50 protein-coding genes (1 of these 50 running past the window's edge) are annotated in these 57671 nt (G+C 60.5%); 22 read left to right on the forward strand and 28 right to left on the reverse strand.

Going from position 1 to position 57671, the window contains the following annotated elements:
- The first annotated feature begins 159 nt into the window (after positions 1–159).
- Entirely contained in the window at positions 160–651 is a 492-nt protein-coding gene (locus J7E24_RS00850; RefSeq protein WP_215134160.1) for a DUF6992 family protein, read from the forward strand.
- Positions 652–768: 117 nt separating this feature from the next.
- On the opposite strand, the gene J7E24_RS00855 is transcribed toward J7E24_RS00850, so the two are convergent.
- From J7E24_RS00855 to J7E24_RS00875, 5 genes are all read right to left on the reverse strand, one after another.
- The gene (locus tag J7E24_RS00855; RefSeq protein ID WP_215134162.1) at positions 769–1326 is read right to left on the reverse strand and encodes a type 1 glutamine amidotransferase domain-containing protein; all 558 of its coding nucleotides are present in this window, start codon (positions 1324–1326) and stop codon (positions 769–771) included.
- A gap of 125 nt (positions 1327–1451) precedes the next feature.
- On the reverse strand, positions 1452–1970 hold the full coding sequence (locus J7E24_RS00860) for an acyl-CoA thioesterase (protein WP_215134164.1): 519 nt from the start codon (positions 1968–1970) through the stop codon (positions 1452–1454).
- A 56-nt stretch (positions 1971–2026) separates the two neighbouring features.
- On the reverse strand, positions 2027–2464 hold the full coding sequence (locus tag J7E24_RS00865) for a hypothetical protein (protein WP_215134166.1): 438 nt from the start codon (positions 2462–2464) through the stop codon (positions 2027–2029).
- 290 nt (positions 2465–2754) lie between these two features.
- Positions 2755–4776, reverse strand: coding sequence for an FAD-dependent oxidoreductase (locus tag J7E24_RS00870; protein ID WP_215134168.1), 2022 nt, complete (start codon positions 4774–4776; stop codon positions 2755–2757).
- Positions 4777–5043: 267 nt separating this feature from the next.
- On the reverse strand, positions 5044–6483 hold the full coding sequence (locus J7E24_RS00875; RefSeq protein ID WP_215134170.1) for an aldehyde dehydrogenase family protein: 1440 nt from the start codon (positions 6481–6483) through the stop codon (positions 5044–5046).
- Between the two features lie 169 nt (positions 6484–6652).
- Between J7E24_RS00875 and J7E24_RS00880 the strand changes: the two genes are divergently transcribed.
- Positions 6653–7237, forward strand: a complete 585-nt coding sequence (locus J7E24_RS00880; RefSeq protein ID WP_215134172.1) for a phospholipid scramblase-related protein — start codon at positions 6653–6655, stop codon at positions 7235–7237.
- A gap of 48 nt (positions 7238–7285) precedes the next feature.
- Here the strand turns inward: J7E24_RS00880 and J7E24_RS00885 are convergent, their stop codons facing one another.
- Complete coding sequence (locus J7E24_RS00885; RefSeq protein WP_215134174.1) at positions 7286–8524, reverse strand: tetratricopeptide repeat protein; 1239 nt, start codon at positions 8522–8524, stop codon at positions 7286–7288.
- A 509-nt stretch (positions 8525–9033) separates the two neighbouring features.
- Between J7E24_RS00885 and J7E24_RS00890 the strand changes: the two genes are divergently transcribed.
- From J7E24_RS00890 to J7E24_RS00900, 3 genes are all read left to right on the forward strand, one after another.
- A complete protein-coding gene (locus tag J7E24_RS00890; protein ID WP_215134176.1) occupies positions 9034–9909 on the forward strand; it encodes an AraC family transcriptional regulator in 876 nt (291 codons plus the stop codon).
- Positions 9910–10006: 97 nt separating this feature from the next.
- Positions 10007–11104, forward strand: coding sequence for a hypothetical protein (locus J7E24_RS00895; RefSeq protein WP_215134178.1), 1098 nt, complete (start codon positions 10007–10009; stop codon positions 11102–11104).
- A 101-nt stretch (positions 11105–11205) separates the two neighbouring features.
- A complete protein-coding gene (locus J7E24_RS00900; protein ID WP_215134180.1) occupies positions 11206–12534 on the forward strand; it encodes a serine hydrolase domain-containing protein in 1329 nt (442 codons plus the stop codon).
- Positions 12535–12612: 78 nt separating this feature from the next.
- Here the strand turns inward: J7E24_RS00900 and J7E24_RS00905 are convergent, their stop codons facing one another.
- On the reverse strand, positions 12613–13242 hold the full coding sequence (locus tag J7E24_RS00905; protein ID WP_215134182.1) for a T-complex 10 C-terminal domain-containing protein: 630 nt from the start codon (positions 13240–13242) through the stop codon (positions 12613–12615).
- A gap of 84 nt (positions 13243–13326) precedes the next feature.
- On the opposite strand from J7E24_RS00905, the gene J7E24_RS00910 reads away from it, so the two are divergent.
- The 6 genes from J7E24_RS00910 (at position 13327) to J7E24_RS00935 (ending at position 20383) form a co-directional block, all read left to right on the forward strand.
- Complete coding sequence (locus J7E24_RS00910) at positions 13327–13980, forward strand: pseudouridine synthase (protein WP_215134184.1); 654 nt, start codon at positions 13327–13329, stop codon at positions 13978–13980.
- 387 nt (positions 13981–14367) lie between these two features.
- Positions 14368–14835, forward strand: coding sequence for a cold-shock protein (locus tag J7E24_RS00915; RefSeq protein ID WP_215134186.1), 468 nt, complete (start codon positions 14368–14370; stop codon positions 14833–14835).
- Between the two features lie 391 nt (positions 14836–15226).
- Positions 15227–17509: a GEVED domain-containing protein gene (locus J7E24_RS00920; RefSeq protein WP_215134188.1), complete on the forward strand. Its 2283-nt coding sequence runs from the start codon at positions 15227–15229 to the stop codon at positions 17507–17509.
- 182 nt (positions 17510–17691) lie between these two features.
- Positions 17692–18003, forward strand: a complete 312-nt coding sequence (locus J7E24_RS00925; protein ID WP_215134190.1) for a DUF3817 domain-containing protein — start codon at positions 17692–17694, stop codon at positions 18001–18003.
- Between the two features lie 83 nt (positions 18004–18086).
- A complete protein-coding gene (locus tag J7E24_RS00930; RefSeq protein ID WP_215134192.1) occupies positions 18087–18959 on the forward strand; it encodes a hypothetical protein in 873 nt (290 codons plus the stop codon).
- Positions 18960–19015: 56 nt separating this feature from the next.
- Positions 19016–20383: a DUF389 domain-containing protein gene (locus tag J7E24_RS00935; RefSeq protein ID WP_215134194.1), complete on the forward strand. Its 1368-nt coding sequence runs from the start codon at positions 19016–19018 to the stop codon at positions 20381–20383.
- Positions 20384–20554: 171 nt separating this feature from the next.
- Here J7E24_RS00935 and J7E24_RS00940 read toward each other — a convergent pair whose 3' ends face one another.
- Positions 20555–21055, reverse strand: coding sequence for a hypothetical protein (locus J7E24_RS00940; RefSeq protein WP_215134196.1), 501 nt, complete (start codon positions 21053–21055; stop codon positions 20555–20557).
- A 187-nt stretch (positions 21056–21242) separates the two neighbouring features.
- On the opposite strand from J7E24_RS00940, the gene J7E24_RS00945 reads away from it, so the two are divergent.
- The gene (locus J7E24_RS00945; RefSeq protein WP_215134198.1) at positions 21243–22001 is read left to right on the forward strand and encodes an SDR family NAD(P)-dependent oxidoreductase; all 759 of its coding nucleotides are present in this window, start codon (positions 21243–21245) and stop codon (positions 21999–22001) included.
- A 110-nt stretch (positions 22002–22111) separates the two neighbouring features.
- Here J7E24_RS00945 and J7E24_RS00950 read toward each other — a convergent pair whose 3' ends face one another.
- Positions 22112–22474 carry a hypothetical protein gene (locus J7E24_RS00950; RefSeq protein WP_215134200.1) on the reverse strand — a complete coding sequence of 121 codons (363 nt, stop codon included), beginning with the start codon at positions 22472–22474 and terminating at the stop codon, positions 22112–22114.
- Between the two features lie 362 nt (positions 22475–22836).
- Here J7E24_RS00950 and J7E24_RS00955 point away from each other — a divergent pair, with 362 nt between their 5' ends.
- Entirely contained in the window at positions 22837–23403 is a 567-nt protein-coding gene (locus J7E24_RS00955) for a C40 family peptidase (protein ID WP_215134202.1), read from the forward strand.
- 200 nt (positions 23404–23603) lie between these two features.
- The gene (locus tag J7E24_RS17950) at positions 23604–24275 is read left to right on the forward strand and encodes a YkvA family protein (RefSeq protein WP_410779713.1); all 672 of its coding nucleotides are present in this window, start codon (positions 23604–23606) and stop codon (positions 24273–24275) included.
- A 127-nt stretch (positions 24276–24402) separates the two neighbouring features.
- Here the strand turns inward: J7E24_RS17950 and J7E24_RS00965 are convergent, their stop codons facing one another.
- From J7E24_RS00965 to J7E24_RS00990, 6 genes are all read right to left on the reverse strand, one after another.
- A complete protein-coding gene (locus J7E24_RS00965) occupies positions 24403–24687 on the reverse strand; it encodes an acyl carrier protein (RefSeq protein WP_251046953.1) in 285 nt (94 codons plus the stop codon).
- Between the two features lie 146 nt (positions 24688–24833).
- On the reverse strand, positions 24834–28247 hold the full coding sequence (locus J7E24_RS00970; protein WP_215134204.1) for an efflux RND transporter permease subunit: 3414 nt from the start codon (positions 28245–28247) through the stop codon (positions 24834–24836).
- Between the two features lie 86 nt (positions 28248–28333).
- A complete protein-coding gene (locus tag J7E24_RS00975) occupies positions 28334–28705 on the reverse strand; it encodes a four helix bundle protein (RefSeq protein WP_215134206.1) in 372 nt (123 codons plus the stop codon).
- A gap of 75 nt (positions 28706–28780) precedes the next feature.
- Complete coding sequence (locus tag J7E24_RS00980) at positions 28781–29932, reverse strand: efflux RND transporter periplasmic adaptor subunit (RefSeq protein WP_215134208.1); 1152 nt, start codon at positions 29930–29932, stop codon at positions 28781–28783.
- Positions 29933–30012: 80 nt separating this feature from the next.
- Positions 30013–31701, reverse strand: a complete 1689-nt coding sequence (locus J7E24_RS00985) for a TolC family protein (protein ID WP_215134210.1) — start codon at positions 31699–31701, stop codon at positions 30013–30015.
- 99 nt (positions 31702–31800) lie between these two features.
- On the reverse strand, positions 31801–32415 hold the full coding sequence (locus J7E24_RS00990; RefSeq protein WP_215134211.1) for a TetR/AcrR family transcriptional regulator: 615 nt from the start codon (positions 32413–32415) through the stop codon (positions 31801–31803).
- 215 nt (positions 32416–32630) lie between these two features.
- On the opposite strand from J7E24_RS00990, the gene ispF reads away from it, so the two are divergent.
- From ispF to J7E24_RS01005, 3 genes are all read left to right on the forward strand, one after another.
- Positions 32631–33113 (forward strand): 2-C-methyl-D-erythritol 2,4-cyclodiphosphate synthase, encoded by a 483-nt coding sequence (gene ispF, locus J7E24_RS00995; protein ID WP_215134213.1) that lies wholly within the window; start codon positions 32631–32633, stop codon positions 33111–33113.
- 46 nt (positions 33114–33159) lie between these two features.
- Entirely contained in the window at positions 33160–34836 is a 1677-nt protein-coding gene (locus J7E24_RS01000; RefSeq protein WP_215134215.1) for a M28 family peptidase, read from the forward strand.
- A gap of 117 nt (positions 34837–34953) precedes the next feature.
- Positions 34954–36351 (forward strand): LutB/LldF family L-lactate oxidation iron-sulfur protein, encoded by a 1398-nt coding sequence (locus tag J7E24_RS01005; RefSeq protein WP_215134217.1) that lies wholly within the window; start codon positions 34954–34956, stop codon positions 36349–36351.
- A 245-nt stretch (positions 36352–36596) separates the two neighbouring features.
- On the opposite strand, the gene sdaAA is transcribed toward J7E24_RS01005, so the two are convergent.
- Together sdaAA and msrB are read right to left on the reverse strand one after the other, a co-directional pair.
- Complete coding sequence (gene sdaAA, locus J7E24_RS01010) at positions 36597–37502, reverse strand: L-serine ammonia-lyase, iron-sulfur-dependent, subunit alpha (protein ID WP_215134219.1); 906 nt, start codon at positions 37500–37502, stop codon at positions 36597–36599.
- A 239-nt stretch (positions 37503–37741) separates the two neighbouring features.
- Positions 37742–38200: a peptide-methionine (R)-S-oxide reductase MsrB gene (msrB, locus tag J7E24_RS01015; RefSeq protein WP_215134221.1), complete on the reverse strand. Its 459-nt coding sequence runs from the start codon at positions 38198–38200 to the stop codon at positions 37742–37744.
- A gap of 147 nt (positions 38201–38347) precedes the next feature.
- Here msrB and J7E24_RS01020 point away from each other — a divergent pair, with 147 nt between their 5' ends.
- Positions 38348–39859, forward strand: a complete 1512-nt coding sequence (locus J7E24_RS01020; protein ID WP_215134223.1) for an NAD(P)H-hydrate dehydratase — start codon at positions 38348–38350, stop codon at positions 39857–39859.
- A 186-nt stretch (positions 39860–40045) separates the two neighbouring features.
- Here J7E24_RS01020 and J7E24_RS01025 read toward each other — a convergent pair whose 3' ends face one another.
- The 3 genes from J7E24_RS01025 to pafA form a co-directional block, all read right to left on the reverse strand.
- Entirely contained in the window at positions 40046–40942 is an 897-nt protein-coding gene (locus J7E24_RS01025) for a UbiA family prenyltransferase (protein WP_215134225.1), read from the reverse strand.
- A gap of 185 nt (positions 40943–41127) precedes the next feature.
- Entirely contained in the window at positions 41128–41712 is a 585-nt protein-coding gene (locus J7E24_RS01030) for an inorganic diphosphatase (protein ID WP_215134227.1), read from the reverse strand.
- Between the two features lie 170 nt (positions 41713–41882).
- Positions 41883–43598, reverse strand: a complete 1716-nt coding sequence (gene pafA, locus J7E24_RS01035; protein WP_215134229.1) for an alkaline phosphatase PafA — start codon at positions 43596–43598, stop codon at positions 41883–41885.
- Between the two features lie 211 nt (positions 43599–43809).
- Here pafA and J7E24_RS01040 point away from each other — a divergent pair, with 211 nt between their 5' ends.
- Entirely contained in the window at positions 43810–44547 is a 738-nt protein-coding gene (locus tag J7E24_RS01040; protein WP_215134231.1) for an HAD family hydrolase, read from the forward strand.
- 98 nt (positions 44548–44645) lie between these two features.
- On the opposite strand, the gene atpG is transcribed toward J7E24_RS01040, so the two are convergent.
- From atpG to J7E24_RS01080, 8 genes are all read right to left on the reverse strand, one after another.
- A complete protein-coding gene (atpG, locus tag J7E24_RS01045; RefSeq protein ID WP_215134233.1) occupies positions 44646–45536 on the reverse strand; it encodes an ATP synthase F1 subunit gamma in 891 nt (296 codons plus the stop codon).
- A gap of 147 nt (positions 45537–45683) precedes the next feature.
- Positions 45684–47264, reverse strand: coding sequence for a F0F1 ATP synthase subunit alpha (gene atpA / locus J7E24_RS01050; protein WP_215134235.1), 1581 nt, complete (start codon positions 47262–47264; stop codon positions 45684–45686).
- Positions 47265–47270: 6 nt separating this feature from the next.
- A complete protein-coding gene (atpH, locus tag J7E24_RS01055; protein ID WP_215134237.1) occupies positions 47271–47831 on the reverse strand; it encodes an ATP synthase F1 subunit delta in 561 nt (186 codons plus the stop codon).
- Between the two features lie 113 nt (positions 47832–47944).
- Positions 47945–48439 carry a F0F1 ATP synthase subunit B gene (locus J7E24_RS01060; RefSeq protein ID WP_215134239.1) on the reverse strand — a complete coding sequence of 165 codons (495 nt, stop codon included), beginning with the start codon at positions 48437–48439 and terminating at the stop codon, positions 47945–47947.
- Positions 48440–48584: 145 nt separating this feature from the next.
- Positions 48585–48845: an ATP synthase F0 subunit C gene (gene atpE, locus J7E24_RS01065; RefSeq protein WP_019946527.1), complete on the reverse strand. Its 261-nt coding sequence runs from the start codon at positions 48843–48845 to the stop codon at positions 48585–48587.
- Positions 48846–48904: 59 nt separating this feature from the next.
- Entirely contained in the window at positions 48905–49957 is a 1053-nt protein-coding gene (gene atpB / locus J7E24_RS01070; protein ID WP_215134242.1) for a F0F1 ATP synthase subunit A, read from the reverse strand.
- Between the two features lie 33 nt (positions 49958–49990).
- Positions 49991–50398 (reverse strand): hypothetical protein, encoded by a 408-nt coding sequence (locus J7E24_RS01075; protein ID WP_215134244.1) that lies wholly within the window; start codon positions 50396–50398, stop codon positions 49991–49993.
- A 117-nt stretch (positions 50399–50515) separates the two neighbouring features.
- A complete protein-coding gene (locus J7E24_RS01080) occupies positions 50516–50767 on the reverse strand; it encodes an AtpZ/AtpI family protein (RefSeq protein ID WP_215134246.1) in 252 nt (83 codons plus the stop codon).
- 253 nt (positions 50768–51020) lie between these two features.
- Here J7E24_RS01080 and J7E24_RS01085 point away from each other — a divergent pair, with 253 nt between their 5' ends.
- From J7E24_RS01085 to uvrC, 3 genes are all read left to right on the forward strand, one after another.
- On the forward strand, positions 51021–54179 hold the full coding sequence (locus J7E24_RS01085) for a tetratricopeptide repeat protein (RefSeq protein ID WP_215134248.1): 3159 nt from the start codon (positions 51021–51023) through the stop codon (positions 54177–54179).
- A gap of 133 nt (positions 54180–54312) precedes the next feature.
- Complete coding sequence (locus J7E24_RS01090; RefSeq protein ID WP_317195605.1) at positions 54313–56661, forward strand: transglycosylase domain-containing protein; 2349 nt, start codon at positions 54313–54315, stop codon at positions 56659–56661.
- Between the two features lie 232 nt (positions 56662–56893).
- Positions 56894–57671 carry the 5' end (the start) of an excinuclease ABC subunit UvrC gene (uvrC, locus tag J7E24_RS01095; RefSeq protein WP_215134250.1) on the forward strand. 1034 nt of this gene lie beyond the right edge of the window, so only the first 778 of its 1812 coding nucleotides appear in the window; its start codon is at positions 56894–56896; the stop codon falls past the right edge of the window.

Here is a 57671-nt window from a genome sequence, read left to right on the forward strand (position 1 = left end):
CAACAAGGGGGATAATTCGGTCCACATCTTATCCGTCAGTAGCGTGCGGTCTGCATTCATAGACGATGAACAGCCACTTAATTGAGAACAGTTCCTAGCCTTCACCAAACAAAGAGGAAGCCTGCGGGCTTCCTCTTTTGCGTTTCTCTCCTCTGCCGTATGCCGCTTTTCGTTGCCGATTTACCTGCCATCAACCACGCCCGCGAACTGATGGCCGAGCGCGGCATGGTGCTGCTCGGCGTATGGGCACTGCTCAATCTGGTTGTCAGCGGCTACTATGTGGCACGCACCGATGCGCGTACTGAGGCGCACCACTTTCACTTCATGAACGTGGCCTGGAACGTGGTGAATACGTTGCTGGCCGTGTGGGGCGTGTTGCAGGCCAACCCTTGGGGCGTAGCGGGCCTCTCGCGTACCGAAAGCCTGGCGGCCCAGGCCCGGTTCGAGAACCTGTTGCTACTCAACGCAGCCCTCGATGTAGGTTACCTGCTCATCGGCCTTTGGCTGCACCGCCGCGCCGACTCGGCCGAGCGCCCCGAACGCCTGCGCGGCTACGCTCGCTCGCTGTGGCTGCAGGGCGGCTTCCTGCTCTTGTTCGATTTGACTTTCTATTTCGTTTACCACCAATTCGCGGCGCAGCTGTTGCCTTAAGCAGTCAGTCTCCCCAACAGAGAAAGGGCCTTATCCCGCTGAAACCAACCGTTAGTACGGTGTTTTCAGCGGGATAAGGCCCTTCCTTCGTCAGAATAACATACGGTTAAAGGTATGCTACTTTTTCCCGGTCAGGGCTTCCTTGATCTTCTCGTTGAAGTTGGGGATGTCCTGGGGGTTGCGGCTGGTGATGAGGTTGCCATCAACTACCACGGTTTCGTCGGTCCAGTGGCCGCCGGCGTTTTTAATATCGGTCTGGAGGCTGGGCCAGCTGGTTACTTTTTTGCCGCGCACCACGTCGGCTTCAATCAGCACCCAAGGGCCGTGGCAGATGGCGGCTACGGGCTTGCCCGAGCGCACGAACTCGCCCACAAAGCTCACTACCTCCGGCTTCGTGCGTAGCACGTCGGGGTTCATCTGGCCGCCGGGCAGCACCAAGGCATCATAGTCGGCCACTTTCACGTCGCCGATTACCTTGTCCACATCTACTTTGTCGCCCCAGTCCTTCTCGTCCCAGCCCTTAATCGAGCCGCTTTTCAGCGAGATGACGTGTGCTTCGGCACCTTCTCCTTCGAGGTATTTTTTGGGCTTCTCCAGCTCCGACTGCTCGAAACCGTCGGTGGCGATAATGGCTATTTTTTTGCCTTTGAGGGCGTCGCTTCCAAGAATACTCATTGCGCATTGGGATTATGGTAGGAAAATAAAAAACCGAAGGCGCCGGGCGCCTTCGGTTCTTCTCTAACGGCTGCCGGGGCCGGAGGTTGAGTAGGATTTTGGCCTCAGGCCATTACGGCCGGTTGTCAGTCTTCGCCTTTGCGGGCGCTTTTGAAGTGCTTACGCAACTCCCGAACCCGCTCGTCGAATCCGTCGGGCTCGTAATCCACCTCGTTCACATCAAGCTGCTCGAGCAGCTCCATCAGGGCAGGCGAGTGTTCGGTGCGGGTGCCGCCGGGCAGGCGTACCAGGGTCATTTCCGACCATAGCAGGGCTTTCAGCTGCAGGCTGTCTTCGCGCAGCATCTGCATCTCTACCACCAGGTTCGAGTTATCGAAATGGATGAGCTGGGTACGAATGCGCACGGTTTCGGCGTGGCGGGCGGGCCGCAGGTAAGCAATGTGGTGCTTGGTAATCACCCAGCCGGCGGCCTGCTCCTGCGCCTGCTGGCCCAGGTTCAGGGCGTAGTGTTGCAGGGCGTGCTCTTCGCGGGCGTTCAGGAAGTAATCGAGGTAGCGGGCGTTGTTGAGGTGGCCGAGCATGTCGCAGTCCTGAAACCGGACGCGGTGAGTGGTTTCGGGCGTTTGAACGAGGGGGACAGACATAGAAAGCAGGCGGTGGAAAAGCGGGCCGGAAAAGGAGACTGATTGGGTTGAGGCGGCTACTTTTTACGGGCCCGCATCTGCTCCTGCACCTGCTTCTGCTTGGCTTTCAGCTGCTGGTATTGTTCGGGGCTGAGCACCTGCTGCAGCTCACGGTCGGAGGTAGCATTGATGCTTTTGAGTTCGGCCAGCAGCGCCGGGCGGTCGGTTTTAAGGCGTACCTGGGCCTGCTTAGCCTGCTCAAGGGTGCTGGTGAAAATCTTTCGCACGCTGCTGCGTTGCTCGTCGGTCAGGTTCAGCTGCTCGGTCAGCACGTCGGTCAGGTCGCGGGCGGCGGGCGGGGCGGCGGCTACGGCCTTGGCTTCGGCCCGCACCTCGCGGCCCGATTTGGCAGGGGCCGCGGTGGTGCTGGTAGCTACAGCCGCCGGCCGGCGCGCACAGGCGCTGCCCAGCAAACCAGCCGCCAGCACCATCGCCAAAGGAGTACGAAAAGTCATAAAGAAGAAATTCAGGGAGCAAAAATCCTACCTACGCGAAAAGCCGCGCCGGGTCTGATTTCAGTGAAAGTGCGAAACGGCACCTAATTCTGAGCGAAGGCATAACGGTAGTTGAAGAATGACGCGCTTAGCACTTTCGCATACGTCGGAATAAGTTTACCAACACGACGAAAGGGCGAAGTTTGCGAACAGTTGGTCAATGCCTTGTTCTAACGGCGGGCGGGGACACCCGCAGGACAGCGCAGCTAAGCCCCGCCCCTACACCGACCTCCCAGCCTATGGTTAATTATTCAACCTGCCTTAAGCTGCTGGGCCGTGTAGTGCGCAAGGGCCATAATGGTGAGCATGGGGTTGACACCGCTGCAGGCCGGGAAAGCCGAACCGTCGGCCACGAACAGGTTTCTCACTTCGTACAGTTCGCCGCTGGGGCTGGCCGGATGCGTGGCCCGGTCGCCCCCCATACGGCAGGTGCTCATCTGGTGGGCGCTATACAGGCCAAACTGGTTGGCTTTCCAGCTGAGGTTGGGCAGCCCGTCGAGCACTGCGGGGTTGAGGAGGTGGCCGTTTTCGGCATGCAGCAGCGGCAGCGTACCATGAGGCAGCAGCACCGTACGGGCCCCGGCGGCCACCTGTATTTCGGCCGCCGCGCGCACCCCGCGCAGCATGTTGTGGCGGTCAAAGTCGCTGAGGCTGTAATCGATGAGGGCCTGACCGTGCTTGTCGACGGAAACCCGGCCGCCGTCCCGGTCGCGGGTAAGTACAATGAACGAACCGATATGCGCGGCCTCGTGCATCAACTCCTTGTGCTGGCGGCCCGACAGCCAAGGCATCACCATGCTCATCAGGCCGGGATGGGCGGGCGGGGTTTCGATTTTAGCGCCGAAGTTGGTGCCGTCGAGCATGGTAAAACCGTCATTCACCACCGACATCATCGGCCCGTGCCAGGAGTTCATGCGCTGCGGATACACGCCCGAAACCACCACCGTAGGATGCAGGTGCAGGTGCTGACCCAGGTGCGGGTGGCGCAGGCCGCTGCGCAACAGCAGCGCCGGCGTCTGCACGGCCCCGCCGGCCACTACCACCCGCTTGGCCCGCACCGTTACGCGCACCGGCCGGCCGTCGGGGCCGGTGTAGGTGGCCTCGGCGCCGGTGGCGCGGCCCTGGGTTACGGTTACGCGCGCTACTTCTGTATCGCACAGCAACCGGGCACCGTGCTCGAAGGCGGTTTGCAGGTAGGTATTCAGCGTGCCCTGCTTTACGTTGTGCCGGTCGCCGAAACAGCTGTAGCCCATGCCGGCAAAGTGCTCCTCGCAGTCGGCCGACGGGTGACGCTCGTTGCGCGGAATCAGCTTCACCTCCTGCCCCAGCCGCCGCGAGCCATCGAGCAGGGCCTGGTTCTGGCCGTTGTGGCGCACGTAATCGATGTTCACGCCCAGCGTACGGCTCACGGCATCGAGGCTCTGCTTGAACTCCATCGACGTAAAATGCGGCACCTGATGCTCGCGGGCCCACTCCTGCAACACGTAATCGGGGGTGCGGAAGGCGCCGGCCCAGTTAACAGTGGTGCCCCCGCCCAGGCAGGAACCCGCCAGCAGCGCCACGCCGCCATCCTGGGTGCCCAGCGTACCGCGGGCATCATAAAGCTGGCCCAGCATGTCCACCTCCCGCTGTGTGAAGTCGTTGCCGTGGAAGTACGGGCCTTTTTCAAGCACCAGCACCTCGTGGCCGGCGGCGGCCAGTTCGCCGGCCACTACGCCCCCCCCCGCCCCGCTGCCAATTACCAGCACGTCGCAGTCATAAGTAATATCCTGCGTGGGCTGCAGTGTCTGCAACGGCCGGGCGGCGGCCGGTTGGGGTACCACAGTTTCGGCTGGCACCTGGGGACCGTCGTAGCCGATGGCCTCCCACACTAAATGAGCGGTTTCGGGCTGCGAGCCGCCGTAATACAGAAACACGCACAGCTTGCGCAGCGCCTGAAACCCCTTCCGCAGCTGTCCTACCTGCGAGGAAGCCCAACTTTGCAGCAGCTTTTCGCGCTGCCCGGCATCAAGCCTTACAAACGATTTGAGAGGCCCGAACCACGTCAGGCCCAGAGCCGGCGAATCGAGCAGCCGCAGCAGCTGCTCGAACTCCTGCTGCGCCCCGGCCGGCTGCGCCGACAGCGCCTCAGCCATCTTATCCAGATCAATACCTTCGGAGCCTCGCCGAGCCCAGTAAGCAGCGTCTTCGGTCCCAGGGGGCGGAGCCAGCGCAGGAACGAACGTATCGGCGAGGGCGCGCAGGGTGGTGCGCTGGGCTTCGGTAAACTGCATGGTAAGCGGAAAATCGGGCAGTACTACCCACCGGAAAGCAGGCCCTAAAAGGTCGGCATTTTTCCTGAAAACTACTCGGCTTGCATACTAAAAGCGTTAAACAAGTGAGTTGCTGGATGCGGAAAATCGTTTGTCATCCTGAGCAGAGCGAAGGACCTATCACGCCTGACTTACCCTGCCAATGGCTAGTTTCCGCGCAAAAAATGTCCTTCGCTGCACTCAGGATGACAAACAAGCTTCCCAACTCGCCAACCCGCTTATTCACCGTTACAGCCAGCGCAGCAGCAGGCTTACCATTTTGCTTACTCCGTTGGTGTAGGGCGGGTACAGCGGCTTTAGGGCCGTGAAGCCTACCCGCTGCTTGAGCACCGATTTTTCGTTGCTGAAGGCCATGAAGCCAGCATGACCGTGGCAGCGGCCGATGCCGCTGTTACCGAAGCCGCCGAAGGGCAGCTCGGGGTGGGCCAGGTGCAGAATAGTTTCGTTGACGCAGGCGCCGCCGGCCGGAATGTTCTGGAGCAGGTAGCGCTGGTTTTCCTTGTCCTGCGTGAACACGTAGAGCGCCAGTGGTTTGGGATGGGCATTCACCATATCAACGGCCCGCGAGAGGCTGCTGAAGGTGCTTACCGGCAGCAGCGGCCCAAAGATTTCCTCCTGCATAATGCGGCTGTCGGCAGGCGCATCGAGCAGTACGGTGGGTTCGATGAAGCGCTGGGCGGCATCGGTTGTGCCCCCGAACACGACTTCGGCGCCCTGCTGGCGGGCGTCTTCGAGCAGGCCAGCCACGCGCCCGAAATGGTGGTCGTTTACGATGCGGGCAAAAGAACCGGACTCGCTGACGGGCCGGCCTTCGGGGGAGTAAAAGCGCTGAGTGGCGGCGCGCATTTCGGCCACCAGCTCATCGCGCACGGCCTCGTGTACCAGCACATAATCGGGGGCTACGCAGGTCTGGCCCGCGTTCAGGCCTTTGCCCCAGATTATTTTCTCGGCCGCGTCGCGCAGATCGGCCGTTTCGTCGACTACGGCCGGGCTTTTGCCGCCCAGCTCCAGCGTTACGCTGGTAAGGTGCTCGGCGGCGGCGCGCATCACGATCTTACCCACCTGCGGGCTGCCTGTGAAGAAAATATGGTCGAAGGGCAATTTCAGCAGTTCGGTGGCTACGTCCTTGTCACCCTGCACTACAGCTACCTCGGCCTCATCGAACAACTCGCGACACATACGGGCCAGTAGTTCGGCCACGGCGGGCGTCATCTCCGACGGCTTGATGATGGCCGCGTTGCCGGCGGCCAGGGCCGAAATTAAGGGGTCGATGGCCAGGTAAAAAGGATAGTTCCAGGGCGCAATAATCAGCGTAACGCCCTTGGGCTCGGCTTGTACCCAGCCATGGGTGCCCACCAGGGCCATGGGCGTGCCCACACGGCGCGGGGCCGCCCATTGTTCCAAGTGGCGCAGAGTATGGCGCAGTTCCGTCTGCGACGACCAGATTTCGGTGACGTCGGTTTCGACGGCGGGCTTGCGGAAATCAGTGTACAGAGCCTCACAAATGGCGTCGCGGTTATCGGTCAGCCAGGCATCGAGGCGGCGCAAACGGGCGGCGCGGCTGCTCACGGCCTCGCGGCGCAAGGCCTCGGCACGGCCCCGCTGCAGGGCAAACAGCGCCGGTATAGACAGTTGGGTAGCAGCGGGGGCAGTGGGAGCAGAAACCATAGGAAGGAGTATAAAATAGATGAAACGCGCCTGACCCAATACGGAAGGCGCTGGCTGTTCATACCTCCAAAGCCCGGCAATTGTTCAGCTGACCAGCAGTACCACTACGGTAGAGCGAAGGCGAAATCGTAGCTTGCGATGCATCAAATGCCTTTTTCCCTTCCTTTTTATGCTCAACCGCAACAGCTACTTCATTCGCGAACATGTGGGCGCCTTTAAGCTCAAAGACACCTACGACATCCTCGACCCTGAAACCCAGCAGCAGCTGGCTTACGCCGTGGAAACCACGCCTGGTTGGGTGCTGGCCCTGCGCCTGGTAGTGGGCAAGCAGATGCTGCCGGTAACCATTACGGTGCGCGAGCACGCCGAAGCACCGCCGCTGTTCCGTATCGAGCGGGGCTTCACGTTTATGCGCTCGAAAGTGCACGTGTACGATGCGCAGGACCAGCCCGTAGGCTATTTCAAGAGCAAGCTCTTCACGCTGGGCGGCGGTTTTAATGTGTACTCGCCGCAGGATGTGTTGGTAGCCGAAGTAAAGGGCAACTGGAAGGGCTGGGACTTTACGTTTGTCAGCGCCACGGGCCAGGAAATTGGCCTTGTTACGAAGAAATGGGCCGGTTTGGGCCGCGAGCTGTTCACTACGGCCGATAACTACCTGATTTCCATTCACGACATGGGCGCGCAGCAGGCGGCCTCCAACATACTGCTACTGGCCGCCGGCTTGGCCATCGACACCGTGTTCAAGGAGCAGTAGTTTGTAGTGGTCAGAGAAGAATGACGTGCTTCTCTGACCACTACAACCCTACCTTTTCTTCTTCTTGTTTTTCTGCAGGTAAGCCCCGGCCTCTTTCTGGGCCTCCGATTTGCGGTCGGCCTTCTTGAACACCTCCTGGTAGTAGCGGGTGGCGTCTTCGGGGTTGTTCTGCTTGACAGATATGCGGGCCAGGTTGAGCAGGGCGTAGAGGTAGAACCCCTGCTGGTTGTCGCCGGTGCTTTCGGAGAACACCACGCAGCGCTGGTAGTAGTCGCGGGCCTTGTCGAGGTCCTGGTAGCGGCTCTCCATCAGGCTGCCCAGAAAAAACGTAGCGTAGCGCCCGCTGATGCCTTCGTAGCCCGGCATGCCCCGGTTTATCTTGTCGAGAATGTCGCGGCTGACCCGCTCACACTCCCGCAGGTCACCCACCTGGTAGCTCATCAGGGCATAAAAGCGCTGAAAGTAGCCGTTGTCGGGGTAGGTAGTGGCCATCTGCTGGGCGATGGGCAGGGCTTCAGCCGGCTTGTTTTCCTGGTTCTGCAGAATTTTCATCAGGAACACCTTCGCCTCGGGGCCGGTATAAAAGCCATTGGCCGCCACGTTGCGCAGCTGTTGCAGGCCCAGCTGCTTGTTGCCCCTCGGGAAAAACAGCATCACCGGCCGTAGCAGCGGGTAGTTGTCGGCAATCCAGGGAGCATAATAGTTGATGAGGGCCTGGCCAAACAGGAACTCGGGGCTGAGGCCGTTGGCCTCGCGGCTCTTTTCGAGGTAGCTGAGGGCCCGCTTGCTCTCGACGGTGGCCTTGCGCCAGTTGCTGCGCTCGGCGTTCAGGCGGGCCGAAAAACCATAGGCCGCCGACAGGAAAAAGCTAGCCTCGTAGTTCTTATTGTCTTTCTTGTAAAGTGCCTCGCCCCGGGTAACAGCCGTGTCCATGTAGGCCAGAAACACCTTGTCGTACTGCTTATTGGTGATGTTGCTGGGCATTATTTTCCACCAGGTGCTGAGCCCGAGCAGAAAATACGGCATGGGGTGCTGGGGGTAGCGGCGGCGCAGGCTCCGGAACTGCCGCTCGGCCTTGTCGTACTTGAAATTGTAGAGGTTATACACCGCGCCCTCCAACTCTGTCTGAATATCCTTATCGAGCAGCAGCCACCCCGAAATATTGGCTGCAAGGGGGGCTACATCTACATTTTCGAGGCGGATACGGGTGGTGTCGGGCTGCTGAGCCCAGGCGGTGCTCGGCAGGCAGAGCAGCAGAAGGGCCGAGCACAGCAGGAATGAACGCATAGGGTACAGCTTGGGTGGCCCCAAAATACGAGCAAAAAGGTCGGGGGAGTTCCCTCTCATACGGAAGCGGGCAAAAAAAAGAGGCTGAAGCTCCCACAGCCTCAACCTCTTTTGCGTTTGCCGACCCTTAAAAAGGCCCGGTAAACGGCCAGCGACTAAAATTCCCACCCAAAGTCGCTGGATATCTGGTGCAAATGTACCACCCTCTCTACACTTGACATGCCCGCGGCCTTTATCCCTTAAGCCAGCCTAAGCGGCGGGGAATTTGCAGATTCCTCGCCCAGGACGCGGCCACAGGCCGGCAGTTGGTATGCTGTTGTAAAACCTGTGCTTACTGCACAGAAGCAGACCTTGCAAGCCTGCCTTTAGTACCGAAGCCGATTCTACTATACAAAGGTCACTAAGCTTCAGCTAGATAACCACTACCTTATTCGCCATTCATAGTGCTTGGTTGACCAATTGTATTAACTTCACGTTCCCATCCCGCCATTGAGGCACCACCCTGCGTCGTGAAGCTACAGTTTGAACCCATCCACCCTACCGCCGACAGCTCGTTTACGCTGTTGCACTACACGCAGGTAAGCAAGGCCGACCTGCTCTGGCACTATCACCCCGAGTATGAGCTGGTATATATCCCGCGGGGCCACGGCCGGCGGCATATCGGGCAGCATATTTCGCGGTTCGAAGATGGAGAACTGGTGCTTATCGGCCCCGACCTGCCCCACCTGACCTTCAGCTACGGCCAGCCGGTAGGTACGCCGTTCGAAGAAATTGTGGTGCAGCTGCGCGGCGACTTTCTGGGGCCTGATTTCTGGGAGCGTTCGGAGATGGTGGCTATCCGGCAACTGCTGGCCCGCTCGCACGAGGGGCTGTCGTTTGGGGCCGCTACCCGCCAGGCGGTGGGCCCGCTGTTGCGGCAGCTGCTGGTAGCGCCACCCTTCGCGCGGCTGCTGCTGCTGCTGCAGGCCCTGCAGCAGCTGGCCCAGGCCGCCCCCACCCCCGACTGCCAGCCGCTGCACGCCGGTGCCGGGGGGCAGGGCCTTACCGGTAAGGAGCAGCAGCGCCTGAGCCGGGTGTACCAGTTTGTGGAGCAGCACTACCAGCGCGCCACGCTCTCGGTGCAGGAAGTAGCCGATGTGGCTTACCTGTCGGTGCCGGCCTTCTGCCGCTACTTTAAAAAGATGACCCGCCACACGCTCACCGACTTCGTGCAGGAGTACCGTGTGGGCCAGGCCTGCCGGCTGCTGCTCGACGACGACCTGGCCATTACCCAGGTCTGCTACGCCTGCGGCTTCAACAACCTGTCGCACTTCAACAAAACGTTCCGCAAGTTCACCGGCCAAAGCCCCACCGAGTACCGTCGCCAGCGGTTGGGCGGGGGCTGAGCCGAAGCTAGGGGACAGCTCCTTTCAGCCCCCCCCCGCTTAGCCCATTCCTGTGTGCGCCGGAACAAGCAGCGGGCCGCGGGTGTCTGGCTGAGTGATGCCTACGCTGAACCCGTTTTTGCTGCTGTTGCACCTGCTGCGGCCCGCGCCCGAAGCGCCGCTGGTGCTACGGCCCGTTGCGCCCGGTTTCGGGCCGGTACTGTTCAGCATAGCTGCCGTGCGCGACGAGCGGCCGGGCCGGCCGGCCGTGGCGCTGCTGCTGCCCGCCGCCATGGCGGCTGGTACCGTACCGGTAGCCCGGCCGGTTGAATTGCGCGGGGGCACTGCGGCGGCGCTGCAACAGTTTGCTGCTGCCACGCTACCAGCTGCCGCTACCGGCCGCTACCCCATAACGCTGCGGGTGCAGGAGTTGCAGGTGCGCGAAACGCCCGGGCCAAATGGCGCCGCTGCGGGTACCATTGCCCTGCACCTGACGTTTGAGTGGCGCAATGCCGAAGGCCGACCAATTACGCTGACCGACTACCGCGGCACAGCCCGCTACGGCCGCGGCCGCGCCAACCGGGCCGTGGTAGAAACTGCGCTGGGCCAGGCCCTGCTGGGTGGCTTGCGCTATTTCAACGGTTGGCTGGCCTCGGCGGCGGGCCACGATATCCGGCTGGCCTCGGCTGTGCATCCCACCTTCCGCTACGACACCCGCCAGACCGAGCCCGACACACTGTTCTACGACCCGGCCCGCCCCCTGGTCTGGACCGATTTCACGGGTACGCCCCGGTCCAAAGGCAAGTATGCGGCGGCGGTGTTTCCGAGCTTCGGCTACCGGACCCGGCCGCGGGTGCGCCAGGGGGTAGTGGTGCTGGATATCGAGCTGCAGGTGTATGTGGTGCGCACCTCCTCGTGGGTGGCCGAGGGGCAACGCACGGCCTACAGCCTCAACCACGAGCAGCGCCACTTTGATATCGTGCGACTGGTGGCCGAGCGGTTTCGGCGCAAAGTAGGCCCCGACAGCCTCACCGTGGCCGATTATCAGAGCATTCTGGGTTGGCAGTACCTGGATTCCTTCCGTGAGATGAACCGCCTGCAGGACCAGTACGACCAGGAAACGGCGGGCGGCACCAACGCCGCCGCCCAGGCCCGCTGGAACCAGCGCATCGAGGCCGAGCTGCGTGGATTTGGGGTGATAAAGAAAGGTACCTGAGGCAGTTGACGGCCGGAATGAGAGTGGTGGTTGAAAATAATTCAACTTCTTCGATATAGCTGTTTCTTTTGATCCGTCTTCCACCTTATTCCCTTCGCTTTATGCTACGTAAACTAGCTCTGGTCCTGCCTGTCTGCTTTGGTGCCAGCTCCGCGCTGGCTCAGGGCAGCTTCAACCAGCCCCGGCTCGACAGCCTGCTTACCAGCCTGGAAACCCACCATCGGGCCATGGGCAGCCTCACGTTGTCGCAGGCTGGCAAAGTGGTGTACAACCGCGCTTTTGGGCAGCAGCAGCCGGGTGTGCCGGCTACCCCGGCCACTCGCTACCGCATTGGCTCCGTCAGCAAGCTGTTTACCGCAACCATGCTTATGCAGCTCGTGGAAGAAGGGAAGCTGAAGCTGGATGCGCCGCTGGCCACCTGGTTTCCGCAGCTGCCCAACGCCACCCGCATCACCGTCGACCAGCTGTTGCACCACCGCAGCGGCCTGCACAGCTTCACCAGCGACGCGGCTTACGCAACGTACATGAACCAGCCCCAAACCCAGGCCCAGATGCTGGCAATTATGAGCAAGCCGGCTCCGGATTTTGAGCCGGGGGCCAAGTTCGAATACAGCAACACCAACTACGTGCTGCTGGGCTACATTGTGGAGAAGGTGACGGGCCAGCCCTACAAACAGGCTCTGCAAAAACGCATTACCGGCAAGCTGGGCCTGAAGGACACCTATCATGGTGGCCCGATTGATCCCCGGCAGCAGGAAGCAGCCTCATTCATCTGGTCGGGCAGCACCTGGTTGGCTAATCCGGAAACAGACATGACCATCCCCGGTGGAGCCGGCGCGCTGGTATCTACCCCCACCGACCTCACGCGCTTTATCGAGGGCTTATTCGGGGGACGGCTCGTGAAACCGGCCACCCTACAGCAGATGATGGCGTTACAGGACGGCTACGGCGCGGCCCTGACGAGTATCCCATTCGGCACCAAAAAAGGCTACGGCCACGGCGGACTTATCGATGCCTTCCAGTCCAGCCTCATCTACTTCCCCACCGACAAGCTGGCGCTGGCCTACTGCCAGAACGGGAATAACTTCCCGCTCAACGATGTGCTCATCGGGGCGCTGGCCAGCTACTACGGCACGCCTTACCGCCTGCCCGACCTGCGCCCGGCCACCCCAATGGCCCTTACTGCCACCGACCTGGCCCCGCTCACTGGTACCTACGCCAGCACCCAGATGCCACTCAAGGTCACGGTTACGGCATCTGGCACCACCCTCATTGCCCAGGCAACCGGCCAGCCGGCCCTGCCGCTCACGGCCAAATCGAAAACCCAGTTCACCTTTGAGCCTGCAGGCATCATAATGGATTTCGATGCGGACCGGCACACGTTTACGCTGCAGCAGGGCGGCGGGCGCTACCTGTTCACGCGCGAGTAGCAGCCGGCCCAAACGCAAAACAAAGGCCCCGCCCGGATTCACCGGGCGGGGCCTTTTATGTTGGGACTAAAAGCGAGGTTAGTCTTTTACCTTCACCTTGCCGTCGTCGGCGTCGGTTTTCACCTTGGTACCGTCCGGATACTCCACTTTGGTGTCGCCATCCTTGTCTATTTTAATCACTTTACCATTCGAGTATGTGATTTTGGTGTCGCCACCAAAGCGCTTCTCACGCTTCACAATGGTAGGGCCGGCGGGCTTGGCAGGCGCAGCCACTCTGCGAGCCGGGGCGGGCGTGTAGGGCGTACCGGCGTAGTAAGTACCCCTGTTTTCGGTATAGACACCGTATTGATCTTCGGTTACCACTCCTTTCACCGTGTTGTCGGTTTCATCGTTCACGGCCCGCTGGGCGGCGTAGAAACCGGTCGTGTCGGTGCGGTACTGGTTGTTTACCTCCGCAAAGCGGCGGCCCCGGTCGTAGTATCCCCGGCCAATAGTCGACACGGTGGTGGTATCGTCGAGTTCGAGGTCATTGGCAATCTGGGTTACCGTGCGGTCAGCATCGGCCCGGTAATCCATGTCATCGTTCACCACCACGGCCGTATCGGCCGAGGGCGTGGTGGCCGCATCCACGGCGGCCTGTTTGTCCTGGTTACAGGAAGCCATGGTCAGGGTGGCGGCGGCGGAAATCAGAAGCAGAGACTTATTCATCGGAAAAAGGTCAGGTGAGACAAACTACGCGGCCGGATATAGGCCAGTAGCTATACTTGCGTTACTTGGGCCTGATACGGGAGCATGCGCACCGGGGTTGTAGGGGCCGTGGGCAACCGGGCCGGGTTGCCTACCTTTGCGGCCGTGCCCGAACACCGTCATTTTTTGCTGTACAAGCCCTTTGGCTACCTGAGCCAGTTCCGGAGCGAAGATGCCCGTGAAGCGCGTAAAAAGCGCTTTTTGGGCGAACTGCACGATTTTCCGGCCGGTACCATGGCTGTGGGCCGCCTCGATGAGCATAGCGAGGGCCTGCTGCTGCTCACTACCAACGGCCTCGTAAGTGAGCGAATCCGCCGCAAGGACGTGGAGAAGGAATATTACGCCCAGCTCGACGGGCTCATCACCGAAGAGGCGTTGGCCCGCCTGCGCACCGGCGTCGAAATCAGCGTGGAGCATCAGCCCTACCAAACCTTGCCCGGCGCGGCCCGACGCCTGCCCGAAACGCCCGACCTGCCCCCCCGACCCCGCAAAATCCGCGACGACCGGCACGGCCCTACCAGCTGGGTGAGTATTACGGTTACGGAAGGCAAAAACCGCCAGGTACGCAAAATGACGGCCGCCGTGGGCTTCCCCACGCTGCGGCTGGTACGTGTGGGCATTGGGGGTGTAACGCTGGCCGGCCTGGCTCCCGGCCAGGTACTCGAAGTGCCCGATATTGTGGCGTTGGTGCTCGCCTGAGAGGCCCCCGGCACCCGGAATACTACCGGCTGTTTCGCGCCCCGCCGGCACCGGCGTATTTCTTCGGCAACGACCCGGGCAGCGGGGCCGCGCCGCGTCTCGGGTTGCTCAGAATATAGCCACAGAGTGTTCTTTTTGCGGGAAATATGGCGTAACTTTACCCCTGCCGCTATTGCTTAGCCCCGGCCGCGCTGGTTCACTCCGCGCCCCGCAGCCTTCCTGCAACACGGCTCACTTGCTTCCTGGCACTGCTGCTATTGCCCCCCTTCGCCAGAGTTCAATATAGGAACTTTGCTAGATTCGGGGCTGTTTAGTCCGGTAAGCACCTTTTGTACCACCCCGCTCCTGTCTGGCAGAGGCGACTCCGACATCAATCAAACATAGTATATGGGTAGATCACAGGCCACCTTCGGCAAAAGAGAGAACGAAAAGAAACGACTGAAGAAGCGCCAGGAAAAGGCGGAGAAGAAGGAGGAGCGCTTGGCCAACTCCAGCAAGGGCCAGGGCCTCGATGAGATGCTGGCCTATGTTGACGAGAACGGTAACATCGTAGACACTCCCCCAGATCCGACCAAGAAAAAGAAGGAGATTCCGCTCGAAAGCATCCGAATTGGCGCTATTCGCCAAGAGGACATGGAGGAGGAAGATCCGGTACGCTCCGGCTCGGTTACGTTCTTCAACGATTCGAAAGGGTACGGTTTCATCAAGGACCTGGCTACGCAGCAGAGCGTATTTGTACACGCCAACAACTTGGGCAGCCTCACCATCAAGGAAAACGATAAAGTGACCTTTGAGGTAGAGATGGGCCAGAAAGGCCCGAGTGCCTTCAATGTGAAAATGGCAGCGGCGGGCTAAACCCTCAGCTTCCGGCAGTGCCAGCAGCGGCGACTACTTCGAAAGAAGTAGTCGCCGCTGCCGTTTGAGCCCAGCCGACCACGGGGTGCCTACCCACAGCCAACCGCAACCTAGTCAACTGAATATAATTATGGCATTCTGAGATAAAGCCAACTTCGCACTACGGGTAAAACAGCAGGTTGCGTAGGGGCTAAAATTAGGTTTTTTGAATAGCCAACGGCTAATCTACCTGTTGCATAGCGGGGCAATATATTCTGTATCAAAGCTGTATATGAAAATCACTTCTATTAGTAGTATCCTGATTAATAATACATTTGCCGGATAGCGTAATGGCTGACCCGGTTGCTACGCCAATTCGTTCTCTCTTTTCCACAACCAATCCTTCTTTTCTATGAACAAGCTTTATGCCTACGGGCTCGGTGCGGCCCTGCTGGCCTCCGCTGCTCCGGCCCTCGCTCAAAACAGGGCCGCCGGCCCTACCTACTCGCTGGGGAGCCCGCAAAGCCTGGTGCGGCAGCTCGAAACTGAGGTGGCCGCCGACGTGGCCCGCCGCCAGCCCAAACCCACCGTTTCGTTGCGCGTAGCTGCCAACCAGAATTTCACCGGTCAGGTGAACTACCGCGAAGACCTGGCCTCGACCGGCGAGTATCTGGTGGGTGAGCTAGTGGGCGTACCGAACTCGTCGTTTTTTGTGCGGGTAGAGGGTACGCAGGTAGAAGGACACATTGTGCTCCGCGACACCAAGCGGGCCTACCGTTACTCGACCGACGCGCAGGGCAACGCCCAGGTGCAGGAAGTCGACATCAACCAGGTTATCTGTATCGACTACGATAAGCCCGTGGGTTACCAGGCCCCCGAGCCGGCTCCGGCCAACCGCGCCGCCACCACGGCCGCCGCAGTTGTTTCGCTGCAGAGCCTGCCCGGTGCCAAGGGCTGCATCTATATCGACCTTGATGGGCAGTATGTATCGGGTACGCCCTGGAACAACGGCAACCCCATCGACGCCGCACCTTCGGGCATCCAGAATGATGCGGCCAAGGTGCAGGCATTCTGGGAGCTGGTAAGCGAAGACTTCCGGCCCTTCGACATGAACGTGACCACCGATGAGGCCGTGTTCAATGCCTACCCCCAGAACATGCGCATGCGCGTGATTGTGACGCCCACCAACACGGCGGCTCCCGGAGCTGGCGGGGTGGCCTACCTCACGTCGTTCCGCTACAACAACGACACGCCCTGCTGGGTGTTCATGAGCGACCCTAAAGCAGGGGGCGAGGCAACCTCGCACGAGGTGGGCCACACGCTGGGCTTGAGCCACGACGGCCGCACCAGCCCCAGTGAGGGCTATTACCAGGGCCAGGGCTCGTGGGCCCCAATTATGGGTGTCGGCTACTACAAGCCCATCAGCCAGTGGAGCAAGGGCGAATACGCCAACGCCAACCAGACCCAGGATGACCTGGCCATTATGAGCGGCACAACCTACAACGTGGGCTACCGTGCCGACGACCACGGCAATACCACCGGCACGGCCACGCCCCTGGCCCGCAGCGGCGACAACCTAACCGGCAACGGCCTGATTGAGCGCGCCGCCGACCAGGATAACTTCAGCTTTACCACCAGCGGCGGCGCGGTGAGCTTCAGTGTAAATACGGTAGCCCGGTACGGCAACCTCGATGTGGTAGTGCGGCTGCTGAACAGCACCGGCGGCCTGATAGGCACCTACGATACCAGCGGCAGCCTCAACGCAACAGTGAGCACCACGCTGGGCGCCGGCACTTATTTCTTGCAGGTAGATGGTACCGGCGCAGCCAACCCCCTGACCGATGGCTACTCCGACTACGGCTCGCTGGGCACGTTTACGGTAGCTGGCACCGCCCCGGCGGGTGGCACCCCGCCTCCACCGCCACCCACTCCTCCTACTACTCCCACTCCGCCAACCCCACCAGTGGCCGTTACCTACTGCGCAAGCAAAGGCAACAACGTTGGCTACGAGTGGATTGACCTGGTTCGTCTGGGCAGCATCAACCGCACGTCGGGTGCCGATGGTGGCTACTACAACGGCACGGCCCTGAACACGAACATTACCGCCGGTTCGGCGCAAACCATCAACATCTCGGCGGGTTTCCGCTCGACGGCCTACAACGAGAACTGGCGCGTATACATCGACTACAACCAGGATGGCGACTTTACCGATGCCGGCGAAACGGTAGTATCGGGCTCCTCATCGAGTGCCGGCACGCTATCGGCTACCTTCACGGTCCCTTCTTCGGCCCTGACCGGTAAGACCCGCATGCGGATAACCATGAGCGACAACGCCGCCACCACCAGCTGCAATAACTTCACGTATGGCGAAACCGAAGACTACTCGGTTACCATTGTGGGCGGCGCGGCCGGTACCGAGGTGTACGTAGCGGCCCAGGGCGCGACAGTAGGCGACAGTCGTTTTGAGAAGGCGCTGACGCTGTACCCCAACCCCACGGCCAGCGTGCTCAATATTGTGCTGGCTGGTAAAGCCCCGGTTGTATCGGCTTCGATTACCGATTTGCGCGGTGCGAAGGTGGCCAACGTTCGTTTCGAGAACGGCCAGCTGAACGTAGCTAATTTGGCTACTGGCATGTACCTGCTCACCGTCAGCGACGGGCAGAAAACCTACCACGAGCGGTTTATGAAGCAGTAGCCTTCCCCACTACCATCTTAGGTGCCCAAACGGCGGCAGTTTCTTCGGAAGCTGCCGCCGTTTAGGTGCCTGGGCAGGCAACGGCTGCACTGGTAAAAGCCGCTGGGGTAATGCCGGATGAGGCCGCCGCCGTACCTTTGGGCCGGGCTGCTTCTTTCAATGGCCCCCGCTGGTTGATGCTTATGAAACAGTTTTTTGCTTCCTCGTTGGGCCGTTTGCGGCTGGTTGGCCTTCTGGAAGGGCTTTCGTTTTTGCTGCTGCTGGGCATTGCCATGCCGCTGAAGTACTTTTTTGGCCAGCCGGCGGCCGTTCGGGTAGTTGGCATGGCCCACGGGGCGCTGTTTGTGCTGTATTGCGTGCTCGTGATTGGGGCGGCGGTACAGTACAGCTGGTCGTGGCGCAAAACGGCGCTGGCCCTGCTTGCCTCCGTGGTGCCCCTGGGCACTTTCTGGGCCGATGCCAAGCTGTTCCGCGAAGAGGAAGCGGCTGGCTAGGCAATGGACCGGAGTCGGCGGATGTACTTTCGCAGCCCAGCCAGTGCCCGGCGACTTGTCCTTGTTTTTTACGTTTTCTCCTGATGAAGCGTCTGCTCTTTTACCCACTGCTGGCCCTGGCGGCCACTGCCTGCGCCCCACGGGCTGTCATCAAGCCCGCTACGCTCAACTTGGCGGGCCCGGCAGTGCTTGCCACTCCTACGGCCGCAACGGCCGAGTTTCTGGTAATTACCGAGGACCAGGTCTTCGAGGGGCCGGCCGAAGAGCTGGGCGACATCGTTATCCGCGACTCGGGTTTTACCTTGAGCTGCGACTACGAAACGGTGGTGGCCCTGGCTTCTGACAAGGCGCGGGCGCTGGGGGCCAACGCGCTACGCATCTATGAGCACAAAGTGCCGTCGATGAGAAGCACCTGCCACCAGATTCGGGCCCGGGCCCTGCGCCTGACCGACTTGGCGGCCCATGAGCGCGAAATCGTGTGGCAGCCCAACCGCCGGCTGCGGGTGGCCGATTTCAAGGGGCCCGTTGCCAACCGGCCGTTTCAGGCGGCTACCAGCAGCAACATCCGGTACCGCTACGCCGGGCTGGGGCTGGGCAAGGTTCGGCTCACGGTCGAAACCTACTTCAGTTGCCCCGACTCCTACTTCAAGCCCTCGGCCACCGATTCGCTGGTGCTGGCGCACGAGCAGGTACACTTTGATATTACGGAACTGTATGCCCGACGCTTTGTGCGGCAATTGGGGCAACAGGCCACCAACACGCGCGAGCTGCAGCAAAAACACGAAATCCTGTTCCGACAGCTTCAATCCGAGAGCCAGCTGCTGCAGGATGCCTACGACAGTGAAACCTACGAAGACCCCGCGCTGGTAGCGGCATGGCAACAGCGTATTGCCCGCGAGCTGGCCGAGCTACAGGCATACGCCGACAAAACCCTGACTTTCAAAGTAGCCCTTTAGCGCCTACAGCACCGCTTGCAGAAGTGGCGCCTCTCGTCGAACATTAGCTCCAGATCATGATTTTTGTGCTGCTTCGCTGGCTGCGTCTGCGCTTCGACCTGACCCAGGACATGGGCACGCCCGACGACATCGTGCAGGATGTAGAGGAGGGCCTGGTGTTCCGGGGTACCAACCTGTGGGTGCTCATGTTCGCCATTCTGGTAGCCTCGGTGGGGCTCAACGTCAACTCGACGGCCGTGGTAATTGGGGCTATGCTGATTTCGCCGCTGATGGGCCCTATTGTGGGCATTGGGTTCGGGGCGGCAACCGTGCGGGTCGAGATTATTCAGCGCGGACTTTCCAACCTGCTTTTGGCCACGGTTATCAGCCTGCTGGTGTCGGCGGCTTACTTCCGGCTCACGCCCCTCACCGATGCCGGTACCGAGCTGCTGGGCCGCACCGCGCCCACTACCTGGGACGTGCTGATTGCCTTGTTCGGGGGTGCTGCCGGCGCCGTGGCCCTCACGCGCCGCGAGAAAAGCAATGTGCTGCCCGGCGTAGCCATTGCCACCGCCCTGATGCCGCCGCTGTGCACGGCGGGCTACGGCTTGGCCATGGGCGAGTGGCAGTACATGTTCGGGGCCCTCTATCTGTACTCCATCAATTGCGTGTTTATTGTACTGGCTACGCTGCTGGTGGTGCGGATACTGCCCATTCCGCGGGCCACGTTTACCGACAGCGCCCGTGCCCGCCGCGTGCAGCTTACGGTGTGGGGCCTGGCTTTGCTCACGGCCATACCCAGCGTCTATCTGGCCGCCCGCATTGTGCGCCGCACGGTGTTCACCCACAATGCCCAGCGTTTTATAGAGGAGCAGTTCAACCTGGCCAACTCCTATGTCGTTACCCGCCGGCTCAATCCCGAAACCAACACTATCAATGTGCTGCTGGCCGGCCAGACACTTTCGCCGGAGCAGCTTCGGGTCCTGAAGGCCCGCCTGCCCGCCTATAGCTTGCCCGAAGCCCGCTTGGTTGTGCGCCAGGGCTTGGGGCGCCTCGACTCGGCCGACTCCCGCTCGTTGCGCCTGAGCCTGCTGGAAGACGTGCGCAACCTGGGCGAGCAGACGCTGGCCAGCTATGATGACCGGATTGCCCGACGGTTGCGGCGTATGGTGGCGGCCACCATTGTCCCGACGGGACTGCCAACCGATTCGCTGCTGCTGCGCGAGGTGCAGATTGAGCACCCGCTGGTGCGGCAGCTGGGCATCAGCACCCTTATCCAACCGGCTACCGACTCGCTCAAGGCCGACACGGTGGTGGTGGTAGCCCTGCGCAGCCGAAGGCCGTTGCCCCTGCCCGAAGCCCAGCGGCTGCGCCAGTGGCTGGAGCTGCGCAGCGGCGGATTGCGCCGCGTACGGCTGCTGGAACAGCCCGAGGCCGCCCGTTAGCAGCAGTGTTATGCAAAGCGAGCCGCCACACAAAAACGCTATGCCCCCGTTGTTACCTGCCTGGGCAACAACGGGGGCATAGCGTTATAATAAACATCAGGATAGCGAATAAAACGGCGACACTTACCCCTGTTGTAAAGAGTAGAAGACGCTTTCTTCGCTGCCGGCTAATCAGGCATCCGTTTTGTGGCCCCGGTACACCGATTCGCCGCTGGGTTTCCAGCTATTGTCGTCGTGCGTATCGTCGGAAGCGGCGTAGGCACTGTTGCGCTTGTTGCTCGTGGAGCGTAGGGCCAGCCAGCTCAAGCCGCTAACCAACAGGGCGCCACCCACTACTTTCTGGGTTGGGCTGAGCCGGTTTACCTGTTCTACGGCCTTCGACCCCAGATCTTTTACTTGTTTGGAAAGCTGATTTACATCAACATTCTGCAGCCACTGCTGCTGGTTGAGCCAGTCTTTGGCTTTGGATTCGAGACCGGCTGTCTGGCCGCTGGCCTGCTGGCTGGAAGTGCCAGTTGGCTGGTTGCTAGTTGAATCGTGCTGGCTGCGCGCGTTGCTGCTGCCGACTTGGCTACCGGCCGAAGAAGTGTTGCTGGACTCGGGGTGGGCGGGCGTGAAGGCAACGTGCTTGCCAGCAGCGTCGCCGGGCTGGTTGGTTTTCGAAGTACTCATAGCAAAAGGAAGTTAAAGTGGATGAATTGCCAGCGGGCGAACCCGGGCCTATTGTATAGTATTCGTGAAATGACCTTCCAGAGTTGCCATTTAACCCAGGTGTTTTGGCCGGCACCGGCAACGTGGCACCAAACATCCGGCCCGACTTTCCGTTGGGACAGTATTCTTTTCACTGCCTTCCCTGCTCATGCCCTTCACCCCTATTGCTACCCCCGCCCGCCGTTTTCAGGATAAAGTCTGCTTTGTTACCGGTGCCACCTCGGGTATCGGGCGGGCTACGGCCGTACGCCTGGGCCGCGAAGGTGGCCGCGTGGTCATCATCGGCCGCAATAAAGAGGAAGGACCGGAGTCGGTGGCGCTGGTGGAGCAAGCCGGTGGGCAGGCACTGTTCATCCGCTGCGACGTGGGCAAAGACGCCGACCTGAAGCGGGCTGTGGAGCGAACCATTAAAGAGTGGGGCCGCATCGACGTGCTCATCAACAACGCCGCTATGATGACTTTCGACCCCATCGCCAAGCTCGACCCCAAAGACTGGGACCAGTTGATGAATGTCAATCTGCGTTCCTTGTTCCGGCTCACCCAACTGTGTCTGCCCCATATGCAGGGCGGGGCCATTGTGGCCATCAGCTCGGTCCATTCTTTCCAGACTACGCCCAACGTAGTGCCGTATGCCGCCAGCAAAGGGGCCATGGATGCCTTTGTGCGGGGCCTGAGCCAGGAAATTCCGCATACCCACGCCCGGGTTAATTCGGTAGCACCCGGGGCCGTGGATACGCCCATGCTCTGGAGCAACCCCAACGTGAAAAGCGGCAAGGAGAAAATTACCGGCCAGGTGGGCACACCCGAAGAAATAGCCGCCGCCGTCTGCTTTCTGGCCTCCTCCGAAGCCAGCTTCATCAACGGCACCACCCTGGCCGTTGACGGCGGCCGCCTGGCAGCGCTCTAGCCAGTGAGTAAGGGAGTAGCTGTGTAAATGATTGAATGAGCAAGCTCGTCATTCGCTTCGCTCTGAATGACGAGCTTGCTCATTTTTTACTGATTTGGTCCTACAGCGCCCTATTTTGCTTTTGGCGTAGCGTGGCGCTCGGCAACCGTAGGCAGCGGGCGGCCCTGGGCATAATGATGGGCATCGCGCTCGGCGGCTTCGCGGGCTTCTATCTCGAACGGGATGTGGTAGTAGCCGTAGCGGGCCCAGCCCCACAGGTAGCGTACCAGAAACCCCAGCCGCCCGTGCTGCTCAAACTGCCGGATGTGCTCCATTTCGTGCGCCACCCAGAACGGGTCGCGTAGAAACTCCTCGCGCGTAACCCCGCTCAAGTGGATGCTACGGCCCAGCACCATCGCCACGTTGGGCACTGCCAGTTTCAGGCGGGCCAACCGGGCAAAGGGCGAGTTTTCTACAATGCGCGCTACCTGCATAAGGCAATAGGAAGAAGAAAGAGAAGGGCGAGGTGTACGCAATATAGGTTGGCCAAGTTGAGCTGGTTGCAAGACTATTTGCCAAATAATTTGACCTATACCGGGAAAATTTGTTTTTAACTGTTTTTTTTCTTGGCTCTTTGGTTGTTTCAGACCTAGCTTTACTCCACGCCTCTGTCCGGCCAGTTCGGAAAAGCAGCGGGCCAGTGTCTTAATCTTTTCGCTTTTGCCATCCGGATTCCCGGTTGCCTATCGAGTAACGAACATCTTTTGGAGCAGTGCGGCGCTTTCCGCCCATACTGTCAGCACCTTCCCGACGAACAGTGAAAAACAGCATCCTCTATTGCCTCGCCGCGGCCGCCATGGTCCTCTCCTTTTTATTCGAGCAAGCCCCCGCCGCGTCTGGCAACCTAGTGGTTGCTTCTTCTCAACAAGCCTCCCTGCTGGGCGGCCTGCTGCCCGCCGATGAAGGTGACAACGCCCGTATCCTGACTAACGCCGACTCGGCGGCCTACGATAAAGTAGCCGAGCGGCTAGGCATCGAGACTGACTACAATGAGAACAAGTCGCTGCTGGCGACCGTGGCTTCCTGGCTGGGCACGCCCTACCGCTATGGCAGCAGCAGCAAAAGCGGCACCGACTGCTCCGGCTTTGTTACCCGCGTATTTAAGGAGGTATACGGCCTCACGCTGCAGCGCAGCTCACGCTCCATGTTCGGCACGGTGAAGCGCGTCGACAAGGATGAAATGCAGACCGGCGACCTGGTATTCTTCCGTCGGGGTCCGGGCCAGCCCATCTACCACGTAGGTATTTACCTCAAGGACAACAAGTTTGCCCACGCAGCTACCAACGGTGGTGTAATGGTTAGCTCGCTGCGGCAGGCCTACTACAGCCGCAACTTTTACGCCGCCGGCCGCGTCGACCGTTAGGCGTCCTCATCCGACTTCATATCCTGCTTACCGCCGCGCCCCGTTCTACCCGACGGGGCGCGGCTGTTACCGGCAATTGGTGCGGCAATTGGCCGGGGCAGCCTGTGCAGGAAGTGGCTAAAACCATTTTGGCCTGATAGAGTATAGCAAAACACCGGCACTTGGGCCGGTACCCTCCCTTTCTATTTTATTGCGCTTCCATGGATAAGCAAGACCCTCAAGGACAGGACGTAGCTTCTTCGCCTCTGTTCAAGAAATTTCTCGGCAAGGCCGAAGAATATGTTAAAAAGCCTACGCGCATGAAGCAGCTGCTGACTGATGCGTACGAGAAAGCCAGCAGCAAAAAGGACATGGGCTCTATTGCCCACGAGGCTTGGGAGACCATGCAGACCATGTTCAGGCTTATCAAACTATCGGCGTCGGGCGAGTATACCGGCCTGCCTACTACCACTGTAGTGGCCGCAGTAGCCGTTACCATCTACTTTCTGAGCCCCATTGACCTGATTCCGGACTTTATTCCGGTACTGGGTCTGCTCGATGATGTGGCCCTGGTTGCCTGGTTTAGCACAACTATCCAGGATGAGCTGGCAAAGTTTGCCGAGTGGGAAAGCACCCGCCCTACCTTGGTAAGAGATACCGACGAACAGCCCCGGACCAACTCCATGACGAAAACCGAAAGCTCGGTTTCGACCATGGGGCAGGTGGGCAATATGGGCTCCGAGGCCAACAAACCTACGGCTACCCAGGCTACTGGCACCACTTCTGCCACCCAGCCCGACGTAGCCGCCAATACCACCGACAGCAGCCGCGAGCCTAACTTCTCGACCCACGACCGGCCAGCCGGCGGAGACATGGGCGGTAACGTACGCTAGTTAGCTGTTAGCTGTTAGCTGTTAGCTGAAAAAAACGAAAAAGGCCCCGCACTCGATTGAGTGCGGGGCCTTTTTTTGACCGGAGCGGCAGGAAATTCCTAGCAGCTAGCAGCTAGCTGCTAATACACTACGCGGCCTGAGCTTCTGTGGGGGTGTGGCTGACAACGTAGTTTACGAAGTCGCCAACGGTTGTCAGCGGCACTTCATCGGGGATGACAATATGGAAGTTGCGCTCCAGCTCCAGGATAATATCGACTACATCAACAGTGTCGAAGCCTAACTCGCGGCTCAGGTTGCAGCCTATCCGCAGGCGACGCGCCTTGATGGCCTTGCGCTTGCTAATGATGCGCAGCACCTGCTGCTGAATGGTTTTGGGGGCGGTAGTGGTGGAGGCGTACATGAAACGAGCCAACAGAAGAAAAGAAAACGGAACGGAGCCGGCAGCAAAGCCTCCCGCGCCCGTTCGGGCGAAGGAGTCCGGAAGCAACGGCAATGGTTGCAAAGGCTCAGAAAAAAAAGCTCCGGAAAGACCTGAGTCTGTCCGGAGCTTGCCCTGCGTTAATACTTAGCCAGGATGGGCGGTGTGGCAGCGTCTGCCTCTTCCTCATCGGCCATCACCTCGGGCTCGCCCTTGATGCGGATTTTCAGGCTTTCGGTCATCAGGTACATCACCGGCACTACCACCAGCGTAATGAGCGTGGCGAACACCAGACCGAAGATGATGGTCCAGGCCAGCGGACCCCAGAACGTAACCGACTCGCCGCCGATGAAGAAGTTGGGGCTGCCCGAGTTGAAGAGCTCGTAGAAGTCGATGTTCAGGCCAATGGCCAGCGGAATCAGGCCCAGCGTGGCGGCCGTGGCCGTGAGGATAACCGGGTTGAGGCGGGTGCGGCCGGCCAGCACAATAGCCTCGCGCAGGGGCATGCCCTGGCTGCGCAGCATATCGGTGAACTCGACCAGCAGAATACCGTTTTTCACCACGATACCAGCCAGGGCGATAATACCCACACCCGTCATCACGATGCTGATATTCATACCCGTAATGGCCAGGCCCAGCAGCACCCCGATAACCGAGAAGATGATTTCGGCCAGGATGATAATTGGCTTGCTGACCGAGTTGAACTGCATTACCAGGATGAGGAAGATGAGGCCAATGGCGCCCACGGCGGCAATGCCGAGGAAGTCGGAGGTTTCCTTCTGGTCTTCCTGGGCGCCGCCCATTTTCACGGTGTAGCCGGGCGGTACCGGGAACGAGCGGAGCGAGGTTTCAATCTGGCGCACCACGTCGGGGCCGGTGAAGCCACCAAGCACGTTCGAGGAAATCGTAATCACGCGCTTCACGTCTTTGCGCTTGATGCCGCCGTAAGTGGTGCCGTACTTCACATCGGCCACCGAGGCAATGGGCACCTGGCGCACCTGGCCCGTCGCGTCGCGGAAGGTCAGGGGCGAGTTCAGGATGGCGTCGATGTCGGAGCGGTAGGGCTCGGCGTAGCGCACCTGAATCGGGTACTCGTCGTCGGCCGTCTTGAATTTGCTGGCCTCGGTGCCGTAGATGGCCGTGCGCACTTCCATGCCGATCTGGGCCGTGCTGATGCCCTCACGGTTGGCCCGAATGCGGTTGATGTCGACTGCAATTTCGGGGTTGCGGTCTTCGAGGTTCGAGCGCAGCTGCTCAATGCCGCCAATGTTGGCCGAATCGAGGTAGCTCGTCACGTCTTTCGACAGCTTGATAAGCGTCGGGTAGTCATCACCCGATACTTCGATGGCAATAGGCTTGCCAGTGGGCGGGCCGCTGCTTTCCTGGTCTACCGAAATTTCGGTACCCGGAATGCCTTTTACCACCTCTCGGATTTTGTCCATGTAGCCGGCTGTTGCCGGTCCGGTCCGGTCGCTCATCTCCTTGAACGCCACGGCCACTTTGGCCAGGTTCGACTGCGACGTACCGGCGGCCGATGCCTCGCCGGGGTCGGCGGCGCCAATGGCCACGTTGGTAATCACCGACTCCACATCGGGGTTGTCCTTACCGATAACGCCGTAGATGCGTTGTTCGAGGATGCGGGCCACCGAGTCGGTAACGGCTACGCGGGTACCCACCGGCATTTTCAGGTAGGTATAGATGAACTTGGGGTCGCCTTTGGGGAAGAAGTCGACCTTGGGGCTACGGGCCCCGATGGCCACAACCGACAGCACAAACAGCACCACCATGCTCAGCATAATGGCTTTCGGCCACGAGATGGCCCAGCCCACAAGCCGGGCGTACGAGTCCTGAAAGCGGGGCAGCACCTTGGTCTGGAAGCCGGCAATCAGATGCACGAACACGAAGCGGTTGAGAATCACGAGCACGGCCAGCGTCAGCATCAGGCTGCCCAGGAACGTCGAGCCGACCAGGAAGCCGATGATGGCAATCAGTACCATGATACCGATGGCAATGGACAGCGGCCGGTCCCACTTGGGCTTCTCGCCTAAGTGGTGGTCTTCGCGCTCCATGAAGCTCACGGCAAACACCGGGTTCATGATGAAGGCCACGATAAGCGACGACATGAGCGTAAGAATGAGCGTAACGGGCAGGTAGAACATGAACGAGCCCACAATACCGGGCCAGAACATGAGCGGCACGAACGGCGCAACGGTGGTGAGCGTACCGGCCAGTACCGGAATAAATACCTCGCCGGCCGCGTATTTGGCGGCCTGGGCCGTCGTCAGCTCGGGGTGCTCGTGCAGCAGGCGGTGGGTGTTCTCAATAACCACAATGGCGTCATCCACCACGATGCCTAGCGCCAGCAGGAAGGCGAAGAGTACAATCATGTTGAGCGAGAAGTCGAGCGTGGGCAGCAGCACGAAGGCCAGGAACATGCTCAGCGGCACCGACAGGCCCACGAACAGGGCGTTGGTGGTGCCCATGAAGAACATCAGGATCAGCGTTACCAGGATAAAGCCGATGATGATAGTGTTGATCAGGTCGTGGAGCGTAACGCGGGTGTCGTTGGAGGTGTCGCCCGTAACGGTAATAGTCAGCTCCTGGGGCAGCGTTTTCTCGGCTTCCGCCACAATCTCCTTGATTTTGTCGGAGGCATCGATCAGGTTTTCGCCCTGGCGCTTCACCACGTTCAGCGTTACGGCGGGCTTGCCATCGAGACGGGCAAACGATTCGCGGTCCTTGAAGCCGTCGGTGACGGTGGCAATGTCGCCGAGGCGCACGGCCGAGCCGTTCAGGTTCTTGAGTTGGATGTTGGCAATGTTGTCGGCCCGCACGTACTGGCCGGCCACGCGCACGGCGCGCTTCTGGTTGCCCACATCCACGGTACCGCCCGAAATGGTCACGTTTTCGCGGGCAATGGCGGCGCTGATGTCCGAAAAGCTCAGGCGCGACGCCCGCAGCCGGTTCAGGTCCACGTCCACGTTCACCTGCTGGTCGAGGGCCCCGATGATGTCGACGCGGGTGATTTCGGGCAGGGCCTCAATCTTGTCCTGGAAGTCGTCGGCGTACTTTTTCAGCTGGCTGATAGGCAGGTTGCCAGCCAGGTTGATGTTCATAATGGGCAGCTCCGACAGGTTGACTTCCTGCACGGTGGGCGGCGAGGGCAGGTCGTTGGGCAGCTCGGAGCTGGCCTTGTCCACGGCGTCCTTGATGAGCTGCTTGGCATACTGCACGTCGACGCCGGAGGTAAACTCCACGTCCACGATGGCGTAATCCTGGTTCGAAGTCGAAGAAATCTTCTTCACCCCATTTACGCTCTTGATTTCCTTTTCGATCTGGCGCGTGACCAGGTTCTCGATGTCGGTGGGCGAAGTGCCAGGGTAAATCGTGGCCACGATAATGCGCGGAATCACGATGTCGGGAAACTTCTCTTTGCCCAGCTTGATGTAGGCAAAAATGCCCATAATGGTGAGAATAAGCGTGACGATGTAAATCGTCGTCTTATTGTCGATGGACCAACTGGTGGGTCCGAATTCTTTTCCGGTGTCCTGCATGGTGGTTTTAAGCTATTAGCTGATAGCTGTTAGCTATTAGCTTGTCTTGGGGATACCTGACGACCGATGTGGCCGGCTGGTGAAGCTTAGGCTGATAGTCTTTCGTTCGTTGTGAGCCGGCTGATAAAGCCATGCAGCATTTTGATCTCCTCCTCCAACAAACCAGGTAACAAGCAGTCAGCAGGAAGAGTCAATAGTTGCGTTTGAATAGCTACGATGAGTTGCGTGTCCAATTCGAAGCAGGAGCCCAGCGCTATTTCCAGAAAGTGCCGGTACTCCTTTTCACTCGTTCTACTGCTGCCTTCGGCAATGTTGGAAGGAATAGAAACTGCCGCCCGAGTCATCTGGCTCCGCAGCCCGTAGGTCTCTTCCCGGGGCAACTGGCGAGCTAACTCGTAGGTTGCAGCCACTATTTCCAGTCCTCGCTGCCACACCTTCAGTTCTTTGTAGTTTTTCATAAGAATCTCAGAAACGGAGGTGTGAGAATGCGAAACCGGCCGCCTGAACGAAAGCTAACAGCTAACAGCTTTCAGCTATAAGCTAATACTCTGTCCTTCGTTCAGGCTCTGGTAGCCGGCCGAAATCACCTGGTCGCCGGTTTGCAGGCCCTCGGTTACCTCGACTTTGCCGTTGTAGGTGTTGCCTACTTTGATGATGCGCTTGGCGGCCACTTTCTTGCCGCCCTTGTCGTCTACTACCAGCACGTAGCTGTTCTGCTCGTCGCGCTGCACCAGGTCAACGGGCAGTACGGTGGCGTTCTGGCGGTTGTAGTTGAGAATGCGCACGTTGGTAACCATGTTGGGGCGCAGGCGGCCCGCTTTGCCGGGGTCGGCCAGGCGCAGCTCAATAGTGAAGGTCCGGCTGGTGGGGTTAATGGTGCTCGTTACCACGCGCACGGTGGCGTTCAGGTCGCTTTCGCCGAGGTCGGGAATGGTCACGAGGGCTTTGTCGCCTACCTTGATGCTGTTGGCGTAGGCTTCCGACACATCGACCACGATTTTGCCGCTGCCGCTGTTGCTGAGCAGCTTTACCACCGGCGCGCCGGGGGCCACCGTTTCGCCCAGCTTCGGCAGCACGTCGTCTACGGTTCCGCCGAAGGGCGCTACTACCCGGTACAGCTCGCGCTGCCGGTTAAGGGTGGCCAGGTTACTCTGGAGTGCCCGGTAGTTGTTGCGAGCCTGCAGGAACTGGATTTCGGTGCCAATCTGCTGGTCCCAGAGGCGCTTCTGCTTTTCGTACACCACCTTGGCCAGGTCCATGCGCACCTTCAGCTCGGCCACGCTGGCATCGAGCACCGCGGCATCCACAGTAGCCAGCGTCTGGCCCTTGCGCACTTGGTCGCCGCGCTTTACGCTGAGCGTGGTGAGCGTGCCGGCCGCGCGGGCCGATACGGTGGCGTTCTGGTCGAAATCGACCCGGCCCTGCACTTCGAGGTAGCTCTTAAAATCCTCGTTGGCCACCTTAATTACCGATACGGGCGTGGCCTGCACGGCAGCCTCGGCACCCGCAGTGCCGGTTTTAGCCTCCAGCTCCGAAATTTTGGCCTGGGTGCTGGCCTGCTCCTGCTTGAGCTTGACGAGCTCCGCCGCCGGGTCTTTGGTGCCGCAGGAGGCGAGGGAGCCGCAAGCTGCAAGCCACAAGCCACAAGCCGCAATGCGCGAGGGAGTAATTGAAACGAAAGACATATGCTTACTAGGAAGAGAGTTGAGAATTAGCGAGCAATCAAGCGCAAAAGACTTGCAGCTTGTGGCTTGCGGCTTGAAGCTTAATTAGAGGCTTTGCGGAATAGCTCGCCAGTGGCTTTGTCGCGGTCGACCTTGGCCACCAGCACGTCGTAGAGGGCGGCGTAGTAGTTGGTCTGGGCTTCGCGCAGGCTGGTTTCGGCCGAAATCACCTCCAGGTTGGCACCTACACCTTCCTGAAACTTGATGCGCGATACGCGCGACACTTCTTCGGCCAGGCTTAGGTTGGCGCGCTGGTTGTCGAGCACATCGAGGGCGTTGATGAGGCTGGTGCGGCTCTGGGCATCCTGCAAATCGATGCTCTGGCGCAGCGTTTCGAAGCCCCGCTCAATAGTTTGCTGCTGAATGCGTGACTGTTGCACCAGGTACTTGCGACGGAAGCCGTCGAACACCGGAATCTGCAAACTCAGCCCCACATTGCCAAAGCCAAACCAGTTCTGGTTGGGAAAGCCGTTGCCAGTGCGCGAGTCGGGCCCGCGGAAGGCGAACAGGTCGCCGGCGGTGAGGCCCGAGCCCGAGAAGCCGTAGGCCGCTGTGGCCAGCAGGCGCGGGTAAGCCCCGGCCCGGCGGTTGGCCAAATCGAGGCCAGCCAGGGCCTGCTGGGTTTCGAGCGTGCTGAACTCGATGCGGTTGTTGTAGTTGATGGCGCCGGCCAGCTGCCCGGTGCGGGCACCGCTCAGGGCCGTCTGCTGGTCCTGGGCGCGCTGGTCGGCACCGTTGGGCGAAGCTACGTCCGGCGCTGTCGGCACACTGCCGAGGCCGCTCACGCCGCCGCCGGTCTTGAAGTCAGCGGCGCCCAGGGTGCGGCGCAGCGAGCCGGCATCTACCAGGGCCGTACTCAGCGAGTCGCTCAGGGCTACGGCCTGCTGTTGGGGCAGACCCATCTGAAACTTGAGTAGCGCCACGCTCAGGTCAGTGAGGCGGCTGGCTTTCTGCTGCTCCACCACCAAGTTGTTGCGCTGCACCTGCAGGCGCTGCACATCGAGCTTTTCGGCGAAGCCCGCCTTAAACGTTTCGTTGGTCTGGTAAAGCAGCGTGTCGAGGCGCTGCACGTTGCGCGACAGCAGCTGGAGCCGCTCGCGGGCCACCAACGTGCTATAGTACGCCTTGCTTACCTGCTCCACCACGTCGATTTCGGCCTGCTGGGTTTGCTTCTGGGCCAGCTCCTCGTACACTTTGGCCGCTTTCAGGCCAATGAGGTAAGCCCCATCAAACAGCAGCTGCGACACTGAGGCGCTGGTGTTGCCGGCCCACTGCAGCCCGAACGCGAAGGCCTGGGGCGGCATGGGCTCCGAGGGCAGCGTTACCGTGCCCAGGTTCACCGTCTGCCCGTTCTGGGCCGCGGCAATATCCTGGGGCGTGAGCGTAGTGGCCGAGGCGCCACCACCCAGCGCCCCGAAGTTTACCAGGCTCTTCTGCAGCTTGAAGTTGTCGGCCACGTTGGCCGCCACGTTCACCTGGGGCAGGCCCGCCGACCGGATTTCGCCTACTTTGGCCTTGGCCGTCTGCTCGCCCAGCCGGGTAGCCAGCAGCGTCGACTTGTTTTGTATGGCGTAATCGATGGCCTGCTTCAGGCTCAGCGGCAGCGTGCCCGAAGTGGCTTCCAGCGGGGTGCCCAGCGCGGGTTGGGCCGTTTGGGCCAGCGCGGCCCCGGCCGGGGCCAGCAGGCCCGGCCCGGCGGCCAGCAGCAAAAGGCGAAGGTTCTTTTTCATATAAAAGGTAAGCGGGAGTTGCGGTGTTAGTGCCTGGTTGGCAGTGCATAGCGCTGATTTATGCGCAGACTCTTGCCAAAAATGCAATGCGGTAAAACGCTATTCTTCTTCTGTTACGTGGCGGTACTCGTTGATGAGCTTGTGCCCCTTGAGCGTGACCAGACCCAGCAGAAAGTGCTCGTTGCAGGCCAGCTGCACCCGCGACTGCCCGAAGTGGGTGTGCGGAAATATGTCGGGGTCGAATAGGGTGTCAATCTGGGCCAGGCGCAGGCGGGCCAGCACCTCCACATCGAGGTTGGCGCGGTACAGCCCCTCTGCCATCCCCCGGTGCAGGTTGTCCTGAATCTGGGTGAGGATATACCGGCTTTTGTGGTCGTGGAACAGCTGCCAGGCCGCCGGGTAGTACTTGCGCAAATCGTGCACGGTGTTGGGGTTCACTTGCGAGAATTGCCGCTCAGCCCACTCCATCATGCGCACCATTTCGTCCACGGCATTGTCGGCCACGTTGGCAATGCCTTCGCACTCGCCCTGCACCCGGCAGAGGTGGCCGCCAATTACGCCCGATACCAGGTCGTCCTTCTTATCGAACCACTTGTAGAGCGTTTTTTTGGATATACCCAGGTCAGAGGCAATGTCATCCATCGACACGCTCTTTATCCCGTTGCGGGTAAAGAGCAGCAGGGCGGATTGCAGAATTCGGTCTTTGATTTCCATAGCAGGCCGCAAAGATACGCAGGAAACTTTAAATGAGTTATGGGTTTCCATTTATATTTCTGAATCCTTTCGGCAGCCGCTCTGCCCGTCGGTTCGGCAGCTACCGGCAAGTGGGCCCGGGGGCTCCGGCAGGCCCCAAATGGCCATTACCCCTTCTGCCTGCTGGCAGCTGTGGGCCGAAACCGTAACTTGCCTGCTCGCTAACATTTCTAGTCATGAAAATCCGCACCGGCTTCGGCTACGACGTTCATCAGCTCCAGGAAGGGCTGCCTTTCTGGCTCGGCGGCATCCTGGTGCCCCACACCCACGGCGGCCTCGGCCACTCCGACGCCGACGTGCTCATCCACGTTATCTGCGACGCGCTGCTGGGCGCGGCCAACCTGCGCGACATCGGCTTTCACTTCCCCGACACCGACCTGCAGTACAAAGGCATCGACTCGAAGCGTCTGTTGGCCGAAGTTGCGCGTCTGTTGCGCGAGAAAGGCTACAGCATCGGCAACATCGATTCCACTATCTGCCTGGAAGCCCCCAAAGTCAACCCCCACATTCCCGAAATGCAGCGCGTACTGGCCGAGGTACTAGGTATTGAATCCGACGACGTGAGCATAAAAGCCACAACCACCGAAAAGCTTGGCTTCGTGGGGCGGCGCGAAGGCGTGGCCGCTTATGCTTCGGTGCTGCTTATGAAAAACAGCTAAGGCACCGCTTTCTTTGATTCCAGCAACCAAATCCCTCTCCAAAACCATGTTTAAACCCTCCTATTTCGCTTATCTGCTGGCGGCAGGCTTCACGGCCGCTTCCTGCGCTACGCAGCAGCCACTAGGCTCGGCCGCTACGGCCGCTACGGCCACCGCCGCCACTCCGGCGGCTACTGCCGGCGCAACGGCCGCCACCGCCGACCTGGCCCGGACCTACGCCGAAACCATCACCCAGGCCGACCTGCGCCAGCACCTCACCATCCTGGCTTCGGATGAATACGAGGGCCGCGAAACCGGCGAGAAAGGCCAGAAAATGGCCGCCGACTACCTCGCCAAGCAGTTCGCCGACCTCGGCCTGCAGGGCCCAGTGAAAGGCTCCGACAACCCCTACATCCAGCACTTTACCATGGTGCGCGGCAGCTGGGCCGATGGCGCCACGCTTAAAATCGGGGCCGATACCTATAAGTGGCTCACCGATTTCTACGCCCTTGGCGGCCAGGGTTTTGCCACGCCTACTGCCGTGCAGCCCGTGTTTGCCGGCTACGGCATCGAGCAGGACGGCTACTCCGACTATGCCAGCCTGGGCGACGTGAAGGGTAAAGACCTGCTGATACTACTGGGCGAGCCCCAGACCACCAAAGGCACTGCGCTGCTGGGCAAAGATGGCCAGAACAGCAAATGGGGCCAGGATTACCGCGCCAAGCTGGCTATGGCTACCCAGAAGGGGGCCCGCTCGGTGTTCTTCGTTGATTTCGACCCCAACAGCAACTTCGCCAAGCTGGCCGCCCGCATGGCTCCCTACATAAGCCGGCCCAGCATTGCGTTCAAAGACGCCAAGCCCGGCACCACCCGGCCAACCGCCTACTTCGTGTCGCCGGCCGTGGGCTACAAGCTGCTGGGCACCAATGCCCAGACGGTGCCTAAATATGCTGCTTCCATCACTACGGCCGGTAAGCCAGTGATGAGCCCGTTCCGGCCCGCGAAGGCCACGGTGCTGGCTGCGCGCAAAAACGAGGATTTCGTGACGGAAAACGTGATGGGCTACCTCGAAGGCACTGACCGCAAGGACGAGCTGATGATTCTGTCGGCGCACTACGACCACATCGGCATCATCAACGGCGAGGTGCACAACGGCGCCGACGATGATGGCTCGGGTACAGTAACGGTGCTGGAAATGGCCCAGGCCTTCCAGAAAGCCAAAGCCGAGGGCAATGGCCCCCGCCGCAGCATCCTGTTTCTGGCCGTAACGGGCGAAGAGAAGGGCTTGCTCGGCTCGGAGTACTACACCGACCACCCGGTTTTCCCGCTCGAAAACACGGTGGTCGACCTGAATATCGACATGGTGGGCCGCACCGACAAGGACCACGAGGGCAAGCCGGAGTACGTGTACGTTATCGGTTCCGACAAGCTCAGCTCGGAGCTGCACACCATTCTGCAGGAGCAGAACAAGAAGTACACGAATATCGACCTCGACTTCCGCTTCAACGACCCCGAGGACCCCAACCGCTTCTACTACCGCTCCGACCACTACAACTTTGCCAAGCACGGCATTCCGGTGGCCTTCTTCTTCAACGGCGTGCACGACGACTACCATGCCGCGGGCGACGAGGTGGAGAAAATCGAGTTTCCGCAGATGGAAAAGCGCGCCCAGCTCGTTTTCTACACTGCCTGGGACCTCGCCAACCGCGACAAGCGCATTGTAGTCGACTCGAACAAGAAGTAGCCGACCTGTTAGCTTAGGAAAGAACGTCAGTCTCTTACCTACTTCTGAAACCCGCCGAACCGATTCTGGTCCGGCGGGTTTTTATCTTTGCCTGAACCCGTTGCTACCCGTGCTGCCATGAAACCCACTGCTGCCTCCGCCCCAACTAAAGCCGCCCAGTTTCTGGCCGATACCGACCGCAAGGCTTTCGACCTGGAGCACCGCCGCAAAATCCGCTTCAACATTGGCAAGTACAACGCGGCCGTAACCACCGGCATGGGCTTTTATCAGGACCACGAGCTGGCTCGCAGCCGGGCGTCGTACCTGAAAACGGAGGTTATCAACCACCTCGACGAGTACCTGCTGCAGTTCGAGGAAAACTTCACCAAGCGCGGCGGCAAGGTTATCTGGGCGCGCGATGCCGAGGAGGCGCTGGCCGAAGTAGGCCGGATTATGGAGCGCCGCCAGGCCCGCACCGTGGTGAAGGCCAAGAGCATGACCACCGAGGAAATCCACCTCAACCAGTACCTGGGCAAGCGCGGCATCGAGTCGGTAGAGACAGATTTGGGCGAGTTCATTGTGCAACTCAATGGCGAGCGGCCCTATCACATTGTCACGCCGGCCATGCACCTGAGCAAGGCCGATATTGCCGACATCTTCGTCAAGCACCTCGGCATTGCCCACACCGACGATGCCCAGCAACTCGTACTCACGGCCCGCCACCTGCTGCGCGACAAGTACACCACGGCCGAGGTGGGCATCACGGGCGGCAACTTCCTGGTAGCCGATACGGGCGCGGTGTGCGTGACCGAAAACGAGGGCAATGCCCGCCTCTCCGCCACGTTTCCGCACACCCATATTGCCATTGTAGGTATCGAAAAGGTGATACCCCGGCTGCGCGACCTGGACTTGTTCTGGCCCCTGCTCAGCACCAGCGGCACCGGCCAGCAGCTCACGGTGTACAACACCATCTACACCGGCCCGCGCCAGCCTTTAGAGAAGGATGGCCCCGAGGAAATGTTTGTGATTCTGCTCGACAACGGCCGCACCAACCTGCTGGCCCAGCCCGAGCAGCGCGAAGCCCTCAACTGCATTCGGTGTGGGGCCTGCCTGAACGTGTGTCCGGTGTACAAGAATATCGGCGGCCACAGCTACGAAGCAACCTACTCGGGCCCCATCGGCTCCGTTATTACGCCCCACCTTGCGGGTATGGAAGAAAACAAGCACCTGAGTTTTGCCAGCAGCCTATGCGGGGCCTGCACCTCGGTGTGCCCGGTGAAAATCCCGATTCATAACCTGCTGCTTAAAAACCGCCAGCAAAGCGTGCAGCAGGGCTACACCGACCCTGAGGAGCGCCGCGCCATCGCGCTCTGGCTGCACGGCATGAAGCGCCGCTGGGTGTGGGACCTGGCCCCGGCCGCGGCCAAGAACTGGGTGCTGGGCCGCCTGCTGGGCCAGGTGGGCTGGAGCAAGCGCCGCGACGCCGTACAGGTAGCTCCCAAAACGTTCCGCCAGTTGTGGAAGGCACGGAAGTAAGGCCGCTGCTTCGTTGGAGGTTTGCGCCTAGCTTAGGCACCTACAATGTAGAACAGCAGTTCGCCCTGCAGGTGAAGCTGTTTAGAAAGCACGCCGTATTAACGAGAACGTCATGCTGAGCCTGTCGAAGCATCTCTACCGCTTCGTCGAACAACTGCAACGAAGCGGTAGAGATGCTTCGACAGGCTCAGCATGACGTTCTTTTGGCTTGTCGAACAGCTTTGGCATATGCAGCCAATTTCAGCTTATTCGCCGTCCTCGTCGGGCAGAATCTGGACGTCCTGCACGAGCACCATCTTCTCGATTTCGCGGCCGCGGAGGGTGTTGGCGAGGCCGCCGAGGGCAGTTTCCTTATAACGGGTTTCCATGCTTTCGCCCACTTCGCCCAGCGCTGCCACGCACTGATCGACGGGAATAACGGGGTCGACGCCGGCAATGGCAATCTGAGCCGAGCTGAAAGCAATGGCGGCAGCCGAGGCGTTGCGCACCACGCAGGGCACTTCCACGAGGCCCGCCACCGGGTCGCAGACGAGGCCCAGCATGCACTGAATGGTGATGGCGACGGCCGCAAAAACCTCCGACACCGAGCCGCCCAGGCAGTACACAATGGCACCGGCGCCCATGGCCGCGGCCGAGCCGGTTTCGGCCTGGCAGCCGCCCACGGCCCCGGCCAGCGAGGCATTCTGCTCGATGATGAGCGCAATGCCCGCCGCCACCAGCAGCCCTTCCAGAATGGCGCGGTCTTCCAGTTTATGAATATCCTGAAGCGTAACCAGCACACCGGGCAGAATACCGGAGGCGCCGGCCGTAGGTGCAGCCACCACCCGGCCCATGCACGAATTCACTTCTTTGGCACCCAGCGCCCGCGTAACGAGGTTTTTGAACTCGGGCGACAGCACCGTAACGGGCGAGGCAGCAATTTTCTTGGCCCCGTTGTTTACCATGCCCGAGCGCGAGGTCATGTCCTGGGTGAGGCCCGTGTGCACGGCGTCGCGCATCACGTCGTAGGCCCGCTGCAGACCGTCCCAGATCTGCTCCTCGGTGCGGCCCTTCTGCTCCACCTCGTACATGAGCACGGGCTGGAAAAGCGGTTCGTTGGTGGACGAGCAGTGGGTCTGCCAGCTACGGAAATCGGTGAAGAGCAACGACATGGGCGGGGTGGGAAAGTGGAGCAAGGCGGGACTTTGCTCCGGGTGGCAGGCAAGGTAGTACGCGCATAACCAAGGCAGCGCGCTGGGGGTGCAAAAATCGGCAGAAATTACTCGTGTCCGGCTATGCGGCCCCGGCTACTCGGGCCGGGCCGTTGCGGCAGCGGCCCGCGCTGGCACAGCAAAGCCCTTCCGCAAGCAACGAAAGGGCTTTGCACAGCGTGTATGGGGCTGCCTGTGGCTTAGGCTTCCTGCTGCTGCCTTACCAGCTGCACGCTGGCCGAGTTGATGCAGAGCCGCACGCCGGAAGGCGGCGGGCCGTCGGGGAAGGCGTGGCCCTGGTGGGCGTCGCAGGTATTGCAGAGCACCTCGATGCGCGTCATGCCGTAGCTGGTGTCCTTCTTGTAGCGCAGGGCGTTTTCGGTGATGGGCTGGGTGAAGCTGGGCCAGCCGGTGCCCGAGTCGAACTTGGTGGTGGAGTCGTAGAGGGGCGTAGCGCAGCCGATACAGGCGTAGAGGCCCGCCTCGTGGGCCTCGCAATGCTCGCCGCTGAACGCCCGCTCGGTGCCGTGCTCACGGGTTACGTGGTACTGCTCGGGCGTAAGCTGGGCGCGCCACTCGGCGTCGGTTTTCTCCACACGCTTGTCGGGGGCCGGGCTGCCGTGGTTGGCCAGCCGGATAATATCGTTCCAGGTTTGCATAAAGGGGGTCGGGTTAGATGAAAGCGGGCCGCCAAGCGGCCCGGGTTACAAACGCGCCAGCCGGGCCGGAAGTTTCTGAGGGCTCTGTCCGGTATCTTTTCAGGGCCGGCGGCATCTTGCAGCGCCCGCCAGGGGTATACTACTGCTATGAAGCTCCTCTCCGCCGCCCAAACCCGCGCCCTCGACCAGGCCACAATTAAAGCCCAGCACATCACTTCTATCGACCTGATGGAGCGGGCCGCCAATGCCGTGACCAACTGGCTGCTCGATGAGCTGCTGCTCGACTATGGCACCGAAATCCATGTATGCTGTGGCCCCGGCAACAACGGCGGCGATGGGCTGGTGGTGGCCCGGCAACTGCACCATGCCGGCTACCCCGTACGCCTGTGGCTGCTGCCGGCTGACAAGTATTCGGCCGATTTCACTCACCAAATGCAGCAGCTTCCCCCCGGATTGGATAGCCAGCAAATCAACTCCGCCCAGCTTCCTGCAATTCCGGCCGGGGCAGTGGTTGTGGATGCCCTGTTCGGCACCGGCCTGAGCCGGCCGCTGGAGGGCATGGCCGCGGCACTGGTGCGGCATATCAACGATTCGGGCGCGACCATAGTGGCCGTAGATACGCCTTCGGGCCTTTATGCTGATGCGCCCCAACCGGCTGACAGCGCCACTGTACAGGCCACCTACACGCTCAGCTTCGAGCTGCCCAAGCTGGCCTTCCTGCTGCCCCAGAACGCCGGTTTTGTGGGCGACTGGCGGCTGCTACCTATTGGGCTCGACGTGCAGGCACTGCAGGATACCAACACCAACCTGTTCTTTATAACGGCCAACGAGCTACGCGGGCGCCTGCCGAAGCGGCCGAAGTTCAGCCATAAAGGCACTTTCGGGCACGCGTTGTTATTGGCAGGCAGCAAAGGTAAAATAGGGGCGGCGGTGCTGGCTACCCAGGCCTGCCTGCGGGCGGGCGTAGGGCTGATGACGACCCGGGTTCCAGCCGTGGGCTACGACATCCTCCAGCTTTCGGCTCCCGAGGCCATGTGCCTGGCCGACCCGGCCACCGACGTCATCACCAAGCTGCCCGGCCTCACACCCTACGCCGCCGTGGGCATCGGGCCAGGGCTGGGGCAGGAGGCTGAAACCCGCGAAGTGCTGCGGCAACTGCTGGAAACAGCGAAGGTGCCGCTAGTAATCGATGCCGATGCGCTGAATCTGCTGGGGGCCTACCACGAGCTGCAGGCGCTGCTACCGCCCGACTCGCTGCTCACACCTCACCCCAAAGAGTTCGAGCGGCTGGTAGGCGAGCCCGCCCGCGACGACTACCACCGCCTCGACCAGCTACGCAACTTTGCCACTACTACCGGTTGCTACTGCGTGCTCAAAGGAGCCTACACGGCCCTGGCCGCGCCCGACGGCACCATATACGTCAATAGCACCGGCAACCCCGGCATGGCCACCGGTGGCAGCGGCGACGTGCTTACCGGCCTGCTACTCGCGCTACTCGCCGACCAACGCCTTTCTGTACTCGACGCCGCCCTGCTGGGCCTGCACGCCCACGGGCGTGCCGGCGACCTGGCCCTGCCCCACACCGGCCACGCGGGTTTGCTCGCTTCGGATATCGTGCGCTTTATCGGGCCGGCGCTGGAGGAACTGATGAGAACCTGAGTTACGGAATGCCGCCGTCAGCACGCTGTAGGGGCAGGGCTTGCCCCCGCCCGCCGTTGAACGATTGTCGTTGAACAAAACCGTTGAAAAGGGCCAGACGGCGGGCGGGGGCAAGCCCCGCCCATACATCGTCCCTGACGACCTGGGCGGGCTGCTAGGGTTGAGCGAGATAACGGCAACCACCTACTACCCCACAGCCAGCCATACGGCCACAAACTGCACCACCATTACGCCGTCGGTGAGCAGGGCGAAGTAATAGTCGGGGCGCGCCTCTTCGGCGTACCAGATAACGGCGGCCGCCAGCCCCAGCGGGGCCACCAGCGCCACGGCGTGCCCGCCCGATAGGCCGGGCGGTACCAGCAGCGCGGCCCCCAGCAACGCCGCCAGCCCCAGCCACTTAGTGGCCCGGATGCCCAGCAGGCCCGGAAACGTGCGGGTGCCGGTCAGCAGGTCTTTGCTGTAGTCGCGGATGTCGAACACCAGCGCCAGCGCCAGAATGAGCAGGAAGCGGCGGGCGAAGAGCACCAGCACCACCGGCTCGGCCCAGGCCCGGCCCAGGTACAGGGCAGGTATCCAGACGGTTACTGCCGCCCAGACGTAGGCAATGAGAAACACCTTGAGCAGCGGCAAATCGCGCAGGGCCCACCAGCGACCCCGGCGGCGCCACAGCGGCATCGAATACAGCACCGAGATAAGCGCCAGATGGCCGCCAAACAGCGTTAGAGGCCGGAGCTGATTATCGGTGAGATACAGCCACCCCGCGGCCGAGCCGGCTGCTACGGCCAGGGCCAGCAGCTGGGGCCGGTGGGCCCGAATCCACTGCTTGCGGCGGGTGGTGCCGGGCAGCTGGCCGTGCTTGTAGGGCAGCACGCTGTCGAGGTTGTACAGAAACAGGGTGGCCGCGAATATCAGCCCACCCAGCCGCCCCGAGATATGGACGCCCCAAAACAGGAACGTGGCCCACATCAGCCCCAAGGCCGCCACCGAGAGCCACACGCTGCTATACAGCACCGCATCGAGCACCTGCCGCCACCCGGCCGGCGGCGGAATCGGAGCTGGAGAAGTTGGGCGGGCGGCTTGCATGGGGCAAATTAGGACGTGGCGGAGGGCGACGAAAGCGGCGGCAGGTGGTTGGTAGAACGACGTAGGGGCGGGGCTTGTCCCCGCCCGCCTCTGAACTACCCCATTGGCCGGTTAAGGGCCATCGGTAGGGTTATTCAACGGCGGGCGGGGGCAAGCCCCGCCCCTACGTCGTGCTGTTTGCGCTTCTACCCGTTCTGCTCTTCCTTGGCCAGTACCGTTTCGTGGTCGTTGCCGTTGGGGAAGGTTTCGTTGTAGAGGCGAATGCTCTCGTCGATGATGCGGTAGGCCTCCTCGCGGGGCAAAAAGCGCTGCACCGTTACCGACTTGTGCTCTAAGGCCTTATAGTCTTCGAAGAAGCGCTGCATCTCGCGCAGGGTGTGCGGCGGCAGGTCGTCGAGCTCGTTGTAGTGGTTTACGGAGATGTCGTGGGCAGCTACGGCAATAATTTTGTCGTCCTCCTCGTCACCGTCTACCATCTGCATCACGCCGATAACCTTAGCCTCCACGAGGCACATAGGCACGATTTCAACCGAACACAGCACCAGAATATCCAGCGGGTCGTTGTCGTCGCAGTAGGTTTTGGGGATAAAGCCGTAAGCGGCCGGATAATGCACGGCCGAGAAGAGTACGCGGTCCAGTTTCAGCATGCCGCTGTCTTTGTCCAGCTCGTACTTGGCCTTCGAGCCTTTCGGGATTTCAATGATGCCGGTAACGGTTTGGGGGACGTTGTCGCCGCGGCTTACGTCGTGCCAGGGGTTGAATTTGGCCATGTTGGGTTAAGCTGTTAGCGGAGAGCTAGTAGCTGTTAGCTTGAAAGTGAGTAAACAAAAGAAAGAGGCAGGCAGTGCCAGCCAATCCGCAAATGCGGGCTGCAAAGGTAAGCAGACAAAACCGGCCAACGAACGAAAGCTAATAGCTGTCAGCTAACAGTTCAAAGCCCCTACCAGCCCAGCACTTCGCGCAGCGGCTCGCCTGTATTGGCGCTCGGTTCCTGAATGTGGAGCCAGCGCGCCACCGTAGAAGCAATATCGGTGATCTTGGCCGGTGCCGACGACTTACCCGATTTCACGCCCCAGCCCCAGAATAGCAACGGCACATGGGTATCGTAGGCACTGCCCGAGCCGTGGGTGGTGCCCTTGTTGATGGGGTAGGCGTATGATTCGAGCCAGCCGGCAGCCATTACTACCAGTACGTCGCCGCTACGCTTGGGGTAATAACCGTTTTCCAGGTACATCAGCAGCCCACTTTCCCAGTGCGACTTCTGCACATCTTCGGCAGCCAGCGCCCGCGTTACCCCCGAAAAGCCCAGCATCAGTTCGGCCGTCAGGCGCTGCACTGTGTACAGGTCCAGCTTTTTCTGGGCGATGAGCGGACGGTTGAGGTATACCTGCTGGTTTTCGTAGCTCTGCACCCACTGGCCGGGGCCTAACTGGCGCACCAACTGGCGCTGGAGCGAGTCGCGCATGAGACGGGGGCCCACCGAGCCGGCCGGCAGCTTGTTGGCAAGCAGGAAATCGGGCGAGTGAGCGGCAGCGTGGTCGGAGCTTAGAAACACTAGTGCCTGCCGCTTGCCCACAGTCTTATCGAGGTAGTCGAAGAGACGGGCCAAGTCCTGGTCGAGGCGCAGGTACGTATCCTCCACCTCAATCGAGTTGGGTCCGAACTGGTGGCCGACGTAATCGGTGGAGCTAAAGGACAGGGCCAGAAAGTCGGTGGTGCCGCGCTGGCCCAGCTGCTCGGCCTGCATGGCGGCCAGCGCAAAGTCCAGCGTCAGCGAGTTGCCAAAGGGCGTCGAGCGTACCAGGTCGAGGTTGCGGACGGGAGCCGTTTTCTCGCCCGTGGCCTGCAGCGCGCCCTTCACGGCGGTGGGCAGCTGGGAGCTCAGGCGGGGCAAATCGTGCGGGAACACCGGGCGCTCCTCGCCCCGGAAGGCCGCCTCCCAGGGCACATCGTCGGTGGTGCTTTCGGTGTACTGCGCGATGGGCAGCAGCGTGTTCCAGGGCTGATCGAGATACTTGGCGGCCCGGCCTTCGGCGTTGAACGTAGTGGCCCAGGCAGGCAGCTGTTGCATGTAGTGGGTGCTGCTGATAAAGGCGCCGTTGGTGCCGTCGTACCAGTAGGCGGCGTTGGCGGCGTGGCCGGCGGGCAAAATCGAGCCCCGGTCTTTGATGCACACGCCAATTACCTTACTCTCGAAGTTAGTAGCCAGCCGCAGCTCATCGGTAATGGTGGTGGCCAGCATGTGGGCCGGCGACTGTTGGCCGGCTTCCATGGAGCCGCCTACGGGCTGCACTTTCTTGTCTTCGGTTACGTAGGTGCGCTGGCTGGTTTCGCGCACCAGCCAGTTGTTGCCGATGATGCCGTGGCCCGAGGGCGTAGTGCCGGTATAGATACTGGCGTGCCCCGGCCCGGTATAGGTGGGCACGTAGTTGTAATGGGTGTTCTCGTAGCTGAAACCTTCGCCCAGCAGCCGTTTAAAGCCGCCACTACCGTACTTGCTCCAGTAACGGTATAAGTAATCGTAGCGCATCTGGTCCACCACAATGCCCACCACCAACTTCGGGCGTTCTAGCGTGGCAGCACCAGGTTTCTTTTTTTGAGCGAAGGCCGGCAGCGCCAGGGTGGTAGCCAGCAGTAGGGTTAGGGGTGTTTTCAAGGCAAAGGTCGATAAGGCCGCTGCCCGAAGGCCGCGCAGGATTCAAAGGGCAAAGGTAACGGTAAGGGCCGGGACTGCCGTAGAAGCGGATACCACTGTCATCCTGAGCGCCGCGAAGGACCTTGCGACAACGGGCCCTTTGGTACCGCCACGGGCGTTACCGAAAGAAGGTCCTTCGCGGCGCTCAGGATGACAGGCGTTTTTCTTCTCCATGCCCCCCGCCCCCATGCCCGCTTCGCCCCTGCCTTACGCCCTCATCTTCGACATGGATGGCGTCATCATCGACAACACCGCTGCCCAGGCCCGCGCGTTTCAGTTGCTGTTCCGCGACCTGGGCCTGACCACCAACGCCCGCCGGCTGTTGCGCCGCCTCAACGGTATGCCCGCCGGCGACATCCTGCAACAGGTCTTCACCAACCCGGTGCCTAAAAAAAAGCTGGAGGAGTACGCCGCCCAGCGCGAGCTGCTGTACCGGGTGTTGTACTGGAATAAGCGCCGGGAGCTACCGGGCCTGCGCAGCTTTCTGCAGGCCGCCCGCACGGCCGGCTTCAAAATAGCCTTGGGCACCGGCTCGGGCGACGACACCATCGCCTATATCCTCGACCACCTCGACCTGCGCCGCTACTTCGATGTGGTGGTGGGTAAAAACGACGTGTCGAAAGGCAAGCCCCACCCCGATACCTACACCGTAACGGCCCGCCACCTGGGGCTGCCCCCCGAGCAGTGCGTGGTGTTCGAAGATGCCCTGCTGGGCGAGCAGGCGGCCTACCGCGCCGGTATGCGCTGCATAGCCGTGAGCACCACCCTCAAAGCCGCCGACTTCCAGGCCCCACTCACCGTCATTGCCGACTTCACCCACCTCACGCCCCGGCAGGTACTGGCGCTGTTGGAGCAGCACCCCCACGCTCCCGCGCCCAGCAAGAAATTAGCAAAGCGCCAGTACATGTAAGGGTGAGTTGAACGCAAAAACGACCCGCCTCCGTGCGGAAGCAGGTCGTTAAACGAAAGCTAGTAGCCGATATCTGTCAGCTAAACATTCAAAACAAACTACCGGCTCGCGGCCAGGGCTTCGGCACCACCCACGATTTCGAGAATCTCGGTGGTGATGGCCGCCTGACGGGTACGGTTGTAGGTTAGCTTAAGCTCCTTGAGCAGCTCACCGGCGTTGTCGGTGGCCTTGTCCATGGCCGTCATGCGGGCACCGTGCTCCGAGGCGTTGCTTTCCAGTACCGCCTTGTATAGCTGGATTTTGAGCGACTGCGGAATCAGGGTCAGCACAATCTCCTCCTTCGAAGGCGAGAAAATATAGTCGGCATTGCTGGTCGCAACAGCCTGTACCGGGGCCTCAACGGATACCAGCGGCAGCAGCTGCTCGGTCCGGATGATTTGGGTGGCCACATTACGGAACTCGTTGTACACCATCACTACCTCATCGTACTCGCCGGCCCGGAAGCCGTCCATGGCCTGCTCGGCCGCCTCGCGCACCGTATCGAAGGAGAGCTTGCCGAACACGTGCTGGTAGTCGCCGAGCAGGGGCCCGCGCTTCCCGAAGTAGTCGTGGGCTTTCTTGCCGATGGCCATAACCGTTACGCCACCGGCCGCAGCCTGCTCAGCGTAGCGGTTTTGCACCAGGGCGTTGGTGGCCTTGAACACGTTGGAGTTGAACGCACCCGCCAAGCCCCGGTCGGAGGTGATGGCGATGAGCAGCACGCGGCGCACGGGGCGCACCATGCCATACTCGCTCTGCACCTCGCTGTCGGCCTGGGCCGTGAGGTTGGTGAGGATGCCATTGAGGCGCTGGGCGTAGGGTCGCATGCGCAGAATGTTATCCTGGGCGCGCCGCAGCTTGGCCGCGGCCACCATCTTCATGGCCTTGGTAATCTGCTGGGTGCTCTGCACCGACACAATGCGGTTACGGACTTCTTTTAAGCTAGCCATTTCTTTGGAGCTGTTAGCTGTTAGCTATTAGCTGTTAGCGCACTCGCCGCCTTCTTCAATTGGGCGGCAGAAAGCAGGTACCGTTAGCTGTTAGCCGCGCCTCCCAACGGAAGCTAACAGCTAACAGCTAACGGCTAACAGCTTAAATTAAGCGGAGTACTGCGCCGACAGGTCCTTGGTTACCTGGCGGATGGCTCCGATAACGGTGTCATCGAGCTTACCGGCTTTCAGGGCCGCCAGCTCGGAAGCGTGGCGGGTCTGCATGGTGAGGGTGAACTCCTTCTCGAACTCGCGCACCTTGTTCACAGGCACCTGGTCGAGCAGGCCGTTGGTGGCAGCATAAATGATGGCCACCTGATCCTCCACGCGCTGGGGCGAGAACTGCGGCTGCTTCAGGATTTCGAGGTTGCGACGGCCGCGCTCAATGGTGAGGCGGGTCGAGGCGTCGAGGTCGGAGCCGAACTTGGCGAAGGCCTCCAGCTCGCGGAACTGCGCCTGATCCAGCTTCAACGTACCGGCCACCTTCTTCATCGACTTGATCTGGGCGTTACCACCCACGCGGCTCACGGAGATACCCACGTTGATAGCAGGACGCACGCCGGAGTTGAACAGGTTGGTTTCGAGGAAGATCTGTCCGTCGGTAATCGAAATTACGTTGGTCGGGATGTACGCCGAAACGTCGCCGGCCTGGGTTTCGATGATGGGCAAAGCCGTGAGCGAACCGCCGCCCTTCACGAGGTGCTTGATGCTCTCGGGCAGGTCGTTCATGTCGCGCGCGATGGTGTCCGAGGCATTGATTTTAGCGGCACGCTCCAACAGGCGGCTGTGCAGGTAGAATACGTCGCCGGGGTATGCCTCACGTCCGGGAGGACGACGCAGCAACAGCGACACCTCGCGGTAAGCCACAGCCTGCTTCGACAAGTCGTCGTACACCACCAGAGCCGGACGGCCCGTGTCGCGGAAGTACTCGCCGATGGCGGCACCCGTGAAGGGCGCGTAGAACTGCAGCGGTGCCGGATCGGAAGCCGAAGCGGATACCACCACGGTGTAGTCCATGGCACCGCCCTTAGTCAGGGCGTTTACCACTTGGGCTACGGTCGATGCTTTCTGGCCCACGGCTACGTAGATGCAGAAAACGGGCTCGCCGCGCTCGAAGAACTCGCGCTGGTTGAGGATGGTATCGATAGCCACGGCTGACTTACCCGTCTGCCGGTCGCCGATGATCAGCTCGCGCTGGCCACGGCCAATCGGAATCATCGCGTCAATCGACTTGATGCCGGTCTGCATGGGCTCGGTTACCGGCTGGCGGTAGATTACGCCGGGTGCCTTGCGCTCCAGCGGCATCTCGAAGGTCTCGCCCTGGATGGGGCCACGGCCGTCGATAGGCTGGCCCAGCGTGTTTACCACGCGGCCCACGATGCCCTCGCCCACCTTGATGGAGGCAATTTTATTGGTGCGGCGCACGGTAGCTCCCTCCCGGATTTCGGAGTAGTCGCCGAGCATTACGGCACCTACATTGTCCTCTTCCAGGTTGAGCACCAGGGCCTGCAGGCCATTTTCAAATTCGAGCAATTCCCCCGACTGGGCGTTGCCCAGGCCGTAGATGCGGGCTACACCGTCGCCAACCTGCAGCACCGTGCCCACCTCTTCGAGTTCGGCTTCGGTTTTGAAGTTGGAGAGTTGCTCCCGCAGAATGGCGGATACTTCATCCGGACGTACGTCTGCCATGGTGGGTTATAGTTGGGGTTGGTAGGGATTCTTCGAGAATTCGGTGCGCAGCTTGCGCAGCCGGAAGCTCACCGAGTCGTCGATGAGCTGGTCGCCGATGCGGAGCACAAAGCCCCCGATCAGCGAAGGGTCAATGCTTTCCTGGAGCGTTACGTCGGGCATGCCGGCCTGCTCGCGCACGAGCTGGCGCAGTTGCTCGCGCAGGCTAGGGTCTAGCACCGTGGCCGTAGTTACCTGGGCTACCTGCACGCCTTTCTTCAGGTTGTACTGCTTGCGGAACTCGTCGCCGATGAAAACGAGCGAGTCTTCGCGGTTGTGCTGGGTTACGAGCGTGAAGAACTTCTCCGTTAGGGCCGTAACCTTGCCACCGAAAATGGCCTGCAGAATGGCTAGCTTCTTATCGTGCTTCACAATGGGGTTGCGCAGCAGCATGCGCAGGTCGCGGTTCTCGCCCAGCGTCTTGCTGAACAGGTCCATGTCCTGCTTTACCTGCTCCAGCTCACCCCGCTCCAGGGCCAAATCAATCAGCGACTTGGCGTAACGGGAAGCAACTCGTAGTTCAGACATTGTTATAGTTGTCAGTTGTCAGTTGTTAGTTGTCAGTTGTCAGTTTTTAGCTGTTGATGCCGGGCTAAAAACGCCTGACAACTGACAACTGAAAACTGACAACCCCCAACGGACTAATTCAGCTTTACTTCTTTCAGGTACGAATCGACGAGCTGCTGCTGTGCGGGCTGATCGGTCAGCTCGCGGCGCAGGATGCGCTCGGCAATGTCGATGGAGAGTTGAGCAGCGGTGTTTTTCACCTCGGCCAGCGCGGCGTTTTTCTCGTTGCGGATGGCTTCGCGAGCCTGCTCAATCATGCGGGCACCCTCTTCGGTGGCCTTGGTTTTGGCCTGCTCGATGAACTGGTTCGACATGGTGGTGGCTTCCTTCAGAATCCGGTCGCGCTCCATGCGGGCTTCCGCCAACAGCTTCTCGTTGCCAGCCTGCAGCTGCTGCATTTCCAGCTTGGCCTGGTCGGCCATGCGCAGGGCACCTTCGATGGAGCTTTCACGCTCCTTGAGGGAGCTGAGAATGGGCTTCCAGGCATACGCGCGCAACAGGAGCACTACGATGAGGAAGATCACCACCTGCCAGAAGATCAGGCCAATTTCGGGCGTTACAATATTCATGGGAAGTAATCAGTAAGGAGTACTTAAGACGCTGGAATCCGGAAGGGCCACCGTAGGTGCCGGCCCCGGAAAAGCCAAAACAGCCCGCTACGCTGTGCGCTAAAGCGCCCTAGCGCAGCGGGCTGCTCTGGTAGTACTTCTATCCTTAGAGATTGAAGGAAATCAGCAGGCAGACTACTACGGCGAACAGGGCCAGACCTTCAATCAGCGCAGCTACAATCAGCATAGCCGTCTGGATTTTGCCCGAGGCTTCTGGCTGACGGCCAATGGCTTCCATAGCCTGACCACCGATACGACCAATGCCCAGACCGGCACCCAGAGCAACCAGACCAGCACCGATAGCGGCACCGAATACGGCCAGACCAGCAGAATTAGTAATGGCCTGCAACAACAGAGAAAGAAGCATAAAAAAGAATTTGGGGAAGTGAAAAACGGAAAAAAGTCAGAAGAGGAAAGTGTGCGTGCTTAATGGGCCTGGGCCGGAGCAGCCCCGTCGCCGCCACCTATCTGGTAGTCGGCATCGTGGTGGTCTTCAACGGCGCCGCCGATGTACATGGCGGTTAGCAGCGTAAAGATATAGGCCTGCAGAATAGCCACCAGCAGCTCCAGAAAGAAGATGAACAAGCCGAAGGCAATAGAAATCGGCGCAATACCAATGTTGCGGAAGATGAAGATGAGCGAAATGAAGCTCAAAGTTACAATGTGGCCCGCCGTAATGTTGGCGAACAGCCGGACCATCAGCGAAAAGGGCTTTACGACGACACCGATAAGCTCAACCGGAATCATAATAAACAGCAGGGGCTTGGGCACGCCGGGGGTGGCGAAAATGTGAGCCCAGTAGTTTTTGTTGGAGCTGAATAGGGTGATGAGCAGCGTGATGGCGGCCAAGGTCAGCGTCACGGCAATGTTGCCGGTGAGGTTGGCACCGCCGGGCAGCAGGCCCAGCAGGTTGCTAAACCAGATGAAGAAGAACACGGTGAGCAAGTACGGCATGTACCGCTCGTACTTCGGGCCGATAGACTTCTTCGCTACCTCATCGCGAATGAAGATGATGAGGGGCTCGAAGAACGACTGCATACCGCGGGGGGCGGCAGTGCCGCGCTTGGCATAGCCGCGGGCAACACTTATGAACACAATCAGCAACAGGGCCGACGCAATCATCAGCGTGGCTACGTTCTTGGTGATAGAGAAGTCGTAGACCTTGGCGCCGTCGGTCGAAACCAGGTGCTCGTGCTCCAGCTTCAGGCCTTCGTGCACCTTGCCCTCGGCCAGCTCATGCGACGAAAACACCGACAGACCGCTGCCCGCCCGGTAGGCGATAACGGGGAGGTAGGTAGTAACGTGCGTTTCGCCGAGCGTGAACCAGTGCCACTCGTGCGAATCGCCGATGTGGTGCAGAATCATCTCGCCCGGGTTGAAGTTTTCGGACTCCGTTGCGTCGGCCGTAGTAGCGACCGGCTCGCTGGCACGGGCCGTCAGCGAAAGGAGGCAGAAGAGGGCAAAAAGTAAGCGCTTCATTCAGAGTGGCTTAGGAATTCTTTCACAAAATCTTTATTTCGTGATTTCGTCCCGTTTTGAAAACGGGCGCAAGTTACTCAGAACGGCCCATACTTCAAACCCGGCGAAGAGAAAATAGAGGATGAAGAAGCTCCCGAGAAAGGCCCAACGGGCATTTCCTTCCTGCCCACCACCTCGTAAAAGGTACACCAGCACTAGTGTAAGCGACAAAAGCAGCCGGGCCACCATGGCCCCGAAGTAGGCTACCAGAAAGTTGTCGGCATCGGCCCGGAGCAGCCGCTCCATCATCCGATACAGCACCAGCGTGAGCACCACGAAGAAGGCAAACGTGTACACCGTGAACGGATGAATAATGCGCGGACCGAACTGGCCGTGCAGCGCATACAGCACAAAGCCCACAACCAAGCAGAACAGTATATAGGGTTTGAGAAAGGAGTTCATACATTTTGCGCTGTTAGCATATAGCTGTTAGCTAACAGCTTTCTTCGATGCTATTGGTAAACGATGAGCCGGCGTAAAAGCTATAAACCAACAGCTATACGCTAGTAGCTCAAAAGCCTATTCGCCCTTGCTTACGGCCCGGATTACGTTGTAGAGCGCCGCGAACAGGCCCAGCAGCATCAGGCCCAGTGTAAACCAGGGCGTGTTGGTCTGGTAGTGCTTATCGAGCGAGTAGCCGGCCCAGGTGCTCAGGCCAATAGTGGCGGCCATCTGCATCCCAATCCCCGAGTAGCGGGCCACAGTCCGCAGGCGGTCGGAGCGGTTATCGGGGTTGTCGGGGTTGTCGGGGGGCTTGACTGGGCTGGCCATAAGCAGTAGGATACTAGGATGCGGCGACAAAATTAGGGCTTAGCACGTTAGCAACGCCCCAGGGCCCCTGTCGGCAACGTCCGGGCAGAAAGCCGTACTTTTACCCAGGTTGCGACGTTGCAGGAAAAACCCAAGCCCCCGAACGAATCGGTGGGTGGCGGGCGTTTTCCGTCCGTCCTTCTTTTCTGCCCCGAGCCTCTCTGCCGCCTTGACGACGACCCCGACGACCCTTCGCGCTGCTCTTTCCCGCCCCTTGGCCGCACTGGCCGCTACCGGGCTGCTGGCCACGCTACTGGCTGGCTGTGCCGGCTCCGACCGCCGCTCGCTGGTGGGCCGCACCTACGACAACGTGGTGGCCCGCGACAACGCCTACTTCCTGGCCCGCGAGAAGATGAGGGAAGTGGAGGCCAAGCTTAATGCGGAGCGCATCAACGATTACAACCGCGTATTGCCGCTATTTCCGGTGATTGACCAGCCCACGGCCACGCGCCTGACGGCCGACATGGACGACATCATCAAGAAGGCTTCGATACCGGTGCAGTACCGCCCCGGCTCCGACTGGACTGATGACAGCTACCTGCTCATCGGGCAAGCCCGCTACTATAAAGGCGAGTTCGAGGACGCGGCCAAGACGTTTAAGTACGTGAACAGCACCGGCAAAGACCTCAACGCCCGCCACGAGGCGCTGGTCTGGCTTATGCGCACTTTCCTGGCCCTGAATGAGCTGGATAACGTGGCCGCCGTATCGAACATCCTCGACAAGGAAGCCGGTACCGAGCGCAACGCCCGCGCCCTGTTCCTGACCCGTGCTGAGTACTACCAGCGGGTGAATGAGCCGCTGCTGGCCATCGAGAATCTCGAAAAAGCCATTCCGTATATCGAGGAGAAGAACGAGCAGTCGCGCACCCGCTACGTGCTGGCCCAGTTGTACCAGCAGCAGGGCGACGACAAGAAAGCGTACGCCCAACTGAACCAGATTCTGAAGAAAAACCCACCCTATGAGCTGGATTTCTACAGCAAGCTGATGCTGGGGCAGGTCTCGGACCTGAACCTGAATGACCGGGCCCGGCTGGAAAAATACTTCGCCAAGCTACTCAAAGACCCCAACAACAAGGAGTACACCGACAAGATATACTACGAGATGGGCCGGTTTGAATACCGGCAGCAGCGATACCCGGCGGCCCTGGCCCTGCTCGAAAAATCGGTGCGCGTGCCCAAAGGCAACCCTTCACAGAAAGCCTATACGCACCTGCTGCAGGGCCGCATCTACTATGAAAACCTGCAGCGCTACCGGCTGGCCGCGGCTTACTACGACAGCACGGTGCAGGCCATGCCCAAAGCCAACCCCGCCTACGAAGCCGTGGCCGAACGAGCCGGGATTCTGCAGGACTTTGCCAGGCAGCTAACCATTGTAGAAACCCAGGACAGCCTGCAGGCCCTGGCCCGCCTCGGCCCCGACGAACTGACCACCCGTCTGACTGCCTATGCTGAAGCCGAACTGGCCGAACGCCAGCGCCAGGCCGACCTGCTGGCCGCCCGCCAGGCCAGGGAACTGGAGCGCCAGCAGGCTCAACAGCAAACCGCCGTGGGCTTAGCTCCGGGTCGCGACCTGCAGCCCAATATCAGCTCCGAAGATTTTCTGGCGGGCAACACCGGGGGCAAGTGGTATTTCGATAACCCAACGGCTCTGAGTACGGCCCGTGGCGACTTTATCCGGCGTTGGGGCGACCGGCCCCTGCAGGATAACTGGCGCACCGTAACGCAGGCCAGCAGCTCGCCCGTAACGCCACAGGGCGGCAGCGTACCCGTGAGTATTGCCGGCAACAGCAGCACCGCCGTAAATGGCACCGGATTGAACCCGGGCAGCCCTACCGAGCCCGCCGTCGACCCACAGGCTCAGCTACGCGACCTGGTGAGCCAGTACCGCCAGAACGTGCCACTAACACCCGCACAGCTTACTACTTCCGACGACCAGACCCAGGAGGCGCTGTACCAGCTCGGCAGCATCTATAACCAACAGCTGCGCGAGCCTGAGAAGGCCGTCGAAACCTATGAAACCCAGTTGCGCCGCTATCCGCAGGGCCCACACACGCCCGAGACGCTGTACATTCTGTACCTAATAAGAAAAGAATCTGACGCCACTCAGGCCGAGCAGTACGCGGCGCGGCTGCGGCAGGCGTACCCTAACTCGTCGTACGCCCGGCTGGTAGCCGACCCCGACTATCTGCGGCGCACCTCGGTGGCCAACGCCAAAGTGGCGGTGCTGGTTGACTCGGCCTTCGCGGCCTACAAGCGGCAGGATTTCAAGAAGGCTGGCACGACGCTGGATCAGGCCAGGAGGGAGTATCCTGAAACTGACCTTAACGACCAGGTGGCCTACCTGGGGGCGCTGCTGAGTGTGCGCACCCAGCCCCCGCCCACTGCCAGGGCAGCAGTAGAGAAGTTCTACAAGGACTACCCCCAAAGCCCGCTGGCGGCCAAGGCCTCAACGCTGCTCGAAACCTACCAGAAATACGAACAGGGCCAGATTGCCGGGGCTATGGCCAGCACTACTGAGCCCGGTAAGTCGGATTTCCGGCCCGGCGAGATTGAGCCCCGCTCGGTGCGCCGCTTCCGTCCTGAGCCCAGCCCGCAGGTATTGCTGCCGGCGCCCCTGACCCCGGCTCCGGCAGTTACGCCTGCCAGTAGCAGCGCAAATGCTCCGGCGGGTACTACCACCCCGGGTGCAGCCACGCAGCCGGTTCCGGTGCTACCAGTTGCTACTCCTGATGCTCCGGTTCCGGCCGAGCCGGCTCCTGCTGCCCCACTTACGCCAGCCGAAGAAGCCGCCGCTGCTCGTCGGGCTGCGGCCCAGGCACGCGCCCGGGGTCGGAAGGCACCTGCCGCACCCAAGAAGACAGCCGAGCCGACTGCGCCAACAGAACCAACGCCCGCAGTGCCGGCTACTGCCCCGGTTACTTCACCAACCACTACACCGGCAACCAGCCCCGCTGTCGCGCCTGTAATTCCGCCTGCTGCCACGCCAGCGCCGGCGGCTCCGGCTTCGCCCTACAAAGCCGATTTAGCGGCCAGTCACTCGGTGGTTATCGTATTGGCCAAAGATGCCCCCCAGCTAACCGATCTGGCCGCCCAGTTGACGGCTTACAACAGCCGCTTCTACAAATCGAGCAGCCTGCAGGTGCGCAGCCAAGCCCTGAACGCAACCGAAGAAGCCGTCATCATTGAGGGGCTGGACAACGCCAGGCTGGCCCAGAGCTACGCCCTGAAGCTGCGCGGCCCCCAGTCGCCGCTGAGTAAGCTGCGCGGGGCGGGTTACCAAACGCTGGTTGTGGGTATGGATAACCTGCCAGTACTGTTGCAGGAAGGAAATCCCACCGAATACCAGCGCTTCTACGACCAGAACTACCGATAATCTTGAATTAAAATTTAAGCGTGAAAAGCTAAAATTTGCCGTTCTGGCTCTACTCATGCGAGTACTCTCGCTGCCGGCCAGCAATTCTGAGCACAATTTTTCACGCTTGATTTTCAGTTTTTAACTCCCTGAAATGGCCTCTGCCACCAAAAAAACAACTGCTTCCCGTCCTAAACCTAACCGCCCCGGGCGCTATACCGGCTGGGCCCGCTCGTTCTGGATGCTATTCGGGCTCGGACTGATTGGACTGGTGTTCTATGTGTGGGCCGTGAGTGCAAACTTCCTGAACCTGTTCGGGCGCATGCCCAACCTGAAGTCGCTGGAGAACCCGCGCAGTGAGTTGGCTTCGGAAATCTACTCGGCCGACAACGTGCTGATGGGCAAATACTTTCGCGAAAACCGGACGCCCGCCGAGTACGAAGACCTGCCCCAGCACCTCGTAGATGCCCTGATTGCGACCGAGGATGCCCGCTTCGAGGAGCACTCGGGCATTGACGCCAAGGCTACGGGCCGGGTGGCGGCAGGCCTGTTGAGCGGCGGCAGCGGTGGTGGTGGCTCTACGCTTACCCAACAGCTGGCCAAGGTACTGTTCCGCACCCGTGGCGACCTTAACGACGGGGTGCTGAGCGACGTACCGGGCCTGCGTATGCTCATCACGAAAACCAAGGAATGGATTTTGGCTATCCGGCTGGAGCGCAGCTACACCAAGCGCGAAATCCTGCGCATGTATTTGAACACCAATGACTATGGCTCCAACGCTTTTGGTATAAACACGGCGGCCAAAACGTTTTTTGGCAAGCAGCCGATGAAGCTGACCCGCCCCGAAGCGGCCACGCTGGTGGGCGTACTCAATGCGCCTACGCGCTTCAGCCCCAAGTTCAACCCCGACCGCTCGCGCGCCCGCCGCAACTGGGTGTTGCGCCAGATGAACAAGTACGGCTACATCACGGCCGAGCAGCTGCAGGCTGACACACTGCGGCCCATGAAGCTAGACTATCAGGTAGAAAATCAGAATGAGGGAATTGCGCCCTATTTCCGGGTAGAGGTAAGCAAGGAGCTACGCCAGTGGGCCAAGGAAACCGACCACGATTTGTACTCCGATGGCCTGAAAATCTACACGACTATCGACTCGCGGATGCAGAAATACGCCGAGTCGGCCGTGGCCGAGCACATGAAGCTGCAGCAGAAGTGGTTTGATCAGCAGTGGAAGGGCCAGCAGCCCTGGCGCGACGAAAGCGGCCGGGTGATTCCGGGCTTCCTGGCCACGTCCATTAAGCGCACCGGCCGCTACCGCTCGTTGCAGGGCCGCTTCCCCGACCAACCCGATTCGGTGAAGTACTACCTGAATAAGAAGTACCCGATGAAGGTTTTCAGTTGGAACAGCCCCAACAACGAGAAAGAGGTGACGATGTCGCCGATGGATTCGCTGGCCTACTACAAGCGGCTGATGCGGGCCGGCTTTGTGGCTATCAACCCGCTTAATGGCCGCATTAAGGCCTGGGTGGGCGGCGTCAACTACAAGTACATTAAGTACGACCACGTACGCCAGGGCAAGCGCCAGCCAGGCTCCACGTTCAAGCCTTTCGTGTATGTGGCTGCCATCGATCAGGGCTACTCGCCTTGCTACCAACGACCCGACGTAGCCGTTACTTTTCCGGCCGTTGCCGGCCGGGCCTCCTATACGCCCCGCAACTTCGAGGGCACCTTCTCGGGCCGCACCTTCACGCTCCGGGAAGCCATGGCGCGGTCTATGAACTCGATTACGGCCTGGGTGGTGCAGAAGCTGGGCCCCGAAACAGTGGTTAGCTACGCCAAGCGCCTGGGCATTTCCTCGCCCATCGAGGCAGTACCAGCCGTGGGCTTCGGCTCGTCCGATGTGAGCATCTACGAAATGGTGGGCGCCTACAGCACCTTCGTCAACAAAGGTATCTGGACTTCACCTGTGATGGTGACGCGCATCGAGGACAAGAACGGCAACGTGCTACGCGAGTTCGTGCCCCAGACCCGTGAGGCCTTGAGCGAGGAAACCGCCTACCTGATGACCTACATGCTGCGTGGGGCCGTCGAGGAGCGTGGCGGCACCAGCATCATCCTCAAAACCGGCTTCAAATTTCCGCATGAGATGGGCGGCAAAACCGGCACCACCAACAACTACTCCGACGGCTGGTTTATGGGCCTCACGCCCGATCTGGTGTGCGGTATGTGGGTGGGCGGCGAAGACCGGAGCATTCACTTCCGCAACGGCTACTACGGGCAGGGCTCGCGCATGGCCCTACCTATGTACGGCCTGTTCATGAAGAAAGTATACGCCGACAAGAGCCTCGACATCAACACCGGCCCCTTCCCCAAACCCGCGCAACTCACCATCGAAACCGACTGCTCGCGCTACTACGGCGGCGCCGGTGGCCAGCGCGACACCATCCCGAGCGAGGAAAAGCTTAACCAGGTGAAGATGGAAGACCTGCGCGGCGAGGATATCTAGCAGCACAGATCTTTGCTGATTTTTGCGCTGAACAGCTGTTTTTTATCGAATGTGGCCGGGACATCCTGGCCACATTTTTTGTTGAACTCCTGATTCAGACTGCCAAATTCAACTCCGGTGTTCTTTCCCTGCGTATCCTCCAATGCGCGGTAGGCGTAGCGTATGTTCTACTGCGTGTTACCAAATGGAATCTGCGTAATCTGCTGAAGAATCAGCGACAATCTGTGATTATATGGCCGCCTCTTCCGAGCTGCAAGACCAAATCCGCCAGCTCCCGCACCGCCCGGGGGTGTACAAGTACTTTGGCGATGAAGACACGATTATTTACGTGGGCAAGGCTATTGATTTGCGTAAGCGGGTCAGCAGCTACTTTACCAAGCAGGACCACAACAAGAAGACCCAGCAGCTGGTGAAAAATATCCGGCGCATCGAGTTCACGATTGTGGATTCAGAGTCGGATGCGTTTCTGCTCGAAAACAACCTCATCAAGCAGCACCAGCCCAAGTACAACATCCTGCTGAAGGACGGCAAGACGTATCCGTATCTGCTGCTGACCAACGAGCGGTTTCCGCGCCTGATACCCACGCGCACCAAGCGCCCCGGCGACGGCCACTACTACGGCCCCTACGCCAACGTGACGGGCATGAACCTGCTGCTGGAGCTAATGCGGGCCCTGTATCCGCTACGCACCTGCACCTATAACCTTTCGGAAGCCAACATTGAAGCCGGCAAGTTCAAGGTGTGCCTGGAGTACCACATTGGCAACTGTAAAGGCCCCTGCGAGGGCCGCCAGGACGAGGAAACCTACAACCAGTACATCCAGCAAATCCGACAGATACTGAACGGCGACCTGCGCCTGCCTAAGCAGTACTTCCGCGAGCGAATGGCCCAGGCCGCCCAGGACCAGCAGTACGAGCTGGCCCACCAGTTCAAGGTGAAGCTCGACAAGCTGGATGAGTTCCAGAGCAAGAGCACCATCGTCAACGCCAACCTGACCAACATCGACGTAT

The sequence above is a fragment of the Hymenobacter sp. ISL-91 genome, assembly GCF_018613725.1.
Classification (GTDB): Bacteria; Bacteroidota; Bacteroidia; order Cytophagales; family Hymenobacteraceae; genus Hymenobacter.

Bases quoted from the DNA above. Each gene is read 5' to 3' on its own strand.
- J7E24_RS00885 (WP_215134174.1), bottom strand. From the start codon at position 8,524: ATGCGTTCATTCCTGCTGTGCTCGGCCCTTCTGCTGCTCTGCCTGCCG.
- msrB (WP_215134221.1), bottom strand. From the start codon at position 38,200: ATGCAAACCTGGAACGATATTATCCGGCTGGCCAACCACGGCAGCCCG.
- J7E24_RS00895 (WP_215134178.1), top strand. From the start codon at position 10,007: ATGCCTACGCTGAACCCGTTTTTGCTGCTGTTGCACCTGCTGCGGCCC.
- J7E24_RS00910 (WP_215134184.1), top strand. From the start codon at position 13,327: ATGCGCACCGGGGTTGTAGGGGCCGTGGGCAACCGGGCCGGGTTGCCT.
- J7E24_RS00850 (WP_215134160.1), top strand. From the start codon at position 160: ATGCCGCTTTTCGTTGCCGATTTACCTGCCATCAACCACGCCCGCGAA.
- J7E24_RS01020 (WP_215134223.1), top strand. From the start codon at position 38,348: ATGAAGCTCCTCTCCGCCGCCCAAACCCGCGCCCTCGACCAGGCCACA.
- atpE (WP_019946527.1), bottom strand. From the start codon at position 48,845: ATGCTTCTTTCTCTGTTGTTGCAGGCCATTACTAATTCTGCTGGTCTG.
- J7E24_RS00990 (WP_215134211.1), bottom strand. From the start codon at position 32,415: ATGGAAATCAAAGACCGAATTCTGCAATCCGCCCTGCTGCTCTTTACC.
- J7E24_RS01005 (WP_215134217.1), top strand. From the start codon at position 34,954: ATGAAACCCACTGCTGCCTCCGCCCCAACTAAAGCCGCCCAGTTTCTG.
- J7E24_RS00865 (WP_215134166.1), bottom strand. From the start codon at position 2,464: ATGACTTTTCGTACTCCTTTGGCGATGGTGCTGGCGGCTGGTTTGCTG.
- J7E24_RS00930 (WP_215134192.1), top strand. From the start codon at position 18,087: ATGAAGCGTCTGCTCTTTTACCCACTGCTGGCCCTGGCGGCCACTGCC.
- J7E24_RS00925 (WP_215134190.1), top strand. From the start codon at position 17,692: ATGAAACAGTTTTTTGCTTCCTCGTTGGGCCGTTTGCGGCTGGTTGGC.
- J7E24_RS01000 (WP_215134215.1), top strand. From the start codon at position 33,160: ATGTTTAAACCCTCCTATTTCGCTTATCTGCTGGCGGCAGGCTTCACG.
- J7E24_RS00940 (WP_215134196.1), bottom strand. From the start codon at position 21,055: ATGAGTACTTCGAAAACCAACCAGCCCGGCGACGCTGCTGGCAAGCAC.
- J7E24_RS00985 (WP_215134210.1), bottom strand. From the start codon at position 31,701: ATGAAAAAGAACCTTCGCCTTTTGCTGCTGGCCGCCGGGCCGGGCCTG.
- J7E24_RS00870 (WP_215134168.1), bottom strand. From the start codon at position 4,776: ATGCAGTTTACCGAAGCCCAGCGCACCACCCTGCGCGCCCTCGCCGAT.
- J7E24_RS00855 (WP_215134162.1), bottom strand. From the start codon at position 1,326: ATGAGTATTCTTGGAAGCGACGCCCTCAAAGGCAAAAAAATAGCCATT.
- J7E24_RS00935 (WP_215134194.1), top strand. From the start codon at position 19,016: ATGATTTTTGTGCTGCTTCGCTGGCTGCGTCTGCGCTTCGACCTGACC.
- sdaAA (WP_215134219.1), bottom strand. From the start codon at position 37,502: ATGTCGTTGCTCTTCACCGATTTCCGTAGCTGGCAGACCCACTGCTCG.
- J7E24_RS01080 (WP_215134246.1), bottom strand. From the start codon at position 50,767: ATGGCCAGCCCAGTCAAGCCCCCCGACAACCCCGACAACCCCGATAAC.
- atpG (WP_215134233.1), bottom strand. From the start codon at position 45,536: ATGGCTAGCTTAAAAGAAGTCCGTAACCGCATTGTGTCGGTGCAGAGC.
- J7E24_RS00875 (WP_215134170.1), bottom strand. From the start codon at position 6,483: ATGGTTTCTGCTCCCACTGCCCCCGCTGCTACCCAACTGTCTATACCG.
- atpA (WP_215134235.1), bottom strand. From the start codon at position 47,264: ATGGCAGACGTACGTCCGGATGAAGTATCCGCCATTCTGCGGGAGCAA.
- J7E24_RS00945 (WP_215134198.1), top strand. From the start codon at position 21,243: ATGCCCTTCACCCCTATTGCTACCCCCGCCCGCCGTTTTCAGGATAAA.
- J7E24_RS00880 (WP_215134172.1), top strand. From the start codon at position 6,653: ATGCTCAACCGCAACAGCTACTTCATTCGCGAACATGTGGGCGCCTTT.
- J7E24_RS00970 (WP_215134204.1), bottom strand. From the start codon at position 28,247: ATGCAGGACACCGGAAAAGAATTCGGACCCACCAGTTGGTCCATCGAC.
- atpB (WP_215134242.1), bottom strand. From the start codon at position 49,957: ATGAAGCGCTTACTTTTTGCCCTCTTCTGCCTCCTTTCGCTGACGGCC.
- J7E24_RS00900 (WP_215134180.1), top strand. From the start codon at position 11,206: ATGCTACGTAAACTAGCTCTGGTCCTGCCTGTCTGCTTTGGTGCCAGC.
- atpH (WP_215134237.1), bottom strand. From the start codon at position 47,831: ATGTCTGAACTACGAGTTGCTTCCCGTTACGCCAAGTCGCTGATTGAT.
- J7E24_RS17950 (WP_410779713.1), top strand. From the start codon at position 23,604: ATGGATAAGCAAGACCCTCAAGGACAGGACGTAGCTTCTTCGCCTCTG.
- J7E24_RS00920 (WP_215134188.1), top strand. From the start codon at position 15,227: ATGAACAAGCTTTATGCCTACGGGCTCGGTGCGGCCCTGCTGGCCTCC.
- J7E24_RS01040 (WP_215134231.1), top strand. From the start codon at position 43,810: ATGCCCCCCGCCCCCATGCCCGCTTCGCCCCTGCCTTACGCCCTCATC.
- J7E24_RS00980 (WP_215134208.1), bottom strand. From the start codon at position 29,932: ATGTCTTTCGTTTCAATTACTCCCTCGCGCATTGCGGCTTGTGGCTTG.
- J7E24_RS00915 (WP_215134186.1), top strand. From the start codon at position 14,368: ATGGGTAGATCACAGGCCACCTTCGGCAAAAGAGAGAACGAAAAGAAA.
- ispF (WP_215134213.1), top strand. From the start codon at position 32,631: ATGAAAATCCGCACCGGCTTCGGCTACGACGTTCATCAGCTCCAGGAA.
- J7E24_RS00975 (WP_215134206.1), bottom strand. From the start codon at position 28,705: ATGAAAAACTACAAAGAACTGAAGGTGTGGCAGCGAGGACTGGAAATA.
- J7E24_RS01030 (WP_215134227.1), bottom strand. From the start codon at position 41,712: ATGGCCAAATTCAACCCCTGGCACGACGTAAGCCGCGGCGACAACGTC.
- J7E24_RS00955 (WP_215134202.1), top strand. From the start codon at position 22,837: ATGGTCCTCTCCTTTTTATTCGAGCAAGCCCCCGCCGCGTCTGGCAAC.
- J7E24_RS00860 (WP_215134164.1), bottom strand. From the start codon at position 1,970: ATGTCTGTCCCCCTCGTTCAAACGCCCGAAACCACTCACCGCGTCCGG.
- J7E24_RS01025 (WP_215134225.1), bottom strand. From the start codon at position 40,942: ATGCAAGCCGCCCGCCCAACTTCTCCAGCTCCGATTCCGCCGCCGGCC.
- J7E24_RS00950 (WP_215134200.1), bottom strand. From the start codon at position 22,474: ATGCAGGTAGCGCGCATTGTAGAAAACTCGCCCTTTGCCCGGTTGGCC.
- J7E24_RS00905 (WP_215134182.1), bottom strand. From the start codon at position 13,242: ATGAATAAGTCTCTGCTTCTGATTTCCGCCGCCGCCACCCTGACCATG.
- J7E24_RS01090 (WP_317195605.1), top strand. From the start codon at position 54,313: ATGGCCTCTGCCACCAAAAAAACAACTGCTTCCCGTCCTAAACCTAAC.
- J7E24_RS01075 (WP_215134244.1), bottom strand. From the start codon at position 50,398: ATGAACTCCTTTCTCAAACCCTATATACTGTTCTGCTTGGTTGTGGGC.
- J7E24_RS01060 (WP_215134239.1), bottom strand. From the start codon at position 48,439: ATGAATATTGTAACGCCCGAAATTGGCCTGATCTTCTGGCAGGTGGTG.